Origin of the sequence: Allokutzneria multivorans (assembly GCF_039537405.1) — a bacterium.
GTDB lineage: Bacteria > Actinomycetota > Actinomycetes > Mycobacteriales > Pseudonocardiaceae > Allokutzneria > Allokutzneria multivorans.
In genome coordinates this window covers 115,344-171,468 of sequence record NZ_BAABAL010000008.1, presented here as the reverse complement: position 1 = coordinate 171,468, position 56,125 = coordinate 115,344, and the positions used below count along the sequence as shown (strand labels likewise).

The 56,125-nt window shown below is 70.2% G+C and carries 56 protein-coding genes; 22 read left to right on the top strand and 34 right to left on the bottom strand.

Translation table 11 applies throughout. From position 1 onward, the window contains the following. Positions 1-293: 293 nt before the first annotated feature. Positions 294-1,406 carry an HNH endonuclease signature motif containing protein gene (locus ABD798_RS14155; protein ID WP_344874710.1) on the top strand — a complete coding sequence of 371 codons (1,113 nt, stop codon included), beginning with the start codon at positions 294-296 and terminating at the stop codon, positions 1,404-1,406. A 4-nt stretch (positions 1,407-1,410) separates the two neighbouring features. On the opposite strand, the gene ABD798_RS14150 is transcribed toward ABD798_RS14155, so the two are convergent. Further along, positions 1,411-2,268 carry a siderophore-interacting protein gene (locus tag ABD798_RS14150; protein ID WP_344874708.1) on the bottom strand — a complete coding sequence of 286 codons (858 nt, stop codon included), beginning with the start codon at positions 2,266-2,268 and terminating at the stop codon, positions 1,411-1,413. A 109-nt stretch (positions 2,269-2,377) separates the two neighbouring features. Here ABD798_RS14150 and ABD798_RS14145 point away from each other — a divergent pair, with 109 nt between their 5' ends. Further along, entirely contained in the window at positions 2,378-3,049 is a 672-nt protein-coding gene (locus tag ABD798_RS14145) for an SDR family oxidoreductase (RefSeq protein ID WP_344874706.1), read from the top strand. A 138-nt stretch (positions 3,050-3,187) separates the two neighbouring features. Next, positions 3,188-4,438, top strand: coding sequence for a nitric oxide synthase oxygenase (locus ABD798_RS14140; RefSeq protein WP_344874979.1), 1,251 nt, complete (start codon positions 3,188-3,190; stop codon positions 4,436-4,438). On the opposite strand, the gene ABD798_RS14135 is transcribed toward ABD798_RS14140, so the two are convergent. Further along, positions 4,371-4,985 (bottom strand): TetR/AcrR family transcriptional regulator, encoded by a 615-nt coding sequence (locus ABD798_RS14135; protein ID WP_344874704.1) that lies wholly within the window; start codon positions 4,983-4,985, stop codon positions 4,371-4,373. The two genes, ABD798_RS14140 and ABD798_RS14135, sit on opposite strands and share 68 nt — an antisense overlap. 42 nt (positions 4,986-5,027) lie before the next feature. Between ABD798_RS14135 and ABD798_RS14130 the strand changes: the two genes are divergently transcribed. After that, positions 5,028-6,770, top strand: coding sequence for an SDR family oxidoreductase (locus ABD798_RS14130; protein ID WP_344874702.1), 1,743 nt, complete (start codon positions 5,028-5,030; stop codon positions 6,768-6,770). Here the strand turns inward: ABD798_RS14130 and ABD798_RS14125 are convergent. Further along, the gene (locus ABD798_RS14125) at positions 6,733-7,512 is read right to left on the bottom strand and encodes a hypothetical protein (protein ID WP_344874700.1); all 780 of its coding nucleotides are present in this window, start codon (positions 7,510-7,512) and stop codon (positions 6,733-6,735) included. The genes ABD798_RS14130 and ABD798_RS14125 overlap by 38 nt on opposite strands. Positions 7,513-7,590: 78 nt before the next feature. Here ABD798_RS14125 and ABD798_RS14120 point away from each other — a divergent pair, with 78 nt between their 5' ends. After that, complete coding sequence (locus ABD798_RS14120) at positions 7,591-7,971, top strand: VOC family protein (protein ID WP_344874698.1); 381 nt, start codon at positions 7,591-7,593, stop codon at positions 7,969-7,971. A 65-nt stretch (positions 7,972-8,036) separates the two neighbouring features. Here ABD798_RS14120 and ABD798_RS14115 read toward each other — a convergent pair whose 3' ends face one another. From ABD798_RS14115 to ABD798_RS14090, 6 genes are read right to left on the bottom strand one after another with little or no spacing between them, the layout of a single operon-like run. After that, positions 8,037-8,891, bottom strand: a complete 855-nt coding sequence (locus ABD798_RS14115; protein WP_344874696.1) for a DUF72 domain-containing protein — start codon at positions 8,889-8,891, stop codon at positions 8,037-8,039. A 32-nt stretch (positions 8,892-8,923) separates the two neighbouring features. After that, entirely contained in the window at positions 8,924-9,655 is a 732-nt protein-coding gene (locus tag ABD798_RS14110; protein ID WP_344874694.1) for an SDR family NAD(P)-dependent oxidoreductase, read from the bottom strand. Further along, positions 9,652-10,872 (bottom strand): class I SAM-dependent methyltransferase, encoded by a 1,221-nt coding sequence (locus tag ABD798_RS14105; protein ID WP_425549219.1) that lies wholly within the window; start codon positions 10,870-10,872, stop codon positions 9,652-9,654. Before ABD798_RS14105 ends, ABD798_RS14110 begins: the two co-directional genes overlap by 4 nt. Further along, on the bottom strand, positions 10,809-11,474 hold the full coding sequence (locus tag ABD798_RS14100) for a DUF1365 domain-containing protein (RefSeq protein ID WP_344874690.1): 666 nt from the start codon (positions 11,472-11,474) through the stop codon (positions 10,809-10,811). Before ABD798_RS14100 ends, ABD798_RS14105 begins: the two co-directional genes overlap by 64 nt. Then, a complete protein-coding gene (locus tag ABD798_RS14095) occupies positions 11,471-12,733 on the bottom strand; it encodes an NAD(P)/FAD-dependent oxidoreductase (RefSeq protein ID WP_344874688.1) in 1,263 nt (420 codons plus the stop codon). Before ABD798_RS14095 ends, ABD798_RS14100 begins: the two co-directional genes overlap by 4 nt. Next, entirely contained in the window at positions 12,726-13,364 is a 639-nt protein-coding gene (locus ABD798_RS14090) for an alpha/beta hydrolase (protein WP_344874686.1), read from the bottom strand. The genes ABD798_RS14095 and ABD798_RS14090 overlap by 8 nt, the downstream gene beginning before the upstream one ends. 111 nt (positions 13,365-13,475) lie before the next feature. On the opposite strand from ABD798_RS14090, the gene ABD798_RS14085 reads away from it, so the two are divergent. The 4 genes from ABD798_RS14085 (at position 13,476) to ABD798_RS14070 (ending at position 16,458) form a co-directional block, all read left to right on the top strand. Beyond that, positions 13,476-14,708: a class I SAM-dependent methyltransferase gene (locus ABD798_RS14085; RefSeq protein WP_344874684.1), complete on the top strand. Its 1,233-nt coding sequence runs from the start codon at positions 13,476-13,478 to the stop codon at positions 14,706-14,708. Position 14,709: 1 nt separating this feature from the next. After that, complete coding sequence (locus ABD798_RS14080; RefSeq protein ID WP_344874682.1) at positions 14,710-15,450, top strand: DUF1295 domain-containing protein; 741 nt, start codon at positions 14,710-14,712, stop codon at positions 15,448-15,450. Between the two features lie 2 nt (positions 15,451-15,452). Beyond that, positions 15,453-15,908, top strand: coding sequence for a peroxiredoxin (locus ABD798_RS14075; RefSeq protein ID WP_344874680.1), 456 nt, complete (start codon positions 15,453-15,455; stop codon positions 15,906-15,908). Between the two features lie 88 nt (positions 15,909-15,996). Then, the gene (locus ABD798_RS14070) at positions 15,997-16,458 is read left to right on the top strand and encodes a hypothetical protein (protein WP_344874678.1); all 462 of its coding nucleotides are present in this window, start codon (positions 15,997-15,999) and stop codon (positions 16,456-16,458) included. A 42-nt stretch (positions 16,459-16,500) separates the two neighbouring features. Here ABD798_RS14070 and ABD798_RS14065 read toward each other — a convergent pair whose 3' ends face one another. After that, positions 16,501-17,253, bottom strand: a complete 753-nt coding sequence (locus ABD798_RS14065) for a polysaccharide lyase family 7 protein (protein WP_344874675.1) — start codon at positions 17,251-17,253, stop codon at positions 16,501-16,503. 188 nt (positions 17,254-17,441) lie between these two features. Here ABD798_RS14065 and ABD798_RS14060 point away from each other — a divergent pair, with 188 nt between their 5' ends. Further along, positions 17,442-18,479: a LacI family DNA-binding transcriptional regulator gene (locus ABD798_RS14060; protein WP_344874673.1), complete on the top strand. Its 1,038-nt coding sequence runs from the start codon at positions 17,442-17,444 to the stop codon at positions 18,477-18,479. Between the two features lie 202 nt (positions 18,480-18,681). Here ABD798_RS14060 and ABD798_RS14055 read toward each other — a convergent pair whose 3' ends face one another. After that, positions 18,682-19,047: a hypothetical protein gene (locus ABD798_RS14055; RefSeq protein WP_344874671.1), complete on the bottom strand. Its 366-nt coding sequence runs from the start codon at positions 19,045-19,047 to the stop codon at positions 18,682-18,684. Positions 19,048-19,243: 196 nt separating this feature from the next. Here ABD798_RS14055 and ABD798_RS14050 point away from each other — a divergent pair, with 196 nt between their 5' ends. Continuing rightward, positions 19,244-20,101, top strand: a complete 858-nt coding sequence (locus tag ABD798_RS14050) for a hypothetical protein (protein ID WP_344874669.1) — start codon at positions 19,244-19,246, stop codon at positions 20,099-20,101. Here ABD798_RS14050 and ABD798_RS14045 read toward each other — a convergent pair. The 3 genes from ABD798_RS14045 to ABD798_RS14035 all read right to left on the bottom strand — a co-directional run bounded on the left by ABD798_RS14045 (position 20,094) and on the right by ABD798_RS14035 (position 23,630). Then, positions 20,094-21,929 (bottom strand): AfsR/SARP family transcriptional regulator, encoded by a 1,836-nt coding sequence (locus tag ABD798_RS14045; protein WP_344874667.1) that lies wholly within the window; start codon positions 21,927-21,929, stop codon positions 20,094-20,096. The two genes, ABD798_RS14050 and ABD798_RS14045, sit on opposite strands and share 8 nt — an antisense overlap. Before the next feature lie 401 nt (positions 21,930-22,330). Then, a complete protein-coding gene (locus ABD798_RS14040) occupies positions 22,331-23,164 on the bottom strand; it encodes an alpha/beta fold hydrolase (RefSeq protein WP_344874665.1) in 834 nt (277 codons plus the stop codon). A 10-nt stretch (positions 23,165-23,174) separates the two neighbouring features. Beyond that, the gene (locus ABD798_RS14035; protein WP_344874663.1) at positions 23,175-23,630 is read right to left on the bottom strand and encodes a winged helix-turn-helix transcriptional regulator; all 456 of its coding nucleotides are present in this window, start codon (positions 23,628-23,630) and stop codon (positions 23,175-23,177) included. A 71-nt stretch (positions 23,631-23,701) separates the two neighbouring features. Between ABD798_RS14035 and ABD798_RS14030 the strand changes: the two genes are divergently transcribed. Further along, the gene (locus ABD798_RS14030) at positions 23,702-24,361 is read left to right on the top strand and encodes a DUF899 domain-containing protein (RefSeq protein ID WP_344874661.1); all 660 of its coding nucleotides are present in this window, start codon (positions 23,702-23,704) and stop codon (positions 24,359-24,361) included. A gap of 5 nt (positions 24,362-24,366) precedes the next feature. After that, a complete protein-coding gene (locus tag ABD798_RS14025; RefSeq protein WP_344874659.1) occupies positions 24,367-24,807 on the top strand; it encodes a pyridoxamine 5'-phosphate oxidase family protein in 441 nt (146 codons plus the stop codon). 360 nt (positions 24,808-25,167) lie between these two features. On the opposite strand, the gene ABD798_RS14020 is transcribed toward ABD798_RS14025, so the two are convergent. From ABD798_RS14020 to ABD798_RS13975, 10 genes are all read right to left on the bottom strand, one after another. Next, positions 25,168-25,704: an EF-hand domain-containing protein gene (locus ABD798_RS14020; protein ID WP_344874657.1), complete on the bottom strand. Its 537-nt coding sequence runs from the start codon at positions 25,702-25,704 to the stop codon at positions 25,168-25,170. 128 nt (positions 25,705-25,832) lie between these two features. After that, the gene (locus ABD798_RS14015; protein ID WP_344874655.1) at positions 25,833-26,258 is read right to left on the bottom strand and encodes a pyridoxamine 5'-phosphate oxidase family protein; all 426 of its coding nucleotides are present in this window, start codon (positions 26,256-26,258) and stop codon (positions 25,833-25,835) included. Between the two features lie 191 nt (positions 26,259-26,449). Beyond that, the gene (locus ABD798_RS14010; protein ID WP_344874653.1) at positions 26,450-27,418 is read right to left on the bottom strand and encodes a beta/alpha barrel domain-containing protein; all 969 of its coding nucleotides are present in this window, start codon (positions 27,416-27,418) and stop codon (positions 26,450-26,452) included. Continuing rightward, complete coding sequence (locus ABD798_RS14005; protein WP_344874651.1) at positions 27,415-27,870, bottom strand: PH domain-containing protein; 456 nt, start codon at positions 27,868-27,870, stop codon at positions 27,415-27,417. Before ABD798_RS14005 ends, ABD798_RS14010 begins: the two co-directional genes overlap by 4 nt. An 8-nt stretch (positions 27,871-27,878) precedes the next feature. Beyond that, positions 27,879-28,352, bottom strand: a complete 474-nt coding sequence (gene ribH / locus ABD798_RS14000) for a 6,7-dimethyl-8-ribityllumazine synthase (RefSeq protein WP_344874649.1) — start codon at positions 28,350-28,352, stop codon at positions 27,879-27,881. After that, on the bottom strand, positions 28,349-29,572 hold the full coding sequence (locus ABD798_RS13995) for a bifunctional 3,4-dihydroxy-2-butanone-4-phosphate synthase/GTP cyclohydrolase II (RefSeq protein WP_344874648.1): 1,224 nt from the start codon (positions 29,570-29,572) through the stop codon (positions 28,349-28,351). The genes ribH and ABD798_RS13995 overlap by 4 nt, the downstream gene beginning before the upstream one ends. Positions 29,573-29,647: 75 nt before the next feature. Further along, positions 29,648-30,238: a riboflavin synthase gene (locus ABD798_RS13990; RefSeq protein WP_344874646.1), complete on the bottom strand. Its 591-nt coding sequence runs from the start codon at positions 30,236-30,238 to the stop codon at positions 29,648-29,650. A 10-nt stretch (positions 30,239-30,248) separates the two neighbouring features. Beyond that, the gene (gene ribD, locus ABD798_RS13985) at positions 30,249-31,244 is read right to left on the bottom strand and encodes a bifunctional diaminohydroxyphosphoribosylaminopyrimidine deaminase/5-amino-6-(5-phosphoribosylamino)uracil reductase RibD (RefSeq protein ID WP_425549223.1); all 996 of its coding nucleotides are present in this window, start codon (positions 31,242-31,244) and stop codon (positions 30,249-30,251) included. Between the two features lie 56 nt (positions 31,245-31,300). Next, positions 31,301-31,963 (bottom strand): ribulose-phosphate 3-epimerase, encoded by a 663-nt coding sequence (gene rpe, locus ABD798_RS13980; RefSeq protein ID WP_425549222.1) that lies wholly within the window; start codon positions 31,961-31,963, stop codon positions 31,301-31,303. A 26-nt stretch (positions 31,964-31,989) separates the two neighbouring features. Further along, positions 31,990-33,378: an amino acid permease gene (locus tag ABD798_RS13975; protein ID WP_344874639.1), complete on the bottom strand. Its 1,389-nt coding sequence runs from the start codon at positions 33,376-33,378 to the stop codon at positions 31,990-31,992. Positions 33,379-33,822: 444 nt separating this feature from the next. Here ABD798_RS13975 and ABD798_RS13970 point away from each other — a divergent pair, with 444 nt between their 5' ends. Together ABD798_RS13970 and ABD798_RS13965 are read left to right on the top strand one after the other, a co-directional pair. Next, positions 33,823-34,935 carry an HNH endonuclease signature motif containing protein gene (locus ABD798_RS13970; RefSeq protein WP_344874637.1) on the top strand — a complete coding sequence of 371 codons (1,113 nt, stop codon included), beginning with the start codon at positions 33,823-33,825 and terminating at the stop codon, positions 34,933-34,935. 116 nt (positions 34,936-35,051) lie between these two features. After that, positions 35,052-35,645, top strand: coding sequence for a DinB family protein (locus ABD798_RS13965; RefSeq protein ID WP_344874635.1), 594 nt, complete (start codon positions 35,052-35,054; stop codon positions 35,643-35,645). Between the two features lie 2 nt (positions 35,646-35,647). Here ABD798_RS13965 and ABD798_RS13960 read toward each other — a convergent pair whose 3' ends face one another. Next, on the bottom strand, positions 35,648-36,490 hold the full coding sequence (locus tag ABD798_RS13960; protein ID WP_344874633.1) for an alpha/beta fold hydrolase: 843 nt from the start codon (positions 36,488-36,490) through the stop codon (positions 35,648-35,650). 72 nt (positions 36,491-36,562) lie between these two features. On the opposite strand from ABD798_RS13960, the gene ABD798_RS13955 reads away from it, so the two are divergent. The 3 genes from ABD798_RS13955 to ABD798_RS13945 all read left to right on the top strand — a co-directional run bounded on the left by ABD798_RS13955 (position 36,563) and on the right by ABD798_RS13945 (position 41,504). Further along, a complete protein-coding gene (locus ABD798_RS13955) occupies positions 36,563-37,114 on the top strand; it encodes a CGNR zinc finger domain-containing protein (protein WP_344874631.1) in 552 nt (183 codons plus the stop codon). Positions 37,115-37,126: 12 nt separating this feature from the next. Further along, positions 37,127-37,534 (top strand): acyl-CoA thioesterase, encoded by a 408-nt coding sequence (locus ABD798_RS13950; RefSeq protein WP_344874629.1) that lies wholly within the window; start codon positions 37,127-37,129, stop codon positions 37,532-37,534. Between the two features lie 250 nt (positions 37,535-37,784). After that, on the top strand, positions 37,785-41,504 hold the full coding sequence (locus ABD798_RS13945) for an nSTAND1 domain-containing NTPase (protein WP_344874627.1): 3,720 nt from the start codon (positions 37,785-37,787) through the stop codon (positions 41,502-41,504). A 2-nt stretch (positions 41,505-41,506) separates the two neighbouring features. On the opposite strand, the gene ABD798_RS13940 is transcribed toward ABD798_RS13945, so the two are convergent. Genes ABD798_RS13940 through def form a run of 3 tightly spaced genes read right to left on the bottom strand, consistent with a single transcriptional unit; the run spans position 41,507 to position 44,426 of the window. Continuing rightward, positions 41,507-42,937 carry an RsmB/NOP family class I SAM-dependent RNA methyltransferase gene (locus ABD798_RS13940; RefSeq protein WP_344874625.1) on the bottom strand — a complete coding sequence of 477 codons (1,431 nt, stop codon included), beginning with the start codon at positions 42,935-42,937 and terminating at the stop codon, positions 41,507-41,509. After that, positions 42,934-43,875: a methionyl-tRNA formyltransferase gene (gene fmt / locus ABD798_RS13935; protein ID WP_344874623.1), complete on the bottom strand. Its 942-nt coding sequence runs from the start codon at positions 43,873-43,875 to the stop codon at positions 42,934-42,936. The genes ABD798_RS13940 and fmt overlap by 4 nt, the downstream gene beginning before the upstream one ends. After that, positions 43,875-44,426, bottom strand: coding sequence for a peptide deformylase (def, locus tag ABD798_RS13930; protein WP_344874621.1), 552 nt, complete (start codon positions 44,424-44,426; stop codon positions 43,875-43,877). The genes fmt and def overlap by 1 nt, the downstream gene beginning before the upstream one ends. Before the next feature lie 82 nt (positions 44,427-44,508). On the opposite strand from def, the gene ABD798_RS13925 reads away from it, so the two are divergent. From ABD798_RS13925 to ABD798_RS13910, 4 genes are all read left to right on the top strand, one after another. Beyond that, on the top strand, positions 44,509-45,120 hold the full coding sequence (locus ABD798_RS13925) for an RNA polymerase sigma factor (protein WP_344874619.1): 612 nt from the start codon (positions 44,509-44,511) through the stop codon (positions 45,118-45,120). Further along, entirely contained in the window at positions 45,117-46,451 is a 1,335-nt protein-coding gene (locus ABD798_RS13920; protein WP_344874617.1) for a hypothetical protein, read from the top strand. The genes ABD798_RS13925 and ABD798_RS13920 overlap by 4 nt, the downstream gene beginning before the upstream one ends. A 181-nt stretch (positions 46,452-46,632) precedes the next feature. Continuing rightward, the gene (locus tag ABD798_RS13915; protein WP_344874615.1) at positions 46,633-47,562 is read left to right on the top strand and encodes a DMT family protein; all 930 of its coding nucleotides are present in this window, start codon (positions 46,633-46,635) and stop codon (positions 47,560-47,562) included. Further along, positions 47,559-48,803 carry a glycosyltransferase gene (locus ABD798_RS13910; protein ID WP_344874613.1) on the top strand — a complete coding sequence of 415 codons (1,245 nt, stop codon included), beginning with the start codon at positions 47,559-47,561 and terminating at the stop codon, positions 48,801-48,803. Before ABD798_RS13915 ends, ABD798_RS13910 begins: the two co-directional genes overlap by 4 nt. A 3-nt stretch (positions 48,804-48,806) precedes the next feature. On the opposite strand, the gene ABD798_RS13905 is transcribed toward ABD798_RS13910, so the two are convergent. The 6 genes from ABD798_RS13905 to metK all read right to left on the bottom strand — a co-directional run bounded on the left by ABD798_RS13905 (position 48,807) and on the right by metK (position 56,034). Then, positions 48,807-50,786, bottom strand: coding sequence for a primosomal protein N' (locus ABD798_RS13905; protein WP_344874611.1), 1,980 nt, complete (start codon positions 50,784-50,786; stop codon positions 48,807-48,809). 314 nt (positions 50,787-51,100) lie between these two features. Next, complete coding sequence (locus ABD798_RS13900) at positions 51,101-51,745, bottom strand: response regulator (RefSeq protein ID WP_344874609.1); 645 nt, start codon at positions 51,743-51,745, stop codon at positions 51,101-51,103. After that, entirely contained in the window at positions 51,742-52,890 is a 1,149-nt protein-coding gene (locus ABD798_RS13895) for a hypothetical protein (protein WP_344874607.1), read from the bottom strand. Before ABD798_RS13895 ends, ABD798_RS13900 begins: the two co-directional genes overlap by 4 nt. Beyond that, entirely contained in the window at positions 52,883-54,070 is a 1,188-nt protein-coding gene (locus tag ABD798_RS13890) for a sensor histidine kinase (RefSeq protein WP_344874605.1), read from the bottom strand. Before ABD798_RS13890 ends, ABD798_RS13895 begins: the two co-directional genes overlap by 8 nt. Before the next feature lie 53 nt (positions 54,071-54,123). Beyond that, positions 54,124-54,666 (bottom strand): class I SAM-dependent methyltransferase, encoded by a 543-nt coding sequence (locus tag ABD798_RS13885; protein WP_344874603.1) that lies wholly within the window; start codon positions 54,664-54,666, stop codon positions 54,124-54,126. 165 nt (positions 54,667-54,831) lie between these two features. Then, positions 54,832-56,034 (bottom strand): methionine adenosyltransferase, encoded by a 1,203-nt coding sequence (metK, locus tag ABD798_RS13880; protein ID WP_344874601.1) that lies wholly within the window; start codon positions 56,032-56,034, stop codon positions 54,832-54,834. Positions 56,035-56,125 lie beyond the last annotated feature (91 nt).

The following is a 56,125-nucleotide window of genomic DNA, read 5'->3' as shown; positions in this document are numbered from 1 at the left end:
TCGGGGACGGCTGGGCTTCCTGCTGGGGGACGGCTGGGCTTCCAGCCCGCGTCGGTTCCAGCGTGGGGTCGGCTTGACCTGGGGCCCCTCGCGCGTGCCGTGGTAGGCCGGGCGGGCACGGGATGGATCCCGGCCCCGCTGGGAAGCGTATGGCACGCGCACCCCAGGTAAAGCCGACCCAGTTTCGTCTGCGGCTTCCTGTTTCGTGGGGGTTGCGTTTTCGGCGTGTTCGACGCCTGGCAATTCATCCGTTAGAGCCATGATCGTCTATTTTATTCACGTAGAATAGAGGTATGGACCCTGACGCTGTCCTTAAAGCGGCCTTCACGGGCATGGGTAAAGCCGTAGCTGAGTTTTCGGTGACCCTGCTCAACTATGTATCCGATCTTGAACCTCGTGATCGGGAATTCTCTGAAGAGCTGTTGATGCGTGAACTGCGCGTGTCGAGGGTGAAAGCGGGTTGGTTGATCGACCGTGCCACCGACCTCACCTCCCGCCCAGGAGTCTTGAAGGCGATGGTCGAAGGCCGAGTCGATGAGGGCAAAGCGCTCATGATCATCGACCTGCTCCGAGTTCTCTCGGCTGTGCACGCCGCGATCGCCGAAGAAGCTCTGTTGGCGCATGCGGAGAAGAACTCCTACTCGACCACCCGCCAGTACGCGGTTCGGTTCATCCACCGTCTTGATCCGAAGGCTGCTGAACGCCGCTTCCAAGCCAAACGCAAGCAGCGCATGGTCGAGAAGATCAACCTCGACGACGGCATGGCCCTCATCCGGCTGATGATGACCGCCCACGACGCCGCCATGGTCTACGACCACGTCAACCGCATCGCCCGATCCCTGCCCAAAGATGACCGGACCCTGGACCAGAAACGCTCCGATGTCGCCCGGGACTTGTTGTTGGGCCATGACACCCCGGCGCCGCAGGGTCAGACGATGGTCTACCTGACCATGCCCATCACCTCGGCGTTCGGGATGACCAACGATCCGGCGATCCTTGGTGGTTACGGGCCGATTCCTGCTCGCATCGGCCGGGACATCGCCGCAGGCGGGATCTGGAAGCGGATCTTGACTGATCCGATGACCGGGATGGCTGAAGAGATCAGTCACGTCTACCGGCCGTCGCCGCAACAGCGAGAACTCATCGCCGCCCGGTATCCCACGTGCATGGCGATCGGGTGCAACCAGCCTGCTCATCGCTGCGACCTGGACCACTGCTGCCCGTTCGACGGGACGAACACGACGTTGAAGAACCTGCGGCCGAAATGCAGGCGCCATCATCGGATGAAGACGCATTCGAACTGGAAGTGCACCAACCAACCTGACGGGACGCACACCTGGACCACGCCGAACGGGAAGACCGAAGACGTGCACCCGGTGCCCATCGCCGAACCGGCGCCGTTCTAGGAACTCAGAGGGAGTCGTGGTCGGCGCCGCGACGCCAGTAGCCGGAGAAGTAGAGGGCGTCCTTGGCCACGCCGCGCTCGCGGAGCAGGTGACGGCGCACGTGCTTGATCACCGTGCACTCACCGGCGATCCACGCGTAGGCCTGGCCGGACGGGAGATCGGCCCGGCGGATGGCGTCGAGGAGACGGGACTCGCCGTGGTGGTGCGCGAGCCAGGTGATCTCGACATCGGCGGCGGTGTGGAAGTCCTGGCGGTCGGCGTCCTCGGGGACCTCGACGAAGACCTTCGCGACGGCTCCGGCGGGCAGGGACTCGACGATGCCGCCGATCGCGGGGAGCGCGGTCTCATCACCGGCGAGGAGGTGCCAATCGGTACCGGGTGCCGGGTGGTACTCGTAGCCGAGGATGGGGGCGTGCAGGGCGTTGGGGGCGAGCAGGCCCACGTGGTCGCCTCGCTGAGCGCGGGCCACCCAGGCTGAGGCGGGGCCGGTGTCGCCGTGCAGCACGAAGTCGACGTCGACCTCGTTGTGCTCGGGGCGGTGGCCGCGCAGCGTGTAGGTGCGCATCACCGGACGGACGTCGACGGGCTGCGCGAGGTAGTCCTGGTACCAACTGGGACCGCTGGTCAGCACGGGCTCCCGCTGACCGGCCAACGGGAAGAACAGCTTGATCCGCTGGTCCTTGCCAGCGCTGGTCAGCCCGGCGAGATCGGGGCCGCCGAGGGTCACCCGCGCCATGTTGGGGGTGAGCCTTCGCACCTCGCGCACCTGGGCGCGGAAGTGGACGTAGGACAGGACCTGCTCGGGCCGACCGAGGACCCGCTCGCGGGGTCGAGCCTCGGCGCTGTCGGTCGTCGCGGTCATGCGGGCCTTCCCTCACTGGAACACGGACCCGTCCGAGTAAAGCAAGGCATACCTAAGTGTTCAAGGGTTTGGCGCGGTGGATCCGAATACCCCTCACTAGCCTGGAGCCATGCGCATCGTCATCGCCGGAGGCCACGGCCAGATCGCCCTGCACCTGGAACGCCACCTCGCCGCGCGCGGGGACACCTCGGTCGGCATCATCCGCAACCCCGACCACGCCGACGACCTCCGGGCCGCCGGGGCCGAACCCGCCGTGCTGGACCTGGAGTCCGCGAGCGCCGAACAGGTCGCTGACGTGGTGCGGGGCGCCGACGCGGTGGTCTTCGCCGCAGGGGCCGGACCGGGCAGCGGCTCGGCTCGCAAGCTCACCGTGGACCGCGACGCGGCGGCGCTGCTGGCCGAGGGCGCGCAGCTGGCCGGAGTCCGGCGGTACCTGATGATCTCCGCGATGAACGCCGACATCACGCCACCGCCGGACATGGACGAGACCTTCGCCACGTACCTGCGCGCCAAGAGCGAGGCCGACGCCGACGTGCGGGGCCGCGACCTCGACTGGACGGTGCTGCGACCGGGCGCGCTGACCAACGAGCCTGCGACCGGGCGGGTGCGGATCGCCGAGAAGCTGCCGAGGGGCTCGATCACCAGGGAGGACGTGGCGCTGGTGCTGCTGGAGCTGCTCGATTCCCCGGAAACGGCGCACCGCCAGGTCGAGGTGACCGGCGGTGAGCAGAGCGTGGCCGAGGCCGTCGCGCAGCTCGCTCACCAGGGTGATCATTCCTGATACGACTGCCGAGAGTGAGCGATCTTCGGATTTTTGGCTACCTGATCAGCGGTGACTGCCGATCGACCGGGCGTATAGGTTCACGCGGTGGCTGACGACAACGGAGCGCACGCCGGGACCTGGGCGCTGCCCCCGCACATGTCGGCACCGACCGAGGCACCCACCGGTGACCAGGTCGTTGACGCCGACGAGGCCGAGGAGTTCCTGAGGATCTTCCACGGCGAGAACCCGGACGCCGGACCGGTCGAGCGCCGAGTGGCCTGGGTGCGCACCGAGATCGAGATGACCGGTTCCTACCAGCACACCACCGCCGAGCTGTCCTTCGGCGCGCGGGTCGCGTGGCGCAACGCCGCGCGCTGCATCGGCAGGTTGTACTGGCGCAGCCTGCGCGTGCGCGACATGCGAGCGGTGCGCGGTGCGACCGAGGTGGCCACGCAGTGCGTCGAGCACCTGCGGCTGGCCCACAACAAGGGGCGGCTGCGCCCGCTGATCACGATCTTCGCGCCGGAGGTGCCCGGCAGGCCCGCGCCGAGGATCTGGAACGAACAGCTGATCCGGTACGCGGGCTACCGCGACGCCGACGGCGGGGTGCTCGGCGACCCGCGCTACGTCGACTTCACCAGCACCGTGACGTCGATGGGCTGGCAGCAGCCGAGGGAGCGCGGGCGCTTCGACGTGCTGCCGCTGGTGGTGGAGACCCCCGAGGAGGGACCGAGGCTGTTCCCGCTGCCGAGGACGGCGATCGACGAGGTGCGGCTGACCCACCCCGACCACCCGTGGTTCACGGAACTGGGTCTCCGTTGGCACGCGGTACCAGCGATCAGCAACATGCGCATGGTCATCGGCGGTGTCTCCTACCCCGCCGCGCCGTTCAACGGCTGGTACATGGGCACCGAGATCGGTGCGCGCAACCTGGCGGACGCCGACCGCTACAACATGCTGCCGGAGCTGGCGAACCGATTGGGACTGGATACCAGCAGCGAGACGACGCTGTGGCGCGACCGCGCGCTGGTGGAGCTCAACCGCGCGGTGCTGCACTCCTACGCCGAGGCGGGTGTGACGATCACCGATCACCACACCGAGTCGCAGCACTTCCTCAGGCACATCGACAAGGAGGAGCGCGCGGGTCGCAAGTGCCCCGCCGACTGGAGCTGGATCGTGCCGCCGGTGTCGGGCGGGCTGACGCCGGTGTTCCACCGCTACTACGACACCGACCACCTCAAGCCGGAGTTCGTCGTGGACCCCGATGCCGCCGAGCGCGGTCTGAAGGGCTGCCCGGCGCACTACGCGGACCGTCGCCCGGCGCCGGAGGCGGAGGAGGTCAAGCCCGTGCTGTGGGCGTACCTGCGCGGTCCGGTGGCGACAGGACCGCGAGCAGGTTCTCTGTGAGCAGTCCGGCGAGGTCGTCGCGGGCCAGGTCGCGGTGCTCCAGCCAGTGCAGCGTCATGGCCTCCGCTGCGGCGACCCAGGCGATGAGCACCAAGCGCGGTCGCGGGCACGCGCGGTCCAACCCCAGGCCCTCGAAGGCCAGCTCGGCGATCAGCTCGCGGGTGCGGTTGACGATCTCGGCGACCTCAGCGGCCTGACCGGCCCCGCGCAGCAGAGCGACGCAGCCGTGCGCGTGCCGCTCGGCGAAGTCGAGGTAACCCGATACGGCGAAGCTCAGGCGGGCCAGCGGCGGACCTGGCGGCGGCTCGACCGCGCGGGCGAGCTCGTCGACGGCGGCCAGCAGTGCGTGCAGGTACAGCGACCGCTTCCCGCCGAAGTAGCGGTACACCAGCGCCCTTGACGCACCGGCGGCGGAGGCGATCTCGTCGACGGTGACGTCCTCACCGCGACGCGTGCCGAAGAGCCGCTGCGCCGCGGCGAGGATCTCGTCCCTTCGCTGGGCGACGGGCAGTCGCCTGCGTGTGGCGTTGACACGAGTCCCGCTCACATCAATATTGGACATCACGTCTACTAGTGGTCGGGAGACGACATGCGCTCAGTCCGGTCCGGCTCGGCACGACTCGCGGTGTACGAGAGCGGAGCTCCCGATCGGCCGACAGTGCTGCTGGTGCACGGTTACCCCGACGATCATCACGTGTGGGACCGCGTCGCGCAGCGCCTGCGCGGGAAGTTCCACGTCGTCACCTACGACACGCGCGGCACCGGCACATCAGCTGGGCCGAAGGAGCGCTCCGGCTACCGCCTCGAACACCTCGGCGAGGACCTGCTCGCCGTCGCGGACGCCGTGAGCCCGGACCGGCCGGTGCACGTGGTCGGACACGACTGGGGCTCGATCCAGGCGTGGGAGGCCGTCACCGATCCCGCCGCGCGGCACCGGATCGCTTCGTACACAACGATTTCCGGGCCGTGTCTCGACCACGTCGGCCACTGGACGCGGAGCAGGCTGCGCCGCCCGAGCCCGCGAGGACTGCGGCAGCTCATCTCCCAGCAGTTGCACTCCCTGTACATCCTGTTCTTCCACATCCCCGTGCTGCCCGCCCTGTTGTGGCGCACCGTGATCGCGCGGAACTGGGCGCGGCTGCTCTGGCGCACGGAGAAGATCAAGTTTGACCGCCCGACCCGCGTGCTCGCCAAGGACGGTGTGCTCGGCATGGAGCTGTACCGCGCGAACATGGTGCCGCGCTTGAAGAATCCCCGTGAGCGGCGGACGACCGTGCCGGTGCAGGCGATCACTCCGCTGCACGACCGCTACGTCACCCCCGTGCTCGCCGAGGACCTGGAGCGCTGGGTGCCGGAGCTGTGGCGACGCCCGCTCGCCGCAGGGCACTGGGCTCCGCTGAGCCACCCTGAAGCGGTGGCGCGCATGGTCGAGGAGTTCGTCGAGCACGTCGAGACCGGGACGAGCACGCGCGCGCTGCGCCAGCACCGCGTCGCGGAGGGCCGGAAACCCTTCCAGGACAAGCTGATCGTCATCACCGGCGCGGGCAGCGGCATCGGGAGGGCCACGGCGGAGGCCTTCGCCGCGCAGGGCGCCGAGGTGATCGCCTGCGACATCAACGAGGTGGCCGCGAAGGACACCGTGCGGCGCATGGGTTCCGGGGCCGCGTACCAGGTCGACGTCTCCGACGAGGCGGCCATGCGGCGCTTCGCCGACATCGTGCTCGCCGACCACGGCATTCCCGACATCGTGGTCAACAACGCCGGGATCGGTGTGGCCGGGCCGTTCCTGGACACCTCGACGGAGCAGTGGAAGCGCGTGCTCGACGTCAACCTGTGGGGCGTGATCCACGGCTGCCGCCTCTTCGGCGCTGCGATGGCCGAGCGCGCGGAGGGCGGGCACATCGTCAACGTCGCGTCGGCGGCGGCTTACACGCCGACGCAGGTCCTGCCCGCCTACGCAACGACGAAGTCCGCTGTGCTGATGCTCAGCGAGTGCCTGCGCGCCGAGCTGGCGCAGAACGGCATCGGCGTCAGCGCGATCTGTCCGGGGCTCGTCAACACCAACATCGCCGCGACCACGACCTTCGTCGGGGCGAGCGAGGCCGAGCAGGCGGCGTTCCGCGAGCGCGCCGCGCAGGGATACCAGGTGCGCAACTACCCGCCGGAGCGCGTGGCCGCCCAGATCCTGCGCGGGGTGCTGCGCAACGCGCCGCTGGTCCCGGTCACCGCGGAGGCCAGGGTCGCGCTCGCGCTGTCCAAGGTCAGCCCGAGCGCGCTGCGCGCGTTCGCCAAGCTCACACCGCCGAGCGAAGAGCAGGAAGGCCGCGCCTGATCACCCTCGCGAACTCGCTGAGCAGGTCGGGCATGCGGTGCAGGTCGCCGTTGAGCGCGCACGCCTCGGCGAGCTCGTCGACGGTCAGCTGGCGGCCCGAGTCCTCCAGTTCGAACGCGGTCTGCCCTGACTGCACCGCGAGCAGCACCTGCTTGAGCGCGGCGCGCACGTCCTCGAAGACCTCCTCGGACAACTCCGGCAGTCTGTCCAACGTGGACATGTCGGGGAGGCGGCAGAGCCAGAAGTCGTTCCACTCGCTGCCCCACAACGCGTGCCGGGCGTCGTCGGGCTCCAGCAGGTAGTCCTCGGCGAGGCCCGGCCGGTGGCGGTTGACGACCTCCAGCAGCTGCGGTCTGGAGAGCAGGCCCGGGTTGATCACCGCGACCACCCTGGCCGGTTCCACCGGGGTGCCGTGCACCGCCTCCTCCATCGCCAGCACCGCGATGTCGGCGAACCACGCCGCGACCTTGCGGTAGGACTCCTTGGTGGAGGTGTCGTGCTGCTCGGCGAGGAACATCGTCTCCGTGCTGATCACCGCGAGCGGGTGCGCCACGTCCAGCCCCGACCTCGGCACCTTGGCCCTGCGGTGCGCCCGCACCGCCTCGCGGTAGTGGGACTCGGTCCGCTGCTGCGCCGCGCGCAGGACCTCGATCCGCTCGTCCAGCTCGGCGAGGACCTCGTCCACCTCCTCCCGGGTGAGCGCGGCGGCCAGTGCGATGCGGTCTTCGTCGATGCCAGTCACACCGGCGAGCCTGCCAACCCGATCAGGTTCACGTCATCACCTGATGCGGTGGGGCCGTTCGGCTGCCACCGTGGATGCATGGAGATCTTGAGCAGCAGGGTGCTGTTGCGCCCGCGCGACCCGGAGCGCTCGCGCGCCTTCTACCGCGACGTGCTCGGCCTCGCCGTGTTCCGCGAGTTCCCCGGTGGCACCGTGTTCTTCCTCGGCCAGGGCCTGCTGGAGGTGGCCGCGCACGGCGGCGACGGCTCAGCTCCGGGAAGCACTTCGCTGTACATGCAGGTGCGCGACGTGCGGGCGGAGTTCGAGGTGCTCCGCTCGCGCGGCGTCGAGGTCCTGCGCGAGCCGAAGATCGAGCCGTGGGGGCTGCACGAGGGCTGGATCCGCGATCCGGACGGCGTGCGCATCGTGCTGGTGGAGATCCCCGCCGATCACCCCCTGCGCCGCGACACCCGCTCCTAGGCTGCGTCCGGTTTGCCGGTCTTCAACGACGGCAAACCCCGGGTGCCCTTGGGAGCAGGGGGTGGCTAGCGATCTCTCAGCAGATCCTGCAAGAACTGCGCGTTGCGATGGCCCTCGTCGCGGAAGCAGTTGTTGAAGACCACGTGCGCGGGCTCGTCGAGCTCACGCAGGCGACGGGCCCACCCGGCCAGCTCACCCGGGGAGTAGGAGTAGCGGAAGCGCTGCTCGATGTCCTTGCTCGTCCACTGTGGACTGTGACCGTGCATGCGGAGCACGGCGATGTCGGAGGTCGCGACGAGCAGGGGCGGCACGGAGTCCTCGTAACCCTGTGGCATGTCGACCGACACGTACGGGATGTCGTGCTGGCACAGGAAAGCGAGCGTGGCTGGGCCGTTGACGTGGTCCAGCCACGTGGAGTGGCGCAGCTCGACGCAGATCCGCAGCGGCGCGCAGCGGTTCTTGCACTCCACCAGGAACTGCCGCGCGGACTCCCCCGGCCGGAACCACGGCGGGAACTGGAACAGGATCAGACCGAGCTTCCCGGCGGCGTGGATCGGTTCCACCGCAAGGAGAAACCGTTCCCACAGCTCCTCGGCGCGCGCTGGGGCGAGGTCGCTGAGGCGGACGCGCTCAGCACCGGTGCGCAGATCGGGTGGCAGGAAGGAGGAGCGCACGGTGTGCTTGGTCAACGCGGCGAAGGCCTTGACGTTGAAGGTGAAGTCCTCCGGCGTGCGGTCCACCCATCCCCGCGCCACCTCCGGCGCGGGGATGGCGTAGTAGGAGGTGTTGACCTCCACCAGCGGGAAGCGCGACGCGTAGCTGGTCAGCCGCTCCGCGTCGCGCACTCCCGCCGGGTACCACCCGGTCTCGGTCAACCCCCGATCGGTCCACCCCGCCGTTCCCACCAGAACCTCGCCCATCACCTCGGGCTACCCGGTGCGCCGCGAACGAATCAGCGGCGGCGGCCCGCGAAGCGGGACCACAGGCCGACGGGCACCAGCCTCGCCGCCTTCATCAGCACCGCCATCCGCCGGGGGAAGACGATCTCCGGCTTGCCGGACACGATGCCGTCGGCGATCTTGCGGGCGGCGTAGCCTGGCTCGACCATGAACGGCATGGGGAAGGTGTTGCGCGCGGTCATCGGCGTCCTGACGAACCCCGGACAGACGGTCTGCACGCGAATTCCCTTGTGCCGCAAGCCTCCTCGCAACGACTCCAGCAGGTTGATCTGCGCGGCCTTGGTCGCGCTGTAGGCCTCCCCGCCCGGCATGCCGCGATAGCCCGCGACCGACGCGACGCCGACGATCGTGCCCCGGCCGCGCTCCAGCATCGACGGCAGCACGGCCTCGATGCCGTAGGACATCCCGAACACGTTGACCTCGAACTGGTTCCGGAACGAGTCCGGGTCCCAGTTCAGCACGTCGAACCGGTCCCACGCGCCCGCGTTGAGCACGGCGACGTCGATGCCGCCGAAGGCGTCGACGACCTTCTCCGCGGCGGTGAGCACGGCGATGCGGTCCATCACGTCGACGGGCTGCACGAGCATGCGGCCCGCGGAGACCTTGGCCAGCTGGTCGGTGCGGCGGGCGCTGATCGCGACCCGGGCACCGCGCGCGTGCAGTTCTTCGGCGAGCGCGGCACCGATCCCGCTGGAGGCGCCGGTGATCCAGACGCGGGGGCTCATCGGGCCTTCTCGAATCCGAGCTGCCACACGTCGAGGTAGCCGGAGCGGAAGCCGGCCTCGCAGTAGCCGAGGTAGAACTCCCACATCCGCTTGAACTGGGCGTCGAACCCGAACTCGGCGATGGTGTCCCAGTTGGCGGTGAAGCGCTGGTGCCAGTGCTTCAGCGTGCGCGCGTAGTCCTGGCCGAGCGAGCGGCGCGCCACGATCGGGAGGCGGCTGTTGCTCTCGATCGCGGGCACCGACAGCAGCTGCCCGCCGGGGAAGACGTACTTGTGGATCCAGGTGTAGGACTCGCTGGTGGCCAGCAGCCGGTCGTGCGGCATGGTGATCGCCTGGAGCCCGACCCGCCCACCGGGCACCAGCAGCCGCTCCAGCGCGCCGAAGTACGTCGGCCAGTACTCGCGGCCGACCGCCTCGATCATCTCCACCGAGGCGATCGCGTCGTAGGTCCCGGTGGCGTCGCGGTAGTCCTTCAGCTCGACCTTGGCGAGGTGCGAGACCCCGGCCTGGGCGATTCGCTTGTCCGCCAACGCTTTCTGCTCGGCGGAGATGGTCAGCGAGGTGACGTGCGCTCCCCTGCGCGCCGCGCGGATCGCCAGCTCGCCCCAGCCGGTCCCGATCTCCAGCAGCCTCGTTCCCGCCCGCACGCCCGCGTAGTCCAGGATGCCGTCGATCTTGCGGCGCTGCGCCTCGGCGAGATCGGTGACGCCGGGTGCGAACCAGGCCGCAGAGTAGGTCATCGTCTCGTCGAGGAAGTTCGCGAAGAGGTCGTTGGACAGGTCGTAGTGGCGGTGGATGTTGTTCCGCGCACCGTCGACGGTGTTGCGCTCGTCGCTGGGCTGGCGGCGCTCGACCATGTGCCGGAAGACCTGCAACGGCTTGGGGATCAGCGTGGCCATCCGCTTCGCGAACGGGGTCAGCACGTCGGCGAGGTGGCCGCTGTTCCAGTCCCCGGCCATGTAGGACTCGCCGAAGCCGATCTTGGCGTCGGCGCCGAGCTTGCGGAAGAACTCGTCGGGCCGCACGATCCGCATGACCGGCGAGTTCGAGCCACCGGCTCCCCAGCGCACACCGCCGGGGAGCGTGACGCGCACCGGCAGCGCCCGAACGGCGTTCCTGAAAAGACTTTCGGCGATCCTGGCACGGAGCACGGTCACTGGACACCCTCCTGAACGGTGTGCGGCTTGCGGGGGACGACCGGGATTCTTCTGAGCCACAAGGCGATCCCGTGCCGGAAGATCAGGGCGAACACGCGGTGCGAGAGCATGAGCACACGCTTGGGCGCGGACGCCCGCTGCCCGCGCAGCGTCGCGACGAACACGACCTCGTCGTTCTGCCGCAGAGAAATGCTGATGTCCAGCCGCTCGCCGGGCCTGCTGAACTTCATGTGGTAGCGGCCCTCGACGGTGTAGAACGGCGAGACGTAGAACTCCTTGTCGGCCTGTGCGCGCCCCGCCGGATCAGGGCGCAGCAGGTAGCAGTGCCTTTCGCCGTAGGTGTTGTGGACCTCGGCGACGATGCACTCCAGCTCACCGTCGGGGGTGTGGCACCAGAACACCGACAGCGGGTTGAAGACGAAGCCGAGCACGCGCGCGTTGGCGAGCAACAGCACTCGCCCACCCCGGAGGTCGACGCCCTGCGAGGCCAGCCACGCGTCGAGGTTCTCGCGGATCGACCGGTCCGGGTCGCCGAGGTGGTCGCGCGCCTCGAATCCCTTCGGCAGCGCGGCGAGGTCGACCAGCGACATCTGGACGCGGTGGGAGAACCGCCGCCGGATCTGGTCGAGGCGCGTGTGCGTGACGACGGCGTCGTAGATCATGTCCAACCAACTCCGAACGCCTCCGCCGCCCGCACCCCGGACGCGCAGCCGTCCTCGTGGAAGCCCCACCCGTGGTAGGCGCCGGCGAATGCCGTCCGACCGGTCGCCAAGGACGGGAGTTCCGCCTGCGCGGCAACGGACTCCGGCGTGTAGATCGGGTGCTCGTACACCATCTTCGCGATCACCGACTCCTCCGCGATGCGGGTGGAGGCGTTGAGCGTGACGACGTAGTCCTCCGGCTCGGACAGGCGCATGAGGCGGTTCATGTGGTAGCTGACCACGACCTCGTTGGAGTCCGACCGGCACGCGGGCTTGAGGTAGTTCCACGACGCCCTCGCACCCTCCGCGCGCGGCAGCAGTGAAACGTCCTTGTGCAGCCAGGTCTCGTTGCGGGAGTACTGGAAAGCGCCCAGCACAGCGCTTTCCGCCTCGGTCGCATCGCCGAGCAACCGCAGCGCCTGGTCGGGGTGGGTCGCGATCACCACGCGGTCGACGCGGTGCAGCTCGTCGGCGTCGTCGCGGATGTCCACGCCGTCGGTGTCGCGGTGCACGGCGCGGATCGGAGTCGAGACGTGCACGGCGGTGAGCCCCTTGACCGCACGCTCCACATAGGACCTTGAGCCGCCGGTGACCGTTTTCCACTGCGGAGAACCACCGACGGAGAGCATGCCGTGGTTGCGGAGGAACTCGAAGAGGTAGCGCGCCGGGTACTGCTTGCTGACCTCGCGCGAGGACGACCAGACGGCGGAGACCACGGGCAGCACGAAGTGGTCGACGAAGTAGGAGGAGTAGCCACCGATCGCCAGGAACGCGCCGAGCGTGACGTCTCCGGCGTCCGGCTCGGCGAGGACGCGGCGGGCGTGCTTGTGGAAGCGCGTGACCTCGGCCAGCATCCGCAGGTACGCGGGCTTGACGAGGTTCCCTGGCTGCGCGAACAGGCCGCTGATCTGCTTGGCGCCCGCGTACTCCAGGCCGCAGCCCTCGCAGCGCACGCTCATCGACATCTCGGAGTCCTGTGTGGACACCCCGAGTTCTCCGAAGAGCCGCAACAGGTTCGGGTAGGTGCGCTGGTTGTGCACGATGAATCCGCTGTCCACCGCGACCATCCCGCCGTCGGGCGCGGGCACGTCGTGGGTGTGCGCGTGGCCGCCGACGCGCTCGTCCCGCTCGAACATCACCACGTCGTAGCGCCGTTGCAACAGGTAGGCGGCGGTCAGCCCAGCGACTCCGCTGCCGATGACAGCAACACGATCACGCATCGCGCTTCTCCTCGGTGATCTTCATGACGAACGTGCGGGCGGCGGCGGTCCAGTCGGCGATCCGCCGGAGCATGAAGTGCCCGGCGCCCGGTAGTGCGACGTGCACGGCGCGGACGCCCAGGGAACGCAGCCGCTCGACGTAACTCGCGGACTGCGCCGGGCTCGTCCAGCGGTCGGCGGTCCCGTGCACGACCAGCACCTCCCGCCCGGAGCGGACGAGGTGACCGACCGGTTCGCCGGGCTCGATCCACGGCGCGAGCGCGCAGACCGCCCGCACGCCGCTCTCGTCGGCCACGCGCAGCGCGGTCCGCCCGCCCATCGAGTGCCCGACCAGCACGATCGCCGCGCCGGGGTGGTTGCGGCGGGCCTCCGCGATCGCCCAGCGCGCGTCCGCGACGGCGGGCAGTTCCGGCTCGTTCCAGCCGCGCTCGCGGAAGCGCACCAGCCAGACGGCGGCGCCGTGGTCCCGGCCCGCGCGGTGCAGCGACCGGGCGATCGGGATCATCCGCCGGTAGCTGAGGTTGCGCCGCAGAACCGGCTCCCGGCTGCGGACCTTGCCGCCGTGGAGGACGACGACAACGGTCTCGACCTCCGCGTCGGCGTCCATGATCGTCAAGTCGGGTGTGCGCACACCGGTCATTCGGGGCGGGTGGCGCTCCGGTTTGGTCTTTCGGGTGATCCACCAATCCGGGCGCCCGCGCGCGACGAAGACCGGGAAAGCTTCGGAAGCGGGGTGTGCGGCGTGTCCCAGCAGCATGGTGTGGCTCAGACGCTGGCTGAGCTGGTCGAACGGGTGCTCGGAGCCGGTCTGCCGGTGGGTCTGCGGGCCTGGGACGGCAGCACGGCGGGGCCGTCGGAGGGCCCGGTCGCCGTGGTCCGCAACCGCAGGGCGCTGCGCAGGCTGCTGTGGGACCCGAACGAGCTGGGGCTGGCCAGGGCCTACGTCTCCGGAGATCTTGACGTCGAGGGTGACCTCGCCGAGGGGCTCCGGCGGTTCTGGGCGCTCGCCAGGAAGCAGCGGCCCCGGGTGAGCGCCGCCGATCGCGTGGAGCTGGTCAAGGCGGCCGTGCGGCTCGGCGTGATCGGTCCGCGCCCGAAGGCTCCGCCGGAGGAGGCCAGGCTGCGCGGGCGGCTGCACACCCGGTTGCGGGACCGGGCGGCCATCGCCCACCACTACGACCTGAGCAACGAGTTCTACGAGAAGGTCCTCGACCCGCACATGGCGTACTCGTCGGGCTACTGGACCAGCGACGACCCCGGCTACACGCTCACCGACGCGCAGCGGGACAAGCTCGATCTCGTGTGCCGCAAGCTGGAGCTGAAGCCGGGGATGCACCTGCTGGACGTCGGGTGCGGGTGGGGCTCGATGATCCTGCACGCGGCCGAGCACTACGGCGTGCACGCGACCGGCATCACGCTTTCCGCGCAGCAGCGCGATTTCATCGAGAACCGGATCAAGGAGCGCGACCTCACCGACAAGGTCACCGTGCGCTTGCAGGACTACCGCGAGCTGTCCGATGGTCCCTACGACGCGGTGTCGTCGATCGAGATGGGCGAGCACGTCGGCGCGGGCAACTACCCGATCTACACCTCGGCGCTGCACCGCGCGGTCAAGCCCGGCGGGCGCGTGCTGATCCAGCAGATGTCGCGCGGCAAGGTCGCTCCCGGCGGCGGCGCGTTCATCGAGGGCTACGTTGCCCCCGACATGACGATGAGCCCCGTCGGCAGCACGGTGAACCTGATCGAGCGCGCCGGTTTCGAGGTCCGGGGTGTCGAGGCGATGCGCGAGCACTACGTTCGAACCGTGGACGTGTGGGCCGAGACCATCGAGAAGCGCTGGGCCGAGCTCGTGCGGCTCGTCGGCGAAGGGCAGGCGCGCGTGTGGCGGCTGTACATGGCGGGCGGATCGCTGGCGTTCGCCGAGAACCGCATGGGTGTCAACCAGATCCTCGCCACGCGCCCCGCGGTGATCTGAGATGACCTTCACCGCCAACCTGGCGATCACCGGCGCCCTCTCCATCGTGCTCTTCGTGATCACCTACGTGATCGCGCGCCGCCGAGGTCGCCTCGACACCATCGACACGCTCTGGGGCTTGGGCTTCGCCGTGATCGCCGTGACGAGCTACGCGCTCTCCGGCGGCGGCCACCCGCTCAGCGCCGCGCTCACCGTCGTGTGGGGCGTCCGCCTGGCGTGGCACATCCACTCCCGCAACCACGGTCGCGGTGAGGACCCCCGCTACACCAAGATCAAGGGCAACTCGTTCTACCGCGTGTACATGCTCCAAGCCGTGATCATGTGGTTCGTGTCGCTGCCCGTGCAGGCGGCGCAGTACTGGGTCCCCGAGGTCGGCTGGCTGGGATGGCTCGGCGCGGCGGTGTGGCTGCTCGGCTTCGTCTTCGAGACCGTCGGTGACCACCAGCTCGCCCGCTACAAGGCCACCCCCGACCGTCCACCGGTGCTCAACACGGGTTTGTGGCGCTACACCAGGCACCCCAACTACTTCGGTGACGCGTGCGTGTGGGCCGGCCTGTACCTGATGGCCTGCGAGCACTGGATCGGCGCCGCGACGGTGTTGTCGCCGGTGGCGATGATCCTGTTGCTGGCCAAGGGAAGCGGTGCGCCGCTGACCGAGAAGGCCATGCGCGAGCGCCCCGGCTACGCCGAATATGTTTCCCGCACCAGCGGTTTCTTCCCGCTGCCACCCAAGAAAGGCTGACAATGCGCCCCGGTGACACCGTCGCAGACTTCACGCTCCCCGACCAGGACGGCGAGCCCCGCACGTTGAGCGAGCTGCTCACCGACGGCCCTGTCGTGCTGTTCTTCTACCCCGCCGCCATGACCGGCGGCTGCACCGCCGAGGCCTGCCACTTCCGCGACCTCGGCGCCGAGTTCGCCGAGCTGGGCGCGCAGCGCGTCGGCATCAGCGGCGACGCGGTGAGCAAGCAGAAGGAGTTCGCGTCGCAGAACACCTTCGACTACCCGCTTCTGTCCGATGTGGACGGAACCGTGTCCGCCCAGTTCGGCGTGAAGCGCAGGATCATCAAGATGGTGAAGCGCCACACCTTCGTCATCGGCACCGACCGCGTCCTCCTCGACGTGATCAAGAGCGAGCTCCGCTTCGAGGCGCACGCCGACCAGGCCCTGGAGTCACTGCGCAAGCACGCCAAGGGCTAGCGCGAATTGCCTTCGCACAAGGCGATTCATCATTCGGCCCAGTCCGGACCTTTTGCGCCGCAACGGCTGCGCGTGCGAGCCTCAGCGAATGAATCTTCGTCGAGCGATCGCGGTCGTCGCGGTCACGGGCTTGGGCACTGCCTTCTCCGGGGTTGTCGCGGAGGCGGCGGACCGGCCGAAGCTCACCATCAGTTGCAGCAAGGCGGGTTTCACCGGATCGGTTGCCATCTACGGCAGGTCAGGCCCTAACGGGTTCGGTGGCACCGCACCACTGGCAGACATCACCAAGGTGCAGTACAAGATCAAGAAGCCGAACGGGGGGCGGACGGAGCGCAATGACGTCTTCGTGCACTACCGCCCCGATCTCGAGCAGCCCGAGCTGCGCTACCGGGTGGCGAAGAGCGGCGACAAGGCCCTCGCGGACAACAAGTGGCACTCGCTGAGGCTGGAGAGCGACTCGACGAAGACCAAGCACCCGGACTTCCTCGTCGAGTTCATCTTCAACACCCCCGACAAGGACCCGAGGTGCACCAACCACAAGCGCCTGTGAGGGTGACGGCGTGCTGCCGGGTGCGGACGTGGCGCACTTTCCCTAGGAGTGCGCCACTCCGACCCGAAAAACCCGGACCTCCCCGAAGTTCTCCCCATCGCAGGGCGAGGAGTTCGAACAGTTCGCCTGCACGTACGCCCCGGTCTTGAAATACGCCCCGGAGAACTTCTTCTCGAACGACACCGCCAGTGTCCCGTTGAAGAAGGCCTTGATCCGCCCGCCGCTCACCTCGAACCGAGCCACGAACTTCCGTCCCAGCTCGTACGAACTCGTCACGAGGTGGAAGTGCGCGTCATCCCCCTTCGTGACGTAGACCTTCTTCCCCTCCACCCGGAACACCGACACATCGTCGCTGCCGTCGTGGATCTGCGCCGCCACCACGTGGGGCTTGTCGTTCGGCAGGCGCGTCACCGCTGCCTCGACCTCGAGAACGTGCTTCCCGGACCCTGACGACCAGCTCGCGTTGTCCTTGCCACCGTTGGTCATCTCGCGCAGCTCCGACCGCGGATAGCTCGACCCGCTCGTCGTCACTCCGTTCACCGCCGCGCGGAAGCGAACACCGCTGCAATCCGGCAGCGGCACGAACCAGGGGTCGGCGCTGAACGTGGCGAGCGCGGGCTGCTTGACCTCCTTCGGCTTCCCTGCGGAGCCGGTCGGCAGCGTCTGCTTCCAGTTCTTCAGGTCGAGCACGTCGGCGGGGTGCTCGCAGGACTCCTCAGCCGCGGCCACGGGTGCCGCAGAGGCAAGCGCGGCCACGGAGAAAACCGCGCAGCACAAGGGGATCAGACGGTTCATCGGTCGCTTCTCTCGTCAGGGGACGGCCCGGCAAGCCGTCGACCAAGAGCTGTGCATCGATTTACTGCTGAGCGCCCGAAGGCTAGGGGCGACGTGGGGCCGCGTCAACGGCCACGTCAGAAACTTGCCCACTGGTACCTTCTGAGCAGGTAAGAGGGAGGGGTGCCGGAGTGCGCAGTGGCGGCAGTGTGACGATTTACCAAGTCGCGCGCGCCGCGGGGGTATCGCCGAGCACGGTGTCCAACCTGCTCAACGGCAGGCCCGGGCGGATGCTGCCCGCGACCCGGCAGCGGGTCGAAGCGGCGATCGAACAGCTCGGCTACCGCCCCAACCGCACCGCCCGCCAGCTGCGCACCGGCCGCACCCAGGCGATCGGGCTCGTCGTCCCCTCGGTCGCGAACCCGTTCTGGGGGACCTTCGCCCGCCACCTCGAAGGCGCCGCGCTCGCCGAGGACTACCACGTGCTGCTGTGCAACAGCGAGCGCGAGCCGGAGCGCGAGCGCCGCTACCTGGAACAGCTCTGGGACGACGGCATCCGGGGCGTGGTGCTGTGCTCGTCGCTGCCGTCGCTGGACCACGTGAAACCGTTGGTGGAGGCCGGTTTGACGGTGGTCGCCTTCGACCGCACCGCCCAGCCCGGCGATCCCGAGGCGCTGGTGAACATCAGCGTGGACAACGCCGTCGGCACGCACCTGGTCACCCAGCACCTGCTGAGCCTCGGTCACCGGCGGCTGGCCTACGTCTCCGGTTCGCTGCGCGCGGTGAACCGGCAGGAGCGCTACCGGGGTTACCTCTCCGCGATCACCGACGCCGGGCTGGACCTGGCCGACGTCAACGTCGAACTGTCCACTTCGGACACCAGCTACGGCGACCGGGACGCCGCCGAACTCGGCCGCGCCCGCACCGTCGAGCTGCTCAGCTCACCGAACCCGCCGACCGCGCTCGTGGCGATGAACGACATGTGCGCGCTCGGCGTCTGCGCGGGCGTGCGCGACACCGGCCACCAGGTCGCCGAGGACGTGTCGGTCGTGGGCTTCGACGACATCCTGCTCGCCGAGCTGTGCGCGCCCGCACTGACCACCGTGCGCCAACCGCTGGAGCGCATGGCCACCGAGGCTTTCCAGCACCTGCGCGCCGGAATCGAAGGCGGCGCACCGGTTCTCGGCCGCTCACTGCTCATCCGGCCGGAGCTGGTCGTGCGCGCCTCCACCGCCCCACCCCGCTAGCCGACCTCCCGCGCGTCACCGGGTTCACCAGTCTTCAAGACCCACAAACCCCCGCCCCAGCGGTCTTCAACGACGGCAAACCCTGACGGTGCGCGGGGTTTGGGGCGGTTAACGATGATCAACAGGAGGGTTTGGTGGTCTTGAAGACTGCCCAACCCCGGCGAGACCGGAACGCTCCGCTCAGCCACGTGCGGGACAGGCGCTAGGCGGTCATCGCGGCCACCTCCGCCGCGAGCTTGCGCACCACCTCCGAATGCGTCTCCCCCGTCGCGCCCGACACGCGGTCGATCAGCATCAGGTCGACCACCATGTGCGCATTGGCCTCCGCCGTGCGCGTGGCCTGGGACCAGCGCAGCGCGGAGATCACGCGCATCAGGTCCTCGTGCGTGTAGGGCGGGACCACGCGAATGCTGCCCGAGGGCTCGTCGTGCCCGTTCGCGCGCGCGATCAGCTCGAAGGTCTCCTCGACCGGACGGGCTTCCCCGAGCAGGGTCAGCACGCGCATCCAGTCCTCGATCAGGTCGCGCTCCGCCGGGACGGGCGCCATGTCCACCGATCCGTTGTCCATGCCCGCATGGTGCATCCGACCCCTGACACTCCAGCACTGGCACTCCAGCACTGGCACTCCTGCGCTGGCAACCGGTTGGGGCCAAAGGGCTTACGAGATGGGAACGAGCGCGGTCACGCGGCCTCCGGCGGCGCACGCTGATCTTCCGGCCCCGGACGGGTGACGTCGGAAGTCGGTTCGACGGGAGGAGCCCGCGATGACGCCGTTCTGGGAGGCCACCTCCGGCAGGCTGCTCGACCGGCTCGTGCGCGCGGGAGCTCCCGCGGTGCTCTTCTGGTTCGGCGGGCTCGCGCTCGTGCCCGGCGGGCCCGCGTGGCTCACGACGGCGCCGGGCGCCTTCCTGTTCGCCGGCGCCCTCGTCGGCTCTGCGGTGGTGGTGAACCAGGTGGCTCCGCTGGCGTTGCGGGTGCTCCAGGGGCCGTGGCCGGGGCCGCTGAAGGAGTTGTCCCGCAAGCGAACCGCGGAGATCAGCGCGCGCGTGGAAGCGGACGAGCTGAAGTGGCGCGAGCTGACTGCGGCGGTGAGGTCCGACCTCGCCACCGACGAGGAGCGCGCTGAGCACGTGGAGCTGGAGCGGCGGCTCAGCCGGTGCTCTGCGGACGTCGCCCAGCACCAGCCGACGCGCGTGGGCACCCTGCTCAGCGCGGCGCAGGCGCGGGTCAACGAGAAGTACGGCCTGGACGCGGTGATCACGTGGCCGAGGCTGTGGCTGGTGCTGCCGAAGGCCGCGCGCGACGAGCTGGCGGCGGCCCGCGCGGCACTGCACTCCTCGGCCGCGACGATGGTGTGGGCGGCGTTGTTCTGCGGCTTCACCTGGTGGTCGTGGTGGGCGCTGCCGATCGGTGTCAGCCTGCTCGTCGTGACCGCGTGGTTCTGGGTGCCCGCGCGCGCGGCGCACTTCGCGGCGCTGTTCGAGTCGACCTACGACCTGCACCGGGCCGCGCTCTACGAACAGCTGCGCTGGCCGATGCCCTCGTCTCCGGTGAAGGAGCGCGAGCAGGGCCGCGCGCTGACCAGCTACCTGCTGCGCGGTACCCGCCCGAGCCTCACCTGAGCCCGGGGACCGCCTCGGCCTCCGCCATCGCCTGCGCGGTGAGCCGGAACAGCGGCGGGACCCGGTAGCGGAACCACCCGGCGAAGTCCGCGGCACCGCCGGTCTCCGGGATCGCGAGGTGGAACTCCACCAGGCGCTCCAGCACCGATTCCGCGTGGTACTCGTCGAGGTTGAGCAGCTTCGCCGCGTCCTCCAGCGGGAGCGGTTCCCTGGTGTGCGGGGCGAGCGCGAGGAACGCGGCGCGGGCGTCGGCGTCCAGTTCGGCGACGCTGGCTTCGACACTGGCCCGCACGTCGAGCTTGCCGCTGGTCAGCTCGCGCAGCCGCTGGTCCTCAGCGCCGAGGCGCTCGACCAGGCGGGCCACCGACCAGTGCGGGCGCAGCGCGAGCCGGGTCGCGGCGGCCAGCACCGCCAGCGGCGAGCCCCCGCACAGCCGCAGCAGCGCGGCCGCGGCGGCGTCGTCGCGGCCCGCCCTGGCCTGGCCGATCACCGAGGCGAGCAGGTCGGTGCTCTCCGCGGGGCTCAGCGGTGGCAGGTCGAGCATCAGCCCGACGCTGCGCCAGTGCAGCCTGCGGCGGCAGCTGACGATCACCGCGCAGCGCTGGCCGGTCGGCACCAGCGGCGCGACCTGGGCCGCGCTGGTGGCGTTGTCCAGCACCACGAGGATCTTGCGCTGGGCCGTCCAGCTGCGGAAGAGCTGGCTGCGCTCCTCCAGCGTCGCGGGCAGCGGGATGTGCGGGCCGCGCAGCGCGCGCAGGAACCCGGCGAGCACCTCGGCGGGTTCGGTGGTGGCGAGGTCGGCGTAGAGCTGGCCCTGCGGGAAGCGGGCCCGCACCCGGTTGGCGGCGTGGGTGCAGAACGCCGACTTGCCGGAGCCGGGCGGGCCGGTCACCGACACCACCGGCGGCGCGGAGGACGGCGGGCGCAGCATCAGCGCCTCGACCTTGCCCAGTTCGTCGGAGCGGCCGATGAAGGCGGGCAGGTCGGGCGGCAGCTGCGCGGGCGGTTCGCCCCACGCGGCCTCGCGCCCGGACTCGCGGACCACGGTGAGCCCGCTCGCCGTGGACTCGGCGGCCTGGTCGGTGCCGCCCGCGAGCAGCGAGCGGTGCAGCCGCTGGAGCTCGGGGCCGGGTTCGATGCCGAGCTTGGCGACCAGGGTGGAGCGGATCGTCTGGAACACCCGCAGCGCCTCGGAGCGGCGACCGGCGCGGTGCAGCGCGAGCATGAGCTTGCCGTGCAGGCCCTCGTGCGTCGGGTACTGCCGCACCAGCGTGCTCAGCTCGGCGATCAGCTGGTGGTGGCGCCCGAGCAGCAGATCGACCTCCATGCGCTGCTCGGTGACGCTGCTGCGGCTCTCCTCGAGGCGGGCGATGTGCGTCTTGAGCACCGGACCCGGCTGGACGTCGCTGAGCGCGGAGCCGCGCCACACCGCCAGCGCCGAGCGCAGCGAGTCGGCGGCGTTCTCGTACATCCCGCTCTCCAGCTCGGTGCGCCCGCGCTGGGCCAGCTCGGCGAAGTGCTGGACGTCCAGCGACTCCGACGGCAGCTCCAGCGAGTAGCCGACGCGGTGCGTGCGCAGGACGGAGTCGGCCAGCTCCGAGCGCTCGGAGCTGGCGAGGATCTTGCGCAGGTGCGAGACGTAGGTCTGCAGCGTGGTGTTCGCCTTGGACGGCGGCCGAGGTCCCCAGAGCTCCTCCATGAAGGACTCGGTCCGCACGACGTTGTTGGCGTTGACCGCGAGGAGGGCGAAGACCTGACGCATCTTCGGCGGGGTCGGCGTGATGGCGACGCCGCCGCGCAGGACCTCGAACTGGCCGAGCACGCGCACTTCGATGATCTCAACCTCCGCTCAGCACCGATCGCACTTGGTATACCGCAGGGACCCATCACCGTAGAAGGCGAAGATGGAGAAGAATCAACGCGCGGTAAACAGTTCGTCAGACGCGCGATGCCGGTCGGCGAACGGCGTCCAGGAACTTCAATACCCTAACTCTAATGGGTGAAAACTGGCCCTCGACCTGGGATAATACCGATACCGCCCGATCGGGTGGACATGCGCCCGGCTGTAGTGCGCGCGCTCGCTTGCCGCACACCCAAGACCCTTTATCCCCAACAACTTGAAATCGCTTGCGCCCGCACCGGCCTTCGGTGAGAGCCGGACGCGTATCGAACGAATCTGTTTTGTCCTTCGTCAGAGCGACGCACATCGGAGGGAACGAGAGTTCCGTCTCAGTCCGCGCTCGTTCCCGCGATTCGGGACAGCACCGCGTGCGCGACGGCTTCGGGAGCCTCGTCCGGGATCCAGTGACTGATCCCCTCCAGCACCCGCAGCTCGTAGGGAGCGTCGACGAACTCCGCGCACTTGCGCGCACCCGCCTCGCCCAGCGCGACGTCGGCGGTGCTCCAGACGTAGGTGGTCGGCACCCGCGCGGGCTCGACGACCCGACCGGCGCTGTCAGCGGCTCGGTACCAGTTCAGCGCGGCGGTGAGCGCGCCCGGCTCGGTCATCGCGCGCACGTAGACCTCGCTCTCCTCGGCGGGCAGCACCGCCGCGAAGATCTGGCGCAGACTCGCGGCGTCGTCGGCCAGCAGCACCTCCTCCGCCTTGCCCGGCGTGCGGAACAGCTGGATGTACTGCGAGCGTTCGGCCTGGTCAGGGTCGTTCGCGCGGGCCCAGGCGAAGGCGGCGGGATGCGGCACGGACACCGCGGTCAGCGCGCGCACGCGGTCCGGGTGCGCGATGGCCGTCGCCCACGCCACCGCCGCGCCCCAGTCGTGGCCGACCAGGTGGAAGGACTCCAGCCCGAGCGCGTCGGCGATCCCGATGACGTCGCCGACCAGGTTCGACACCCTGTAGTCCTCGACCTCCGACGGGCGCGCTCGCGGTGAGTACCCGCGCTGGTCAGGCGCGTAGGTGCGCAGTCCGGCCGCGGTGAGCAGCGCGGTGACCCTGCGCCAGCTGTGCGAGGTCTGCGGGAATCCGTGCAGCAGCAGCACGGGCTCGCCGGACTCCGGCCCGGAGGCGACAACGTCGAAGGTGAGCTCGCCGACTTCGATCTCCATGCGCCCCAAGCTATCGGCTGAGGCCGGGTCCGGGGAGCACGTCGACGTCGGTGGCGTGCATGGGCTCCCCGCACGCCGAGCAGCACGGTTCGACGTGGGCGATCTGCCCGCACGCGCGGTGGCGGTAGAGCACCGGCGGCCCCGCCTCGCCCGCGGTCCAGCGATCACCCCAGCGCACCATCACCATGAGCAGGTCGCACAGCTCGGCGCCCTTCCCGGTGAGCACGTACTCGAAGCGCGGCGGCCGGCTGGAGTACTCGCGCCGCTCCAGGACCTCCTGCTCGACCAGCCACTTCAGCCGCTCGGTCAGCACCTTGCGCGAGATGCCGAGGTCCTGCTGCATCTGCTCGAACCTGGTCATGCCCACGTAGACATCACGCAGGATGAGCGGCGACCACGGCTCCCCGATCACGTCGAGGGTGCGCGCGATCGAACACGCCATGTCGCCGAACCGCGTCCTCTGCACCACACCACCATAGTTCCCTCAAGGAACGTTCTGCGCTACAGTCAGTCTCCTCAAGGAACTCGGAGGTAGTGATGAACCGTCCGCCCGTGGTGAGCGCCCAGGAGTGGCAGACCGCCCGCGACGCCCTGCTGGTCAAGGAGAAGGAGCACACCCGCGCCCTCGACGCGCTCGCCGCCGAACGGCGGAGGCTGCCGATGGTGCGCCTGGCCCCCGGCTACCGGTTCACCGCGCCGGACGGTTCCGCCGTCGACTTCGCCGAGCTCTTCGAGGGCCGCCGCCAGCTCGTCGTCTACCACTTCATGCTGGAGCCGGGCAGCGACCACGTCTGCGACGGCTGCTCGTCGTTCACCGACAACCTCTCCGGGCACCCGCACCTCAGCCCCCGCGACACCGCGCTCGCCCTGATGTCCCCGGCACCGCAGGAGCAGATCTCGTTGGTGCGCAAGCGCTTCGGCTGGACGATCCCGTGGTACTCGGCGTTCGGCAACTCCCTGTACGCCGATCTCGGCCTCGGCGGCATGTTCGGGGTGAGCGTGTTCCTGCGCGAGGGCGAGGAGATCTTCCGCACCTACTACACCTCCGGGCGCGGCGTCGACCGGCTGCGGCTCGACCTCAACCTGCTCGACCTGACCCCGTACGGCAGGCAGGAGGAGTGGGAGGACTCGCCGCAGGGCTGGCCGCAGACGCCCACCATGCAGTGGATGCGCCACCGCGACGAGTACGGGAGCTGATCACCGTGCCCAGGCAGCTCACCGACTCCGAGCGCACGGATTTCCTCGCGCAGCAACACATCGCCGTGCTCAGCGTCGCTTCGAACGACGGCCGCCCTCCGCTGACCGTCCCGGTCTGGTACGCGTTGCGGGAGGACGGCGAGCTGACGTTCTTCACCAACACGCAGGGCCGCAAGTCGCGCAAAACCCTTCTGCTGCACCACGCCGGGCAGTTCAGCCTGTGCGTCCAGCAGCCTCAGTTCCCGTACAAGTACGCCACCGCCGAGTGCACTGTGGTGCGGGCCGACCGCTCGCCGTCGGTCGACGAGGTCTTCGCGATCACCAGTCGCTACCTGCCGGAGGAGGCCGCGCGCCAGTTCGCCGAGGCCGAGACCGCGAACCCGGCGGGCGTGTTCGTGCTGTTCACCGCGCACCCCGACCGCTGGCACACCCTCGACTTCGCCTAGCTCTGGCCACACCTCACGCCCACGCCCTGAACGGGCCGTTTGGCTACTTGAACGCACCAAACGACCCGTTCAGCGCGTTCAACGCGTCAAACGGGCCGTTGGGGTCGGCCGTGCGGGTGCGCCCTTGGTCGGGCAGCCTTCAAGTACCGCAAACCGCCGTTGCGGACGTCGCCCACCACCCCAAACCGCCTGCCGTCACTGGAGACCGCGGAGACGGGGGTCAGGCGATCTTGAAGACCAGCGAACCCGAAGACGTATGAACCCAATGTGGCATTTGTTGCGCGAGACGTAACCAATGCCACATTGGGTTCATCAGTCCGCGCTGAGACGGTTGAGGTTGCTGTGCGGCGGAGCGCGGGCTCAGCCGAGGAGCGGGATGTCCAGGCGCCCGTAGTGGAACTCGCGGACGGCTGTCACGAGTTCCTCGACTGTCAGGCGGCCGTCGCCGTCGAGGTCGATCAGCTCGAAGCTGCGGTCGGACTCCTCCTCGGTGAGGCCGACGGCCGAGGTGAGCCACAGCCGCAGCTCGATCTTGTCGACCAGGCCGTCGCGGTCGGTGTCGCACAGGTCGGCGATGGCCGCGATGGTCGGGCGCAGCACCTCGTCGAAGCCGGTGTCGCCCCGGCCGAACATCAGCTCCTGATCGGCGGCCAGGAACTGCTCGCGGTCGAGCGAGCCGTCGGGAGCGACACCGACGGCGGCGGCCTGGACCGCGAACAGCTCCATCATCGCGCCCATGACGGCCCGCCCCTGCGGCGAGTCCTCGTCCCTTCCGAACGCCGCGAGAATGCGCAGGCCCTCCTCGCGGTAGTCGGTTCGGTCGACCCGGCCGTCACCATTGACGTCCCACTTTTCGAAGCGCTTGTTCTCGTTCTCGGTTCGCATCGCGAGGCTCATGCGATCGACATTAGGTCGACCTTTCCGAAGCGACCAGTCGCCCGAGCGAGTGCGAATTCGACGCGCGAACAACGGATTCCGTGAGCGCATTCACCCTTCACGGGAAAGGGTCGACCCGTTTGCCGCAGTCAGGCCGCGAGGTCGCGTCCGGGCAGCCAGCCGTTGGGGATGTCGGTGACCCGCCAGGACTCCACGCGCAGGCGCGCGGTCACGATCGGTGTCTCCAGGAACGGCGCCACGTAGGGCACCTTCGCCAGCAACCTCGCGCGCGCGGCCTCCGCGTCCGGCCCCTCCTCCAGGATCTCCGCACGCACCGTGGCCTGGAGGAACGGGTCGGCGGGCGAGCCGGTGGAGACGATCACGGCGGCCATCGGGTTCTCCCGGAGGGCCGCGAGGGTGCGCCCGCGCTGTTCGAGCACCAGCAGCAGCGAGTACAGGCCGTCCTCGGCGAAGTAGACGCCGTTCACCCACGGACCGGTGGGGCCCGAGGTGGCCAGGAACAACGACTGGTGCGTGGCGAGAGTGGTACGGGCCAGCTCAGCGACTTCGGACACGAGAACTCCTTCAACGGTGAAAGTCGAAGGAACGGTACTTGACGGATAACGCCGATCATCCCGCCGCAACTCTTCTGGGAAACCGATTCGCCCGGTCATCCGATCTCGGAGTACGAAAGGCACAGCCCCGCCGCCACCCAAAGCGACCGGTCACACCGTTCGCGATGTGACCGAATCACTTCGGGTGACCACTAGCGAGCGGGCGGGGTGAACTTCTCGATCTTGTTGAGCAGACCGCGGATGCGCAGCGCGTGCAGCGGGGAGAGCAGGTAGCCGGGGTAGCTGGCGAACCACGACGCGCTGCCGAGGCTGACCGCGTCCGCGCCCGCCCAGAAGTACTCGCGGCAGTCGTCGAAGGTGCGGATGCCGCCGGTGGCGATGATCGGCAGCGTCACCCCGGCCTCGCGCAGCTCGGACACCACGCGCAGGCCGATCGGCTTGATCGCGCGGCCGGAGACCCCGCCGTAGCGGTTGGCCAGCCACGGCTTCCCGGTCCTCGGATCGAGCCGCAGGCCCTTCACGGTGTTGATCGCGGTGAGCCCGGAGACGCCGTGCTTCGCCGCCAGCCGAGCGTGCCCGAGGTAGTCGTAGTCGGGCGAGAGCTTCAGGATCACCGGGTGGTTGCTGCGCGGAACGGCCTCCGCCAGCACCGAGCCGATGATCTTGTTGAAGTCGAAGTTCACGTTGTGGCAGGACACGTTCAGCTCGACGGCGGCGATGTCACCGGCGGGCACGGCGGCGTTGACCTTGTCCACCAGCGTGACGAACTCCTCCGCGGAGAAGCCGCCCAGCGAGATGATCGTGCGCTGCCCCCGCGTGCGCGGGAAGTAGTCGCGCAGGTAGGCGTCGATGCCGACGTTGCACCAGCCGAAGGCGTTGAGCCAGCCGGTGTCGGTCTGCCGCAGCACCGTGCCGTAGCGCTTGAGCAGCGCGGGGAGCTCGCGCACCGGCCACACGTCGCGGGTGGTGAAGTGCCCCTCGCGCGGCTCGACGGTGACGGTCCGCGCGGTGATCGCGCCGAAACGCTCCAGCGGGACGAACTTGGAGATCGGGCTCATCCCGTACGGCACCAGCGAGGAGTTGGACACGCCGTAGCCCAGCAGGCTCGACGAGGTCACCAAGCGGTTGCGCAGAACGATGTCGCCGAGCCGAACGCTCACTTGGTGTCCTGCTGGGTCTGCGAGGCGTGCATCGCGCGCAGCTCGCGCATCGCGTCGACGGCGTGCCGCGAGTCGGTGGACTGGATCGCCATCACCGGCACGTACTCGTCGTCGGGCAGCTCCAGCCGCGCCCACGCCGAACCGTCCGGGAAGTTCACCTCGCGCACGAGCGCCCACGGGAACCGGTGCGTCACAACGATGTTGCGCACCTCGATGCCCTCGGCGTCGGCGCGCACACGGGGCCGGGTGAACAGCAGAGCCGCACCGGCAAGCGCGACACCGATGCCCGCCATGGCGATCTGGTCGGCCACGCGGAAGTACGCGCCGGTCGGGGTGTTGCCCAGCAGCAGGCCCACCACGACGAAGACCGCGACCAGCGCGACGGCCAGCACGGGGGCCACCCGTCGGACCTTGCGCGGACGGATCACCAGCTCGGTCACTGCGTCGGACATTGCGGCGGTCACCCTCTCAGCCCCTTCAGCGTCAAAGCGGTGTCGAGCGCGGCGACGCACGCTTCGAAACCCTTGTCCTCCACCGAATCCGGCAGCCCGGAGCGGTCGATGGCCTGCTCGACGGTGTCACAGGTGAGCACGCCGTTGCCGACCGGGGTGGACTCGTCCAGCGCCACCCGCGTCAGCCCGGCGGTCACCGCGTCGCACACGTACTCGAAGTGCGGAGTGCCGCCGCGGATCACCACGCCCAGCGCGACAACCGCGTCGTGCGTGCGCGCGAGTTGTTGGCACACAACGGGAAGCTCCACCGCGCCCGCGACACGGACGACCTTCGGCGATGCGATGCCCGCCTTGTTGGCGGCGAAAACAGCGCGCGCCACCAGGTTGTCAGTGATCTCCACGTGCCAGGTGGTCGCCGCGATGGCGAGGCTCAGCCCCGTCGCGTCCGGAACGACCTGCTCCGGCCTTCCCTCACCGCTCATGTCACATCCAAATCGTGCAGCTCGTGTCCCATGCGGTCGCGCTTGGTCCGCAGGTAGTCGACGTTCTCCGGGTTGGGGCGCACCGGCAGCGGCACGCGCCCGGTCACGCTCAGCCCGTAACCCTCCAGCCCGACGCGCTTGGCCGGGTTGTTGGTGAGCAGGCGCATCGTGTGGATACCGAGGTCCACCAGGATCTGCGCGCCGGTGCCGTAGTCGCGCGCGTCGGCGGGCAGACCCTGCGCGAGGTTCGCGTCCACGGTGTCCGCGCCCGCGTCCTGCAACTGGTAGGCCTGGAGCTTGTGCATGAGGCCGATGCCCCGGCCCTCGTGCCCGCGCATGTAGAGCACCACGCCGCGCCCCTCGGCCGCGACCAAGGCCAGCGCCGCGTCGAGCTGAGGCCCGCAATCACAGCGCAGCGAACCGAAAGCATCTCCGGTCAGGCACTCCGAGTGCACGCGCACCAGCACGTCCTTGCCGTCGCCGATCTCGCCGTAGACCAGCGCGACGTGCTCGACGCCGTCAATCAGGCTGTCGTAGCCGACCGCGCGGAAAACCCCGTGCACCGTGGGCATCCTGGCCTCGGCCACGCGCACGACCTGCTTCTCCGAGCGGCGCCGGTAGGCGATCAGGTCGGCGATGCTGATCAGCGCGAGGTCGTGCTCGGCGGCGAAGACGGCCAGCTCGTCCTGGCGCGCCATCTCGCCGTCGTCCTTCTGGCTCACGATCTCGCAGAGCACACCCGCCGGACGCAGCCCCGCCATGCGCGCGAGGTCCACCGCGGCTTCGGTGTGGCCGGGCCGCCGGAGCACGCCGCCGTCCTTGGCGCGCAAGGGAACCACGTGCCCGGGGCGGTTGAAGTCACCCGCGACCGCCTTCGCGTCGGCGAGCAGCCGGATGGTGTGCGCGCGGTCGGCGGCGGAGATCCCGGTGCTCACGCCCTCCTTGGCGTCCACGGTCACCGTGTAGGCGGTGCCGCGCACGTCCTGGTTGGAGTGGTACATCGGCGGCAGGTCGAGCCGGTCGCAGTCCTCACCGGTCAACGGCACGCAGATGTAGCCGGAGGTGTAGCGGACCGTGAACGCGATCAGCTCGGGAGTGGCCTTCTCGGCGGCGAAGATCAGGTCGCCCTCGTTCTCCCGGTCCTCGTCGTCCACGACGATGACGGGACGGCCCGCCGCGATGTCGGCCAACGCCCGCTCGATGGGGTCCAAAGTGGTCACCGGGCCGCTCCTATGTCTGTGCGCCAGTCACGGCCCATTGTCCCCTACCCGGCGGTATTCCCCGCGCGGCGTTCATCACGTGGCCAGGTGCGGGGTCGCGAGGCGCTCCACGTACTTGGCGACGACGTCGACCTCCAGGTTCACCACGTCACCGGGCTCGCGGTGGCCGAGCGTGGTCAGCTCCAACGTGGTCGGGATGAGCGCGATGCTGAACTCGTCGGTGCCCGCGTCGACCACGGTCAGCGAGACGCCGTCGACCGCGATCGAGCCCTTCTCCACCACGTAGCGGGCCAGGTTCTGCGGCATGGCGAAGCGCGTCAGCCCGGTCTCGTCGCGGGAGAGCAGCGTGCCGGTGCCGTCCACGTGGCCCTGCATGATGTGCCCGCCGAGCCGCTGACCCGCCGCGACCGCGCGCTCCAGGTTCACGGCCTGCCCCGCCTCGGCCTTGGCCAGGCTGGAGCGCTGCAGCGTCTCGTGCACCACGTCCACGGTGAAGGCGCCGTCGGCGACCTCCACCACGGTCAGGCACACGCCGTTCACCGCGATCGAGTCGCCGTGCTTGGCGTCGGAGGTCACCAGCGGGCCGTGCACCGTCAGGCGCGCCGAGTGCGCGGCATGCTCCACCGCGGTGATCCTGCCCAGTTCCTCGACGATTCCGGTGAACAACGTGGTCCTCCTACTCGGGTGCCGGGACGGCGCTGATCCGCACGTCCGGGCCGATCATGGTGGCGCTCTCGAACATCAGCGGGAGCGCGTCGCCGATGGTGCCGACGCCGATCTCGCCCAGCACGGGGGTTCCCGCGCCCAGCAGCATCGGTGCCATGTACACCAACGCCCGGTCCACCGCTCCTGCTTCCCAGAAGGCGCCCGCGAGTTTCGCGCCGCCTTCGAGCAGCACGTCCACGACGCCGCGTTCGGTGAGGGCCGCGAGGACCTCGCGCGGGTCGCGGGTGCGCAGGTGGACGGTCTCCGCCGCGTCGTCCAGCACGCGCGCGCCCGCCGGGATGTCGCGCTCGCCGACCACCACGCGCAGCGGCTGCCGGGTCGCGGTCTCGTTCACCGGAGGGCGGGAGATCAGCTGCGGGTCGTCGGCGAGCACGGTCCCGGTGCCGACGATCACCGCGTCGACCTTGAGCCGCAGCTCGTGCACCTCGGCCCTGGCCTCCGGTGAGCTGATCCAGCGGCTGGTGCCGTCCGCTGCGGACAGCCGACCGTCCACAGAGGACGCGAACTTCCACGTCACGTGCGGCCGCCCGGTCCGCACGCGGTGCAGCCACGCGCGCAGCGGCCCTGTCCGGACCTGGTCCGCCAACAGTCCTGAGTGGACGGTCACGCCCGCTTGGCGGAGCCGTTGCGCCCCACCGGAAGCCACCGGGGACGGATCGTCGATCGCGTAGTAGACCTGGACGATCCCGGCCTTGATCAGCGCGTCGGCGCACGGCGGCGTGCGGCCGTGGTGCGCGCAGGGCTCCAGCGTGACGAAGGCGGTCCCGCCCTTGGCCGCCGCTCCGGCCATGCGGAGCGCGACGATCTCGGCGTGCGCCTGACCGGGCGGCTGGGTGCCCCCGAACCCGACGGGCTTGCCGCCCGCGTCGACGATCAGGCAGCCGACGGGCGGGTTCGGGCTGGTGAAGCCGCGAACCCCCTCGCTGGCCGCGATCGCCGAGCGCATCGCGAGTTCGAGCGCCGAAGACCCGCTTGCGGGGTCGAGTCTTGACACCGAGGACATCAGCGCGCCGAATCGAGCGCCTGACGGCGCAGGGCGCGCACGGCCTTGCCGGGATCCTTGCCGTCGTAGACGGCCGAACCCGCGACGAAGCAGTCCACCCCGGCCTCAGCGGCCTGTTCGATGGTGTCGGCGTTGATGCCGCCGTCGATCTCCACGACGAGCTTCAGGTGCCCGGTGTCGACCAGCCGCCGCGCGGTGCGCACCTTGTCGAGGACCTCGGGCATGAAGGACTGCCCGCCGAAGCCCGGCTCCACCGACATCACCAGCAGCGTGTCGTAGTGCTTCAGAACGTCCACATAGGACTCGAGCGGCGTTCCGGGCTTGACCGACAGGCCCGCCTTGGCCCCGGCCGCGCGCAGGTCCTTGGCGATCTTCACCGGGTCCCCGGCGGCCTCGGCGTGCACGGTCACGTTGTAGGCGCCCGCCTCGGCGTAGCCGACGGCCCACCGGTCCGGGTTCTCGATCATGAGGTGGCAGTCCAGCGGGATCTCGGTCGCCTTGCGCAGCGACTTCACCACCGGAAGGCCCAGCGTCAGGTTCGGCACGAAGTGCGCGTCCATGACGTCGACGTGCAGCCAGTCGGCGCCGTCGGGACCGCCGACTGCGGCGGCCTCCTCGGCGAGACGGGCGAAGTCCGCGGACAGGATGGAGGGGGCGATCAGCGCCTGACGAGCCACGGAAGAGCAGTCTAGGCGGCTGGCTCGTCCGCTCGCGCGGCGGCCCGGCGCCGGACCAGCAGGTAGGCGAGCACGAGCAGCACCAGGAACGGCGGCCCGGCCAGCCACGCCACGAAGAACTGGTCGGTGAAGCCCGTCGTGACGAGCACCGCCACGAGCACCAGCACCGCGAGCCCGGAGGTCACCGGCGCGCCCGGCAGGCGGATCGGCGACGGCGCCGCGCCCGCGCGCTCACGGGCCCGGCGGAACGCGAAGTGCGTCGCGAAGATGATGATCCACGCGGCCAGCCCGCTGAACAGCGCGGCACCGATGAGCAGCGGGAACGCGTCCTTCGGGGAGAACACCGACGCCAGCACCGCGATCACCAGGCCGACCGCGCACACCCCGAGCGAGCGGCTCGGCACACCGCGCTTGCTGATCTTCAGCAGACCACGCGGGGCCTGCCGGACCACCGCGAGCGAGTGCACCATCCGCGAACTCAGGTACAGGTTGGTGTTCATCGCCGACAGCGCGGCGGTCAGCACCACGAAGTTCATCACCCCGGCCGCGGCGGGCACGCCCGCGTACTCGAAGAGCCGGACGAAGGGGCTCTGTGTGATGCCTTCCACACCAGCGGCTTCCGACCACGGCACGATCAGCACCAGGACCGCCGTGCCCAGCACGTAGAACAGGCCCAGCCGCAGCACCATGCTCCGCGCCGCCCTCGGCACGTCGCGTTCCGGATCACGCGACTCGGCGGCCGTGACCGCGACCGCCTCCGTGCCCAGGTAGCTGAAGCTGACGACGCTCAGCGCCAGCCACGCCGCGCCGAGCCCGTTCGGCAGGAAGCCGCCGTGCTCGGTGACCGCCGACAACCCCGGCGAAGGGTGCCCCGCGAACCCGAAGAGCAGGAAGTACGCGCCGATCCCGATGAACGCCACGATCGTGACGACCTTGATCATCGCGAACCAGTACTCGAACTCGCCGAAGAAGCGCACCGACAACGTGTTCACCGTCAGGATCAACGCGGAGAAGCCGGCCACCGGCACCCAGAGCGGCACCTGCGGCCACCAGAACTGGATGTACAGGCCCGCCGCCACGACCTCGCTGCCGATGTTCACGATCTGCGCGACCACGTAGAGCCACCGTTGGACGAACCCCGCCATCGGGCCGAGATAGCGGTGCGCGATCGCCCCGAACCCGCCGGCGTCGGGATGGATGACGGTCATTTCGGCGAGCGCGTAGGAAAGGGCGAGCGCGACCACGGCGGCGAGCGCGTAAACCACGACCACTGAGGGTCCGGCCATCGAGATGGCCAGACCCGAGCCGAGGAAAAGCCCGGTCCCGATCGCGCCACCGAGCGCGATCATGCCGACCTGGCGGCTGGAGAGTTCTCTCCGCAGGCCCGTGCCGTCGTTCACGCCGGTCCTCCTTCGGTGTGCTGTGGAGGTGGAGTGTGCCAGCGTGATCATTGTTGGGGTTGTGGGGCTTGCTGGTCGCGGGTGTTCGTGGGGGACGGCTGGGGGTTCGGGGTCGGGGACGGCTGGGGTTCCAGCTTTGTTGCGCTGGACTTCCAGCGGGCACCGGTTTCAGCGGCGGGTGCGGGTGCGTGCGTGGGGCGCCGGTTGGCTGCGTGGGGGTCGGCTTGACCTGGGGCCCCTTGCGCGTGCCGTGGTAGGCCGGGCGGGCACGGGATGGATCCCGGCCCTCGCGGACAAGCGTATGGCACGCGCACCCCAGGTAAAGCCGACCCATTTCCAGCCGTCCGTCGAGTTAGTCTCGGGTTGCGTTTTCGGCGTGCTCGACGCCTGGCAATTCATCCGTTAGGGCCATGATCCACTATTTTATTCACGTAGAATAGAGGTATGGACCCTGACGCCGTCCTTAAGGCGGCCTTCACGGGCATGGGTAAAGCCGTAGCTGAGTTTTCGGTGACCCTGCTCAACTATGTATCCGATCTTGAACCTCGTGATCGGGAATTCTCTGAAGAGCTGTTGATGCGTGAACTGCGCGTATCACGGGTGAAAGCGGGTTGGTTGATCGACCGTGCCACCGACCTCACCTCCCGCCCGGGAGTGTTGAAGGCGATGGTCGAAGGCCGGGTCGATGAGGGCAAAGCGCTCATGATCATTGATCTGGTGCGGGTTCTCTCGGTCGCGCACGCGGCGGTCGCTGAGGAGGCGTTGTTGGCGCATGCGGAGAAGAACTCTTACTCGACGACGCGTCAGTACGCGGTTCGGTTCATCCACCGACTTGATCCGAAGGCCGCTGAACGTCGGTTCACGGAGAAGCGCAAGGCCCGCATGGTCGAGAAGATCAACCTCGACGACGGTATGGCCCTCCTCCGGCTCATGATGACCGCCCACGACGCCGCCATGGTCTACGACCACGTCAACCGCATCGCCCGCTCCCTCCCGAAAGATGACCGGACCCTCGACCAGAAGCGCTCCGACGTCGCCCGGGACCTGTTGCTCGGCCACGACACCCCCGCCCCGCAAGGCCAAACGATGGTCTACCTGACCATGCCCATCACCTCAGCCTTCGGCATGACCAACGACCCCGCCATCCTCGGCGGCTACGGCCCCATCCCCGCACCCATCGCCCGCGACATCGCAGCAGGTGGGATCTGGAAACGCATCCTCACCGACCCGATGACCGGCATGGCCGAAGAGATCAGCCACGTCTACCGGCCGTCCCCGAAACAACGGGAACTCATCGCCGCCCGGTATCCCACCTGCATGGCCATCGGATGCAACCAACCCGCACACCGCTGCGACCTCGACCACTGCTGCCCATACGACGGAACCAACACCACACTCACCAACCTGCGGCCGAAATGCCGCAGGCATCACCGGATGAAGACCCACTCCAACTGGAAATGCGAGAACCAACCCGACGGGACACACACCTGGACCACGCCGAACGGGAAGACCGAAGACGTGCACCCAGTGCCGATCGCCGAACCGGCGCCGTTCTGAGTCGGCGCACACCCTCAGTGCACGCCGAAACAGAACTGGCTCCGATTGCGGACAGAAGCTGACCGCAATGGTCGGCAGACTCGCCTCCAACACCTGCGAAACCTGGAGGCAGAGCGATGTACGCACCCGCCCAGCACGACGAAGTCACCGGCCTGGTCAACTACATCGACGAGCAGCTCACGGCCATCCGCTCCGCCGCCTTCGGCCTGACCGAGGAGCAGGCGCGCGAAACGCCGTGCCGGAGCGAGCTGTCGGTCGGGGGAATCATCAAGCACACGGCCTTCGTCATGCGCGGAGCGCTGGAGCGGATGAGGACCGAAGTCACCGAACAGCCGATGGACGAGGCGGCGTGGGCCGAGTTCAAAGACAGCTTCGTCGTGCGCGAGGACGAGACGGTTGCGGGAACCATCAAAGACTTCGACCAGCTGCGCGCTGAAATGCTGGACGCGATCGCGGCGAGCGATCCGGCCGCCGACGACATGTCGCCGCCTGCGCCGTGGCACGGGATCTTCGACGCTCGGCCGATCAACGCGCGCTACTTCTTCGTGCACCTCATCGAGGAATGTGCGCGGCACGCGGGGCACGCCGACATCATCCGCGAACAGATCGACGGCATGCAGGTGCCCGCGCTGGTGCTCACCCTGGAGGGGGCTAGCGCCAACGAATTCTTCCAGCCCTACCAGCCGGAGCCGGGCACGCTCCTGGCCTGAGGCTAAGCCAGGAAAGCACGCAGCTCCGCCACAACCTCCGCAGGGCGTTCCTCCGGAAGGAAATGGCCGCACTCCGGAATGGGGCCGCCACGGACATCGGTGGCGTACTCGCGCCAAATGTCCAGGGCGGGCAGTGAATTGAGCAGGCCCGCCTCACCCCACAAAGCGAGAACCGGCACAGCGACGCGACGACCAGCGTCGAAATCGGCGTCATCGAGAGCGGCATCGTGCGAAATGGAGGCGCGGTAGTCGTCGAAACCTGCGCGGAGCGCTCCGGGAGCCGAGAAAGCGCGGACGTACTCGGCGATAGCGGCGGCGTCGAGACCGTGGCGGTTGACGGTCCACTTCTCGAAGAAATAGCCGAGGTAACCGGCGACGTCATTGCCCGCGAGGCGCTCCGGCAGGTCGGGCTGGAGGTGGAACAGCATGTGCCAGTAAGCCGCGCCGAGCTTGGCGTCCATGCGCTGCCACATCGCGCGCATCGGCACTACGTCCAGCACGGCGAGGCGTTCCACCTGGTCCGGGCGATCGAGAGCCCAGCGGTGAGCGACGCGCGCACCTCGGTCGTGCCCGACGACAGCCGCGCCGGAGAAACCGAGAGTTTCAATCAACACTGAAACGTCGGAAGCCATAGTGCGCTTGTCATAGCCGTCCCTGGCCTTGTCGGTCCGGCCGTATCCGCGCAGGTCGGGGGCGATGACCGTGTGATCGCGGGCCAGCTCGGGCACGACGTGGCGCCAGCAGTGGTTGGTCTGCGGCCAGCCGTGCAGCAGCACGACGAGCGGCCCCTCCCCCTCGCGCCGGTAGTGCATCCGCAGCCCGTTCACCTGGGCGACCTCATCCATGAGCGTCTCCTAACCGTCTAAGGTGGTTAGAGACCGTAGCGTGCGGCAGACTCTCCGGACAAGGAGGGGACGATGGCCAGGCGGGACTGGATCTGGGACGGCGGACGGGCGAGCGTCGACCTGGTGAACACGCTGCGCGACCGCAAAACGGGCGCCCGGGAGCTGCTCGACGACACCGACGCGCTCGCGGAGTGGTTGCGGCTCGCGAAGCTGACTGAGCACGGAGAAGTGACCGCTAAGCACCTCGACGCGATCCGGGGGCTGCGCGAGGCGGTCGACCGCGTGCTCCGGGGTGAACTCGCCGACGCCGACATCGCCGTGCTCAACGCGTGGGCGGCGCGGCACCACCAGCCACCGCTACAACTGCGCCTGACACCGCAGCGCGAACCAGTCGCCTACGTGCCGACACCGGAAGACGCCGTCGCCTCGGCACTGGGCGCGGTGGCGGTCGATGCGATCGAACTGCTCCTGGAATCGCCGACAGTCAGGATCTGCGCGGCGGAGACGTGCGGGTTGCGCTTCGTGGACCGATCACCGGCGCGCAACCGGCAGTGGTGCTCGATGGCCCGGTGCGGCAACAGGGCGAAGGCGCGGCAGCACTACGCGCGCCGCAAGACCACGTAGAGAGGGGAACGCGTGAGCTACGTGCACTGGCAGGACGTGCCGACGCGGTGGAAGGACAACGACATCTACGGCCACGTGAACAACGCGGCCTACTACTCGTTCATGGACACCGCGATCAACACGTGGCTCATCGAGACCGGCGGGCTCGACATCCACAACGGTGACACGATCGGCCTCTGCGTCGAATCGCACTGCTCCTACAAAGCACCCGCCGCATTCCCCGAAACAATCGCGGTCGGATTGCGCGTCGGCCACCTCGGACGCTCCAGCGTGCGCTACGAGCTCGGGCTCTACCGCGACGATGACTTGCTCGCCGAGGGCCATTTCATCCACGTCTTCGTGGACCGAGAGACGCGGCGCCCCAAGGAGATCACCGCGCCCCTTCGCCCCGCACTGGAATCACTGCTCGAAAACCCGTGAGCGAAACGCCGCTGTGGGGACCCCTCGTACCCCACAGCGGCTGAGGACCGAAACCCTCGACGCGCCCTGGGGGAGGCTCGCTGAGGGTTCCGGTCCCGGTGACGGGGCGGGCCGCGTCCCGTCGGGAAAGAGCCTCGCCGCCGCCACCGTCGACGCTCCACCCGCTGCGGCGCCAAGCGCCACATAAGCGCTGTTCAGCCAGGCAGACCGGCGTTTCCGGTCCGGATTCGCACCCGTTAAGGTCGGCTGCATGAGCAGCGAGGACACGCGTGCGGTGTTCGCGGAGCGGTTCGCGTTCCTCTGCGCGGAGGCCGGTGATCCGCCACTGAAACGGATCGCCGAGTCGGTCAGCCGCGCCCGGCGGGTGGACGAACGCGGACGGCCGTTGCGGGTCAGCGTCCAGCGGATCAGCGATTGGCGGCGGGGCCGCAACGTCCCGGCCCAGTTCGCCGGATTCGCCACCGTGGTGGAGATCCTGGTCGGCGAAGCGCGGAAAAGGCGCCCCTCGCCGCGCGTCGAAGGTTTGTACGATCTGGATTCCTGGCGTTCGCTCTGGGAAAGCGCGATTTCGGGCATCGCAGCACCTCGCGCCGAAAATCCCGTGTGCCCTTATCGCGGCCTCGCGTCCTTTCGCCAGGAGGACGCCGAATGGTTCTTCGGGCGAGAGAGAAGCACCCGCGACCTTCTCGATCTGGTGAACGACGCGCGTGAGAGCGGTGGCGGAGTCGTCATGGTCGTCGGCGCTTCAGGAGCGGGGAAGTCATCTCTGCTCAGGGCCGGCCTGCTCCCAGCACTCACCTGCGACACCGCGTACCTGGCCCCGGGGGTCGACCCGCTGCGCGAGCTCGACGAGCACGGGGTGACGGCGAACCGCGCAGGCCTGGTGCACGTCGTGGACCAGTTCGAAGAGGTCTTCACCCTCACCAACGACTCGCGCGCGCAGCAGGCGTTCATCAGCAGGCTGCACGCGATCAGCTCGACCGCCGTGGTCGTCATCGGCGTCCGCGCCGACTTCTACGGCCAGTGCCTTGAGCACCCGGAGCTCGCGGAGGCATCGCAGCACAGGCAGCTGGCACTGGGCCCGATGGCGGCGAAACAGCTGCGTGAAGCGATCTCGGGCCCGGCCAAGGCGGTCGGTCTGCACCTCGAACCCGGCTTTGTGGAGCTGCTGCTCCGCGACCTCGTCGCCGGCGGCGGGAAGCACGACGCGGGTGCCCTTCCGCTGCTCTCGCACGCCCTGCTGTCCACGTGGAAGCGACGCCAAGGACATCGCCTCACGATCGCCGGGTACACGGCGGCGGGCGGAATCCGCGGGTCGGTCGCGGCCACGGCGGAGCGGGCGTGGGAACGGCTGGACCAGGCGGGCAAGGTCTCCGCCAAGGCGATGCTGTTGCGGCTGGTGCGGATCGGCAAGGACGCTCAGGACACGCGTCGGCGGGCCACCCGCGACGAGGTGCTGGCCAGAGCGGGCGACGACAGCGCGGCGGCGGTGGAGGTGCTGGAGGTGCTGGCCGCCGCGCGCCTGGTCACCGTGGACACCGCTTCGGTGGAGATCACCCACGAAGCACTGCTGCGGGCATGGCCACGGCTGCGCCAGTGGCTCGACGAGGACCGTGAGGGGCGGCTTCTCCTGCAACGGCTCGACGAGGACGCCGAGGCGTGGGAGCGCGCGGGGCGAGACCCTTCGCTGCTCTACCGCGGTGCGCGCTTGGCGGCGGTGCGACGCTGGGCAGAGGAGGAGCTCAGTGCCGCCGCGCGGGCGTTCCTGAGCCGGTCGGAGCAGCACCGCAGGCGAGTCGTGTGGAGCCGCAGGAGCGCGGTCGCTGCGATCACGGTCTTCGCCATCGTCGCGACGGTGTCCACCGTGGTCGTTCTGCGACAGCGGGATGACGCGCGGTACGCGCAGCTGGCCGCTGAGATCGATCGCGTCACCGAGACTGACCCGTCGCTGTCCGCACGACTGAACCTCGCGGCGAGCAAGCTCCGGCCGGATGACGAGAACGCTTACACCAGAACGATCTCCGCACAGAACACCACCTTCTCCACCGCTCTCCCCGGGCATTCGGGGGCGATCCGGTCGATCGCGTCGAGCGGAGACGGCTCCCTCCTGGCGACGGCAGGTGAGGACGGAACCGTCCGGCTGTGGAACGCGGTCAGCCGTGAGGCGTGGGGACAGCCGTTGACCGGACGCGGCGACGCGGTGCTGGCCGTGGCGCTCAGCCGTGACGGCCGCGTGCTCGCGGCCTCCGGCCCGGGACGGGCGATCCGGCTCTGGGACACCCGCGACGCCTCGCACCCCAAACCGGTTGGCGCACAACTGGAAGGCCATCTCGACACGATCAACTCCATCGCACTCACACCGGACGGTCGCACCCTGGTGAGCGCGGGTGAGACGACAAGGATCTGGGACCTCAGCGCCCCTGCGCCGGTCTCGCGCGAACTCCACGGGCACACCGGAATCGTGCGCGCGGTGGCCGTCAGCACGGACGGGCGACTCCTCGCGACGGCGGGCGTGGACCGGACCGCGCGCCTGTGGGACATCAGCGATCCCGTTGCTGCCGAGCCACTCGGGGAGCCGTTGCGCGGACACGGCGGAGCGCTGTGGTCGGTTGCCTTCAACGCCGACTCGACCATGCTCGCGACCGGCAGCGACGACAAAACGGTGCGGCTGTGGGACGTTCGCCGCCGAGCCCAGGTAGGCCAGCCGTTGTCCGGTTACGCCAGCGCCGTGCTCTCGCTCGCGTTCAGCGCGGACGGGCAGCGGATCGTCACGGCGAGCAGCGACAGAACGGTGCGGCAGTGGGACATCCGCACGCCCACCCCGGTCGAGCGCCAGCTGCGGGGAAACGCGGGGATGGCTTACGCGGTGGTGGCGCTCCCGGACGGGAACACCGTCGTGAGCGGCGGCGAGGACACCGTCCTGCGCTTCTGGACGACCCCGCCGACAGTGCTCTCCGCGCACACCGCCGCCGTGCTCGCCGCAGCCTTGCGGGAGTCCGATCACACGCTCGTCACCACCGGAGAGGACCGCACGATCCGCTTCTGGGACACCCGCGATCCGTTGCACCCCAAGCCTCTTGGCCGACCGCTGACGGGGCACGGCGGCGTTGTCCGCTCCGCCGCGTTCGTCCCCGGCGGCAAGCTGCTCGCGACCTCCGGGGACGACGGGCGAGTGCTGTTGTGGGACACCACCGACCCCGCCGACGCCAAGCCGTTCGGACAGCCGATCACCTCGCCGGGCGACACGGTGTGGCGGGTTCGGTTCAGCCCCGACGGCCGCACGATGGCAACCGTCGCCTACGGCCGGGAGGTGCGGCTGTGGGACGTGCGCGACCCGGCGAGGCCGCGCTTGACGGGCGCGGCGCACCCCGGAGCCGTCTGGGCGGACTTCATGCCGAACGGCGCGACCCTGATCACGTCGGGGCCCGACCGCACCGCGCGGCTCTGGGACGTCGCCGATCCCGCGTCACCGAAGCAGATCGGCCAGCCGCTGGTCGGTCACACGGCGACGGTCTGGACGGGCGCCGTGAGCCGGGACGGCCGGTGGCTGGCGACGTCGGGCAGCGATCGGCTGATCCAGCTCTGGGACGTCCGCGACCTGGCGCACCCGGTGCGCGGCCCGGTGCTCACCGGGCACACCGAAACGGCATCAGGGCTGGCGTTCAGCCACGACGGGCGTCGGCTCGCCAGTTCCAGCACGGACCAGACGGTCCGGCTGTGGGACCTCGCCAGCGCGAAACAGATCGGCAGGCCGCTGACCGGACATCGCGACGTCGTCTGGTCAGTCGCCTTCAGCCCGGACGGCCGGAGCCTGGTCACCACGAGCACCGACCGCTCGGTTCGGCTGTGGACGCTCGACGCCGCTCAGGTGACCGACCGCGTCTGCGCGGCGACCTCCGGCGTGCTCACCCGCGAACTCTGGGGTGAGCACGTACCGCAGCTCCCCTACACCGATCCTTGTGCGAAGTAGCCCTACTGCTCCGGACGGCGGAACAGTGCGCAGAACATCGCGTCAGTGCCGTGCCGGTGCGGCCACAGCTGCACGTACGGCCCGTCGCCGAGGTCGGGGACGCCGGGGAAGTGCTCGCGCGCGTCGATCACCTCGAACTGGGCGCGGCGCGCGGCGTCCACGGCGATGCCGACGGTCTCGGACAGGTGCGGCGAGCAGACCACGTAGCCGACCACGCCGCCGGGCCTGACCAGCCGGAACGCCGAGCGCAGCAGCTCGCGCTGGATCTTGGTCAGCCCGCCGACGTCCTCGGGCTTGCGCCGCCAGCGCGCCTCGGGACGCCTGCGGAGCGCGCCGAGGCCGGTGCACGGGGCGTCGACCAGCACGCGGTCGAAGGAGCCCTCGGGCAGCTCGGGCTCGCGGCCGTCGCCGACGTGCACGGTGACCGGGAGGCCCTCGGTGGCCTGGCGGACGAGCTTGGCGCGGTGCTCGGCCTGCTCGACGGCGTCGAGGGTGCCGCCCTGGATCGCCACGAGCGAGCCGAGCAGGTTCGCCTTGCCGCCCGGGCCCGCGCACAGGTCCAGCCAGCGCTGGTCGCCGCCGGTCACGGGGACGCGGCTGAGCGCGACCGCGACGAGCTGGCTGCCCTCGTCCTGCACGGCGGCGAGGTGCTGGCGGACCGGTTCGAGGTCGCCGGGGTCGCCGGAGTCCAGGTGCACGCCGTAGGGCGAGTACGGCGCGGGCTCGCCGCCGGTGATCGCGGCCAGCTCGTCCGCGCTGATCTCCCCGGGCCTGCCGAGCAGGTGCACGCCGGGCCGGGTGTCGTCGGCCGCGAGCGCCTCGGCCAGCTCACCGCGAGCGCCGCCGAGCGCGTCGGCGAAGGCCTGGGCGATCCACTTGGGGTGCGCCGTGCGCAACGCCAGGTGGCCGACCGGGTCGGTGTCGGCGGGCGGGGCGAGCTGCTCGACCCACGCCTGCTCGTCCTGCTGGGAAACCTTGCGCAGCACGGCGTTGGCGAAGCCGCCCGCGCCGCCGCCGGCCTCGACCCTGACCATGTCCACACTGGAGGCGACGGCGGCGTGCGCGGGAATCCTGGTGCGCAGCAACTGGTACGCGCCGAGCCGCAGCACGTCGAGCACCCGTCCGTCCACTTCGGACAGAGGACGGTCGGAGCACGCCTCGAGCACCGCGTCCAGCAGGCCCTGCGCACGGCTGGTGCCGTAGCCCAGTTCGGTGGCCAGCGCCGCGTCCCTGCCGGTGATCTTGCGCTCCCGCAACAGCTTCGGCAGCACGAGGTTGGCGTAGGCGTCGCGCTCGCGCACCGCGCGCAGCGTCTCCAGCGCGGCCATCCGCGCCGGGTCCAGCTCGGGAGGGCGCCTCGGCGATTCGGTCCGCCCGCGCGGCGGTCCCGAGTTGCGCGAGCCGCCCCGCCTGCGTGGCTGGTTGAAGGTCATCCGAGTCGTTCTCCAGCTTCGATGCGGGTGCCGCGCGCCCAGTCGGTGGCGGCCATCCTCTTCTTGCCCTGCGCTTGCACGTCGCTGAGCTGCACGGCGGTGGTGGCGGTCCCGACGAGCACGCGCTTCTTCTCCACGCGCAGCTCACCCGGTGCCAAGCCGGTTGCAGCCGTGTCCCCCGCCGGGACGGGCAGCACCGGGCCGAGCTTGAACCGCTCCTCGCGGAACAGCGCCCACGCCCCGGGCTCCGGGGTCACTCCGCGCACCAGGCGGTCGACCGCGGTGGCGGGCGCGGTGAAGTCCACGCGCGCGTCATCGACGGTGACCTTCGGTGCCAGGCTGACGCCCTCGGTGGGCTGGTCGACGGCGACCAGCGTGCCGTCCTCGATGCCGTCCACAGTGGACAGCAGCAGGTCCGCGCCGGAGATCGAGAGGCGCTCCAGCAGCTCGCCCGCGGTGTCGCGCTCGCGCACCTTCTCCGTCACCACACCGAAAACCGGTCCCGCGTCGAGCTCGCGCACGATGCGGAAGGTGCTGGCGCCGGTGATCTCGTCGCCGTGGCGCACGGCCGACTGCACGGGCGCGGCGCCGCGCCATGCGGGCAGCAGCGAGAAGTGCAGGTTGACCCAGCCGTGCTTGGGGATGTCCAGCGACCGCTGCGGCAGCAGAGCGCCGTAGGCCACCACCGGGCAGCAATCGGGCTCCAGCTCGGCGAGCCTAACCAGGAAGCCGGGATCGCCCGCCTTGGCCGGGGTGAGCACCTCGATGCCGTGCTCGTCGGCCAGCGCGCCCACGGGCGAGCGCTGCATCTTCTTGCCGCGACCGGCGGGCGCGTCGGGGCGGGTCACCACCGCGACCACCTCGTGCCGGGGCGAGTCGAGCAGCGCGCGCAACGCGGGCAGCGCGACCTCGGGCGTCCCCGCGAAGACCAGCCTCATCACACGCCTCCCTTGCCGAAGAACGAGTGCGGGCTCTCCTTGATGACCGGGACCCCGCCGTCGAACCACTCCGCCTCGCGGATCTCGCGCAGCGCCCGCTTCCTGGTCTCGGCGTCGAGCCGGTCCACGAACAGCACGCCGTCGAGGTGGTCGCTCTCGTGCTGGATGCAGCGCGCCAGCAGGTGGCTGCCCTCGACCTCGACCGGCTCGCCGTGCATGTTCCAGCCCTTGGCCACCACGTGCAGGTGCCTGCGGCAGTCCCAGCTCATCCCGGGGATCGACAGGCAGCCCTCCGGGCCGTCCTGCTCCTCCTCGCCCACCACGTCGAAGGTCGGGTTGATCAGGTGCCCGGCGAAGCCGTCGCAGTGGTAGGTGAACACGCGCAGGCTCACCCCGATCTGCGGGGCGGCGATGCCCGCGCCGCCCTGGGCCTCCATGGTGTCCCAGAGGTCCCGCACGAGACCGCGCAGCTCCTTGTCGAAGTCCACCACCTCGGTGGCCCTCGTCCTCAGGACGGGATCACCGAACAGGCGAACGGGCTGAACGGTCACGGGTCTCCTCTCAAGAAAGTGACCACAGTCTACGAACCTGATGGGGACGCAACGGCGGTGGGCGGTGCGGCCACTCACCGGTATGACGACTGCGACGAGGCTGCTCGCGGTGACGGAACGGAGCGTGCCGGTGACAGAACCCCCAGGCGACCGCGAGCTGTGGCTGCGAGCGGCCAACGGCGACCGCGACGCCTTCGGCGAGCTGTTCGAACGGCACGCCGAGGCCGTGTGGAACCACGCCTACCGGTTGACCGGCTCGTGGGCCACCGCCGAGGACCTCGCCTCCAACACCTTCCTGACCGCGTGGCGCAAGTGCGGCGAGATGGTCCTGGTCTCCGAGAGCGCGCTGCCCTGGCTGTACACGGTCGCCGGGAACCTTGCCCGCACGGAGTCGCGCAGGCTCTTGCGCTTCCGCCGCGCGGTGGACCGGCTCCCCGACCCCGGGGTCGTGCGCGACCACGCCGACGGCGTCGCCGAGCAGGTGGACGGCGACCGCCGGGTGCGCGAGGTGCTCGCCGCCGTCGACCGGCTGCCGAAGGGCGAGCGCCAGGCCGTGCAACTGTGCCTGCTCGGCGAGCTGTCCTTCTCCGACGCCGCGTCCGCGCTCGGCATCGCCGAGTCCAGCGTGCGTGCCCGCATCTTCCGCGCCAGGGCGAAACTGCGCGCGGTCCTGCCAGAGGGAGCCTCCCGATGAGCGAGTTCGACCTCCCCCCGAAGCGCCAGCTGCCCTTCGACGTGCGCGCGAGCATGCGGGCCAAGCTCAACGAGGAGCTGAACCGGCCCCGGCGCCGCTCCCGCAAGTCCCTCGGCGCCCTGTTCGCCACCTTCGCGCTGCTGACCGGCACGGCCGTCGGCGGTCCCCTGCTGCTCGGCGCCGGTGACGAAGGACTCCAGGACGGCGGCATGCCGAACTTCGACGCCGGTCAGCACGACAGGAGCGTCAAGGAGCTGACCGCGCGCAAGGACGTGGACCTGGAGCGCTGCCGCCAGGCCGCACGGGCCAGCGGCCGGACCGGGACGTTCCCCGACCCGGCTCGCTGGCGGGCGGTCTTCCGGTTCTCGTCCATGTCGACCGGAGCGATCACGGCCGTGCTCGCCGGCGACCGCCCGGTGTTCTGCGAGGCCTCGCGAACGCAGGTGAACCTGTGGGCGGCCGACTCCGCGGCGGACTCGACCGACCACCAGATCAAGATTCACGCGGTCTCCAGCTCCGGGTTCCTGCTCGGCAGCACCAGCCGCGACTCCGTGGCGATCGACACCCGGGTCGACAGCTACGAGGTGCGCGGCGGCGTCCCGAACATCTCCTACGCCAACCAGCGGACGACCGTCATCGAGGGACTGTTCGTGGTGGTCCCTCCCAAGGAGTCCGGCGCGATGACCATCACCGCGGGTGGTGTGCGGCAGCACCGGGTGACCAAGCTGGGCACCCGCAGGCAGCCGCCCAGCCCGGCGATCCTCGTCACCGATCAGGGGCGCACGACTGACCGGAGTTCCTCGCTGGGCGTGGAGCTGGGGGCGTGCATCACCAGGGCGTCCGCTCTCGGCTCCCGGCCGGTGGCCGACGCGGAGAACTGGGAGCCGGCGTTGCGGCTCGACCTCGGCACGCGCGGCACCGCCGTGGTGGCCAGGCTGGACAACCAACTCGGCGTGTGCAAGACCGTGGGTGGTGCGAGCTCGTTCGGAGCCGTGTTCACCGACGGCTCCCAGCGGTTCGAGCGGCCGGTCTCGGCCGAGGAGCCGGTGGTGCCGGGTTCTCTCCTGGTCGACGGGCTGCTCATCACCAGGTTCTCCGGGCGCGTCGCGCCGGAGGTGCGGTCGATGACCCTGCTCGGCCCCGAGGGCCAGGAGCTGCGGACCCTGATCGGCAACGGGGTCTTCGTCGCGCTCCCGGTCCAGCCGATGACCCTGAGCGAGGAGGCCGAGGCCAAACGTCCACTGCCCAACGAGAGCTGGCGGGCCCGGATCGTCGAACGGGGACCGAACGGCACCGATCGCACGAGGGTGGTGCCCGCCTTCAAGTACTGACGCCCTTCAAGTGCTGAGGCCCACTCCCGTGGGTTGTTCACGGTGACATCCGGAAGCGGTGCTGTGGCTACCCCCAGGAAACCCTGGGGGGTGATCCTGAGTTCGCACCGAGAGTTCCGGGTAGTCCGGGGGTATTCCCTGATGGTTCCGTTCGGCGACGCGCACAAGAGTTGGTCGTGTGATGGAACTGACCGTGCTTGCCGTTGCGCTGGCCGCGCTGGGCGCCTGCTGCTACGCGGGTGCCGCTCGGTTGCAGCACTCCGCCGTACGGGCTTCCAGCACCGGGGAGAGCCTGAAAATGGCTTCACTGCTGGGTTTGCTGCGCGACCGGCGGTGGCTGACCGGTCTGTCGCTGCTCGTCGGCGGCACCGTGCTGCACGCCGTCGCGGTGGCCATCGGACCGCTGATCGTGGTCCAGCCGGTCGGGGTGCTCGCCCTGGTGCTCGCGGCCGTGCTTGACGCCCGCCAGTCCGGCGAACCCCTTACCGCACAACGTCTTGCGCCCGTGCTCACCGCGACGCTCGGCATGGGCCTGTTCGTGGCGCTCGCCGCTGGCAACGCCACCTCCTCGCTGCCACCGCTGACCGCCGCCACCGACGCGCTGCTGATCACCGTCGGCCTGCTCGCGGTGCTCGGCCTCGTCGGCGCGCTGAGCTCCAAGGGCCTGCGCTGCCTCGCGCTCGGCGTGGCGGGCGGTGTCTCCTACGGACTGATCTCGGTCCTCATCCGCCTTGTCGCACAACGATTCCAGCTCAGCGGGGAGATCGACCCGCTCGCCGTGCTCGGCGTGGCCGGGGCGCTGCTCGTCGGCGGCTGGTGCGTCCAGCAGGCCTACGCCAGCGGGCCCCCGCACATGGTGGTCGCGTGCCTGACCGTCCTCGACCCGCTGGTCGCGGTGGGCATGGGCGTCGGACTGCTCGGCGAGGCAGCGGGCACCAGCCCCGCCGTCGCCGTCCTCGAACTGGCCTGCGCCGCCGTCGCGCTCGCCGGAGTCACCCTGATCGCCTTGCGCGACAACAAGAACCCAGCACCACCGAGTGCGACCGATCCCGAGCGGGTGCTCACCGCCGCTCACGCCAGCTCACCCCTCACGGACAGGACCGAACCATGACCAGCAACCGTCCCCTGCGGATCGTCATCGGCGCCGACACCTTCCCGCCGGACGTCAACGGTGCGGCCAACTTCGCCCACCGGCTCGCGGTCGGCCTCGCCTCGGTCGGCCACGAGGTGCACGTGCTGTGCCCGGCTCCCGCCGCCGACGCCGAGATGCTGGCCGGGGTGAACGCCGTCGACGGGATCACCGTGCACCACCTGAAGTCCTACAGATGGCCGTTCTACGACAACTTCCGGTTCTCGGTGCCGTGGAAGGTGAAGGCCGAGACCGAGGAGCTGCTGTGGCAGATCCGCCCGGACGTGGTGCACTCGCAGGCGCACTTCGTCGTCGGCCGTGCGCTGTCGAAGACCGCGCCCGCACTGGGAATCCCGCTCGTGGCGACCAACCACTTCATGCCGGAGAACCTCTTCGCGCACGCCAAGGTCCCGCGCTGGTTCCGCAGCACCGCCTCGAAACTCGCCTACCGCGACCTCGCCAAGGTCTTCGGCAGGGCGCAGGTGGTCACCGCTCCGACGCCGAGGGCGGTGGAGCTGTTGCAGGCCAACAAGCTCGGCCGCGAGGCCCTGGCGATCTCCTGCGGCATCGACATCGACAAGTACAGCAGCGGCACCCCCGTCGCGCGGACCCCGGGCGCTTCCAAGACGATCCTGTTCGTCGGCCGCCTCGACGAGGAGAAGCGCGTCGACGAGCTGCTGCGCGCCATGGCGAAGCTGCCCGAGGAGCTGGACGTCCGCGCGGAGATCGTCGGCGGCGGCAGCTGCGAGAAGCCCCTCGCCGCACTGGCGGAGGAGCTCGGCATCACCGACCGCGTGCGCTTCCTCGGCCGGATCAGCGACGAGGAGCTGGTGCAGGCCTACGCCCGCTGCGACCTGTTCTGCATGCCCGGGATCGCGGAGCTGCAGAGCCTGGTCACCATGGAGGCGATGGCCGCGGGCAAGCCCGTGGTGGCCGCCGACGCGATGGCGCTGCCGCACCTGGTGCACCCCGGCCGCAACGGCTGGCTGTTCCCGCCCGGCAACGTGCTGGTGCTCGCCGCGCGCCTGGCCCAGGTCCTGGGCGATGAGCAGATGCTCAAGCGGATGGGCGCCGCCAGCGCGGAGATGATCGCCGAGCACGCGATCTCCGCCACCTTGGAGCGCTTCGAAGCCTTGTACCGCAATGTGATCACCGACGCCCACGGCGAGCTCCGGGTGGTCCCGCTCATCGAGCCCACCCCCGCGCTCCGCCGCACCGCGTAAGGCTCAGACCAGCTCGGGCGGGTCGAAGCGGACCCGCACCGGGTTGGTCTCCTTGCGGGCGGTGCGCACGCCCTGCGCCTCCGCAAGCGCCTTGGCCAGCAGCCGTCCGTCGCGGCGGGGCACGCGGATCAGCGCGCGCTCCTTCTCGGCGACCCCGTCCGCGCTCTCCGGCCCGAGCGGGACCGGGCCGAGCACCTCGGCGGACTCCGGCAGCTGTGCGGTCTCCAGGAACTGGTCGATCGCCTCCGGGGTGCCGTCGACCGTGCCCATCCGCACGGCGGGCGGGAAGCCGAGCTCGTGCCGCCCGGCCAGCTCCTGGCGCGCGTGCCACACCGGGTCCCACCGCACGAGGGCCTGCACCGGAGCGATCGAGGACTCCGCGATGACCACGACCTTGCCCCCGTCCACCCCGGGCTTCACCAGCGCGGCGGCGGTGAGCCACTTGCGGAGCGCCTCCTCGGTGGCGCGCAGGTCCGCGCGGCCCAGCAGCGCCCAGCCGTCCAGCAGCAGCGCCGCGCCGTAGCCGCCCTCCGCGACCGGCTCCGCGCCCGGCGTCGACACGACGAGCGCGGGCTTGCCCGGCACCGAGGCCAGCACCTCGTCCGCGCCCGACGTGCGGACGACGATGCCGGAGAACGCGCGCCCCAGCTCCTCCGCCGTGCGCTTCGCGCCGATCACCGCCGCGCGCATGCGGCGCGAGGAGCACCCCGGGCACACGAACGACGCTTCGCTGACGCCGCACCACCGGCACGCCGCCGGTCTCGGCTGGTCCTCCCGCGAGCCTCCGGGCAGTGCCAACGGCCCCGCGCAACGACGGCAGCGCGCGGGCTCACGACAGTTCGCGCAGGTCAACGACGGCACATAACCCCGCCGTGGCACCTGGATCAGCACAGGAGCCCCCGCTGCCAACGCCGAGCGCGCGGCGTCGAAGGCGATCGACGGCAACCGTGCCGAACGCGCACCGGGATCGCGCTCAAGCTGCGTATCGGTCTCCCCGATCGAAGCCACTCGCGGCGCCGCTGCCCTGATCTGTTCGCGCGAGCCGACGATCTCGTGCGCCCACCCCGTGTCCACCAGCAGCTGTGCCTCGGTCGTGCGCGCGAAACCCGCCACGAGCAACGCCGCCCCGTTCGCGTGCGCGCGCTGCGCGAGGACTTCGCGGGCGTGCGGGTACGGCGAGCGCGGCTCGTAGTGCAGGTCGTCCCCGTCGTCCCAGATCACCAGCAGCCCCGGGTCGTGCACCGGCGCGAAGGCCGTCGCACGCGTTCCCACGACCACGCGCACCGCTCCGCGCAACACCGCCAGCCATCTGCGGTAGCGCTCCGCCGGGCCGAGGTCGGCCGACAGCGCCACCACGCCTTCCGCGCCCATCAACGCTTCGCAGGCCTTGTGCACGCGCGTCAGGTCGCGGTGGTCCGGCACCACGATCACCGCTCCGCGCCCCGTCGAAGCCACCGTCGCGGCGGCTTCGGCGAGCCTCGCCGGCCAGTCCTCCCCCGGCAGCGCCTGCCACACCGCGTGCGCGGCCCTGCCCGCCAGCGCCGCGTCCAGGAACGCCTTGCCGCGCGGGTAGGCGTGCCACACCTCGGCCGCAGGCGCTTCCGGCACGCGCGCGGGCTCACGCGGCGGCTCGGCCTCCACCTTGGCGTGCCTCGGCGGGATCGCCAGCCGCAGCACGTCGATCATCATGCCCGCGCCCCGGTCCGCGACCGAGCGGGCCAGCTTCATGATCTCCGGCGCCAGCACCGGCTCCGGCGAGACCACTCTGTCCAGATAGGACAGTCGCCCGCCGAACTCCGACGCCTCCACGCGCTCCAGCACGTAGCCGTCCACCAGCTGCCCCGCGAAGCGCACCCGCACGCGCACCCCCGGAACCACGTCCGCGTCGACATCGCTGGGCACCAGGTAGTCGAACGGGCGGTTCAGGTGCGCCAACGGCACGTCCACGCAGATCCGCGCGCACGGCAGCGACTCAGCGGGCACGCGCTCCCCCTTGCGCTTCGCCCGCGCCCCTCCACCCGGTTTCCCAGCCACCCCGCTGGTGTACCAGAGCCCACCGACGCCCGCTCCACCCGCCAGCGGTTCACCACCCCGAACCCCCGGCCGGTACAGGCGTCTTCAAGACCGGCAAACCCCACCCGCGGCGGTCTCCAACCGCAGCAAACCCACGGCTGACCGGGCAGCCCCGAACCCACCGACAGACGCCACCCGAAGCGGGGTTCACCACCGTTGACGACCGCCAGAACGGGGGTTCGGTGGTCTTGAAGACCGGCAAACCCCGGCGGACCTCGGCGTCCTCAGAGGTCGGAGACGTCGATCAGGCCGTCCTGGATGGCGCGCGCCACGAGGGCCGCCTTGGTCGGGGCGTCGCGCCCGGCGTTGGCGTACTTCACCCGCACGCGGTCGATGTAGGAGTTGACCGTGCGCACGGACAGCGAGAGCTTGCGCGCCACCATCTCTTTGGACTCGCAGTGGAACCACTCGATGAGCACGTCCACCTCGCGCGGCGCGAGCTTCGGCCGGTGTCCCCTGCTGTCGGTGCCGAGCGCCCCGGCCAGCGCGGGCGTGGTGTACGGCAGGTCGTGCGCGGCGGCCCGAACGGCGCCGACGAGGTGCTTCTCGCCCTCGGCCTTGGTCACGTAGCCGCTCGCGCCGATGTCCAGGCAGGCCAGCGCGGTGTCGGGGTCGTCGCGCATGGTGTAGACGACCACCTTGCGGCCGTCGTCGACGAGCCGGCGCAGGTCCCCGAAGGCGGGCGTGCCCCCGGCGAGCTGGAGGTCGAACACCACGACGTCGGCCAGCGAGCCGGGCTCCAGCCAGGCCGCGCGCACGTTCACCCCCGTGCTGACCACCTTGATCGGCGGGTTGGCCGACGCGCACCACACCCGCACCCCGGCCGCGATGGCCGGGTGGTCGTCGATCACCACCACCGTGATGCTCATGCCCGCCACGTCACCTCGACCCACATCCGGCCCTCGTCGGTCATCGTCGTCATGCCGAGCCCGGGGCAGCCCACCGCGGTCACCTGCGTGGTGTCGGGGCAGTCGGAGACGACGCTGACCGACACCCGGTCCGGCCATCCCGCCACCGTCACCCGGGCCGTGCGCGTGGTCGCGACGAGCACGGCGAGCACCGGCTCGGTCAGCGCGCGACGCACCTGCTTGCTCAGCGCGGGGCGTTCCCCCCGCACCGCGAGCGACACCGTGATCCCGTTGCGCTCCACCAGGTCGATGCACGCCTGGAGCTGGTGCACCAGCGGGTCCGGCACGTCGTCGCCCTCGGCGAACAACCGTCGCATCCTCGCCGCCTCCAACGCGCACGAGCGGCGCACCCGCTCGTCCTCCGGGTTCAGCGCCCCGGTCGCCAGCCCGGCGAGCAGCGGCGCGGTCGTGGTGGCCAGCGCCGTGTAGCGCAGCCGCTGTTCGGCGTGCAGCCGTTGCGCCACAGCCTCTTCCGTGCGCAGCTTCTCCTCGTGCTCGGCGATCCGCGCCGCGTCCTCGGCGGAGCGCCGCAGCAACGTCGCCGCGTGCCCGACGGCGAGCTGGAAACCCCACACGATGACCGTCTGCACCGCCATGCCGACGAGGGTGGCGCGATCGGTCTGCCCGGCGATCGCCACCTGCCCCACCGTGATGAGGTAGTGGGTGACCAGCAGGGCGGCGAGCGGGCGCGCGCCGAGGTCCAGCGTCAGCAGCACCGCCATCCACCCCAGCGGCCCGAACGACCAGTGCGCCTGCCCGATCAGGTGGGGCGCGGGCACCGCCGCCGTCGCCACGATCGAGACGAGGAACACCGCCCCCGCCAACGGCCAGCGCCACCGGCCGGGTGTGATCTCCAGCCACGCCAGGGCACCGAAGCCCAACGCGATCACCACGAACACCGCGAGCGCGCCGAGCTGAACCCATGCCGGGCGGTAGACGCCCATGTGCACCAACAGCATCGGCAGGCTCAGTCCGAAGAGGACGGCCAGCGTGATGGCGGCGACCGCGAGGCGCAGTCCGCGCAGGATGTGCGCGGCGGCACGCTCCGGCGACGTGCTCTCGGGGACCGCCGTCGCGGCCGTGGCGGGTGCGGCGAGGTCAAGCACGCGGCCACTCCAGCCGCACGCTCGTGCCCGCGCCAGGACTGCTCGCGATCACCGCGCGCCCTCCGACCGCCTTCAGCCGTTCCACCAGCGAGTGCGTCAGCCCGCGCCGCTGCGGTGGCACGTGCTCGGGCTCGAACCCGCATCCGCTGTCGAGCACCTCCACCACCACACCGCCGTTGCGCCGCGACGACACCCGCACCAGCGCGTTGAGCACGCCGGAGTGCCTCGCCACGTTGTTCAGCGCCTCCCGCGTCGCCCGGCACACCGCCACCGCGACCACGGCGGGGACCGCGAGCCCGGCGGTGCCGCGCCAGTCCACGCGCAGCGGGCTCTGCTCGATGACGTCCTCCAGCAGCCGCACCAGATCCACATCGCCCGCGGTGGTGCTCGGCAGCCCGGAGCCGCTGAGCACGTCGAGGTCCCGCGCGGCCTGCTCCGCCAGCCACGTCGCGTGCCCGTCGAGCACTCCGGCTCCGACCATCAGCAACGTCGCCGCGGCGGTGTCGTGCAGGTTCGCCAGGTGCACGCGCTCGTCAGCGCGCACGGCCGAGGCGATCGCCGACTGCCTGCGGGCCAGCTCCTGAGCCGCCGTCGCCCGGTCCGTCCTCCGCCCACCGCGCCGCACGAACATGTACAGCCCGTACGACAACGCGGCCTCGACGAGCATCCACAGCGCCAACGGCAGCGCTTCCGGCCAGCGCGTCGGAGCGGCCAGCGCGGCGCCGAGGAGGTAGGCCGCCACCAGGAACACCGTCACCGGCGCCGACACGAGCGCGCGCACGTGCCACTGGTGCGTGACGACCACGATGGACACGACCACGAGCACCCAACTGGTGCCGTTGTACAGCGCTTCGCCCTGGACCACCCACGGCTGCGCCAGGCAGACCCCGGCCAGCACCACCGCGTCCGCCGCGATCACCACAGGTCCGCGCGGCAGGCGCACGTACACCGCGTTCCAGGCGTTGAGCCCCACCGCGACCGCCAGGGTCACCGGCACCGCGTCCGGGCTGACCGCGAGCAGCGACAGCACGCTGCACGTCGCGATCACGACCGTGCGAACGACACCCGCGTAGCGCAGCCCGAGCCGCCGCAGTTCCCGCTCCGCTGGCCCCAACGTCCACCCGCCCCAGCTCTTTCGTGACGCACCACCGTAGCGATCAAGCTCGCCGATGGGGAGCACCCGAACCCCGGACCACCCAGGCCGATGCATGACTTCAGCAGGCGCCGAAGGGGTTAGCGACGGCGGAAGACCAGGTAGCGGACGGTGCGGGGTTGGGGGACGGGGGTGTCGGCGGGCAACGGGGAGTCGGCGAGAACGGAGGCGCCCAGGGTGGGGAGAGAGCCCAGGTCCTGAGCGGGGCGCCAGCGGTCGGCCACGGCCACGCAGTCGGCGATCACCTCGCGAGGGGTGATCGAGAGCGTGCCGGAGACCTCGATCGGGTCCTCCGCCACGAGCCCCAGATCGGTCAGCGCGGCAGCGACCTGGTCCGGGCCGGAGATGTCCGCGCGCACGTCGTCGCGGGGCAGCCCGGCCTCCGAAGCGCGGTCGTAGAAGGCGTTGGACAGCTCGCGCAGCGGCCCGGTGTAGAGCGGCCAGCCCAGCGACAGGCACACGCGGCCGCCGGGAGCGAGCACGCGCGCGATCTCCGCGAGCGCGCTCCGCCACTCGGCGATGTGGAACAGCACGCGCGCGATGTGCACACCGGCGACGGAGCCCGAGGCGTGCGGCAACGCGGTCGCGCTGGCCTTGGTGAAGGTCGAGCCGGGAACGGGCACCTGCCGCCAGTCCTCGACGTCGGTCAGCTCGAAGCGGACCCCCCCGCGCGGCGATCTCCGCAGCGAGGTACCCCGAGCCTGAGCCGATGTCGAGCGCGGCGGGACCCAGACATGCCGCGAGGCGGCCGAACAGCAGTTCGGCCGCCTCAACGGGAAGTACTTCAATCACACGCCCGCGGCGTTCTTGAGGGCGTCGACGCGGTCCAGGCGCTCCCACGGGAGCTCCAGCTCGGGGCGGCCGAAGTGGCCGTAGGCGGCGGTCTGCGCGTAGATCGGGCGCAGCAGCTCCAGGTCCCGGATGATCGCGGCCGGGCGCAGGTCGAAGACCTGGCTGATGGCGGCCTGGATCTTGGCCGGGTCGATGTTCTCGGTGCCGAAGGTCTCCACGAACAGGCCGACCGGGGCCGCCTTGCCGATGGCGTAGGCGACCTGGACCTCCATCCGGGAGGCCAGGCCCGCGGCGACCGCGTTCTTGGCGACCCAGCGCATGGCGTAGGCGGCCGAGCGGTCCACCTTCGACGGGTCCTTGCCGGAGAACGCGCCGCCACCGTGGCGGGCCATGCCGCCGTAGGTGTCGACGATGATCTTGCGGCCGGTCAGTCCGGCGTCACCCATGGGGCCGCCGATGACGAAGCGGCCGGTCGGGTTGACCAGCACGCGCACGTCGCTGGTGTCCAGCTTCAGCTCGTTGATCTCCGGGGCGATCACGTGCTCGCGGACGTCGACGGCGAGCATCTGCTCCAGGTCGATGTCGGCGGCGTGCTGGCTGGAGAGCACCACGGTGTCCAGGCGGACCGGCTGGTCACCCGCGTACTCGATGGTGACCTGCGTCTTGCCGTCCGGGCGCAGGTACGGCAGCGTGCCGTTCTTGCGGACCTCGGTCAGCCGCTTGGACAGCCGGTGCGCCAGCGCGATCGGCAGCGGCATCAGCTCGGGGGTGTCGGTGCAGGCGTAGCCGAACATCAGGCCCTGGTCGCCCGCGCCCTGCTTGTCGATGTCGTCCTCGGCGCCCTCGACCCGGGTCTCGTGCGCGGTGTCCACGCCCTGGGCGATGTCCGCGGACTGCGAGCCGATCGCGACGTTGACGCCGCAGGAGTGGCCGTCGAAGCCCTTGGCCGAGGAGTCGTAGCCGATCTCCAGGATCTTCTCGCGGACGATCGAGGGGATGTCGGCGTAGGCCTCGGTGGTCACCTCACCGGCGACGTGCACCTGGCCGGTGGTGATCAGGGTCTCCACCGCGACGCGGGAGCGCGAGTCCTTGGCCAGCAGCGCGTCCAGGATCGAGTCGCTGATGGCGTCGCAGATCTTGTCCGGATGACCCTCGGTCACGGACTCGCTGGTGAAGAGTCTGCGGCTCTGCTGCGTCACGGTGTTCTCCTGAGAAAGTTCAGCTTCGGTAGATGGGCTCTGGCGTCGCAGGGCTCTGCTGTCCCAGGTCTTTCGGCGTCCCTCGAAAGGG

Bases quoted from the DNA above. Each gene is read 5' to 3' on its own strand.
- ABD798_RS13915 (WP_344874615.1), top strand. From the start codon at position 46,633: ATGGAACTGACCGTGCTTGCCGTTGCGCTGGCCGCGCTGGGCGCCTGC.
- ribH (WP_344874649.1), bottom strand. From the start codon at position 28,352: ATGAGCGGTGAGGGAAGGCCGGAGCAGGTCGTTCCGGACGCGACGGGG.
- ABD798_RS14120 (WP_344874698.1), top strand. From the start codon at position 7,591: ATGGAGATCTTGAGCAGCAGGGTGCTGTTGCGCCCGCGCGACCCGGAG.
- ABD798_RS13920 (WP_344874617.1), top strand. From the start codon at position 45,117: ATGAGCGAGTTCGACCTCCCCCCGAAGCGCCAGCTGCCCTTCGACGTG.
- ABD798_RS14070 (WP_344874678.1), top strand. From the start codon at position 15,997: ATGAATCTTCGTCGAGCGATCGCGGTCGTCGCGGTCACGGGCTTGGGC.
- ribD (WP_425549223.1), bottom strand. From the start codon at position 31,244: ATGCGCTCGGCGATCGCGGCCAGCGAGGGGGTTCGCGGCTTCACCAGC.
- ABD798_RS13900 (WP_344874609.1), bottom strand. From the start codon at position 51,745: ATGAGCATCACGGTGGTGGTGATCGACGACCACCCGGCCATCGCGGCC.
- ABD798_RS14115 (WP_344874696.1), bottom strand. From the start codon at position 8,891: ATGGGCGAGGTTCTGGTGGGAACGGCGGGGTGGACCGATCGGGGGTTG.
- ABD798_RS14110 (WP_344874694.1), bottom strand. From the start codon at position 9,655: ATGAGCCCCCGCGTCTGGATCACCGGCGCCTCCAGCGGGATCGGTGCC.
- ABD798_RS14050 (WP_344874669.1), top strand. From the start codon at position 19,244: ATGACGCCGTTCTGGGAGGCCACCTCCGGCAGGCTGCTCGACCGGCTC.
- ABD798_RS14145 (WP_344874706.1), top strand. From the start codon at position 2,378: ATGCGCATCGTCATCGCCGGAGGCCACGGCCAGATCGCCCTGCACCTG.
- ABD798_RS13945 (WP_344874627.1), top strand. From the start codon at position 37,785: ATGAGCAGCGAGGACACGCGTGCGGTGTTCGCGGAGCGGTTCGCGTTC.
- ABD798_RS13925 (WP_344874619.1), top strand. From the start codon at position 44,509: ATGACGACTGCGACGAGGCTGCTCGCGGTGACGGAACGGAGCGTGCCG.
- ABD798_RS14005 (WP_344874651.1), bottom strand. From the start codon at position 27,870: ATGTCCGACGCAGTGACCGAGCTGGTGATCCGTCCGCGCAAGGTCCGA.
- fmt (WP_344874623.1), bottom strand. From the start codon at position 43,875: ATGAGGCTGGTCTTCGCGGGGACGCCCGAGGTCGCGCTGCCCGCGTTG.
- ABD798_RS13960 (WP_344874633.1), bottom strand. From the start codon at position 36,490: ATGGATGAGGTCGCCCAGGTGAACGGGCTGCGGATGCACTACCGGCGC.
- ABD798_RS14155 (WP_344874710.1), top strand. From the start codon at position 294: ATGGACCCTGACGCTGTCCTTAAAGCGGCCTTCACGGGCATGGGTAAA.
- ABD798_RS14140 (WP_344874979.1), top strand. From the start codon at position 3,188: ATGTCGGCACCGACCGAGGCACCCACCGGTGACCAGGTCGTTGACGCC.
- ABD798_RS13965 (WP_344874635.1), top strand. From the start codon at position 35,052: ATGTACGCACCCGCCCAGCACGACGAAGTCACCGGCCTGGTCAACTAC.
- ABD798_RS14055 (WP_344874671.1), bottom strand. From the start codon at position 19,047: ATGGACAACGGATCGGTGGACATGGCGCCCGTCCCGGCGGAGCGCGAC.
- ABD798_RS13970 (WP_344874637.1), top strand. From the start codon at position 33,823: ATGGACCCTGACGCCGTCCTTAAGGCGGCCTTCACGGGCATGGGTAAA.
- ABD798_RS13955 (WP_344874631.1), top strand. From the start codon at position 36,563: ATGGCCAGGCGGGACTGGATCTGGGACGGCGGACGGGCGAGCGTCGAC.
- ABD798_RS14030 (WP_344874661.1), top strand. From the start codon at position 23,702: ATGAACCGTCCGCCCGTGGTGAGCGCCCAGGAGTGGCAGACCGCCCGC.
- ABD798_RS13940 (WP_344874625.1), bottom strand. From the start codon at position 42,937: ATGACCTTCAACCAGCCACGCAGGCGGGGCGGCTCGCGCAACTCGGGA.
- ABD798_RS14080 (WP_344874682.1), top strand. From the start codon at position 14,710: ATGACCTTCACCGCCAACCTGGCGATCACCGGCGCCCTCTCCATCGTG.
- ABD798_RS14040 (WP_344874665.1), bottom strand. From the start codon at position 23,164: ATGGAGATCGAAGTCGGCGAGCTCACCTTCGACGTTGTCGCCTCCGGG.
- ABD798_RS14020 (WP_344874657.1), bottom strand. From the start codon at position 25,704: ATGAGCCTCGCGATGCGAACCGAGAACGAGAACAAGCGCTTCGAAAAG.
- ABD798_RS14065 (WP_344874675.1), bottom strand. From the start codon at position 17,253: ATGAACCGTCTGATCCCCTTGTGCTGCGCGGTTTTCTCCGTGGCCGCG.
- ABD798_RS14100 (WP_344874690.1), bottom strand. From the start codon at position 11,474: ATGATCTACGACGCCGTCGTCACGCACACGCGCCTCGACCAGATCCGG.
- ABD798_RS14075 (WP_344874680.1), top strand. From the start codon at position 15,453: ATGCGCCCCGGTGACACCGTCGCAGACTTCACGCTCCCCGACCAGGAC.
- ABD798_RS14095 (WP_344874688.1), bottom strand. From the start codon at position 12,733: ATGCGTGATCGTGTTGCTGTCATCGGCAGCGGAGTCGCTGGGCTGACC.
- ABD798_RS14130 (WP_344874702.1), top strand. From the start codon at position 5,028: ATGCGCTCAGTCCGGTCCGGCTCGGCACGACTCGCGGTGTACGAGAGC.
- ABD798_RS13910 (WP_344874613.1), top strand. From the start codon at position 47,559: ATGACCAGCAACCGTCCCCTGCGGATCGTCATCGGCGCCGACACCTTC.
- ABD798_RS14150 (WP_344874708.1), bottom strand. From the start codon at position 2,268: ATGACCGCGACGACCGACAGCGCCGAGGCTCGACCCCGCGAGCGGGTC.